Origin of the sequence: Roseibium salinum (assembly GCF_026240905.1) — a bacterium.
GTDB classification, from domain to species: domain Bacteria; phylum Pseudomonadota; class Alphaproteobacteria; order Rhizobiales; family Stappiaceae; genus Roseibium; species Roseibium salinum.
This window is the reverse complement of sequence record NZ_JAPEVI010000003.1, coordinates 4,320,630-4,377,600: the sequence shown is the minus strand read 5'-3', so window position 1 is coordinate 4,377,600 and position 56,971 is coordinate 4,320,630. Positions and strand designations below refer to the sequence as shown.

General features: G+C 62.8%; 52 protein-coding genes (1 of these 52 running past the window's edge). 20 read left to right on the top strand and 32 right to left on the bottom strand.

From position 1 onward, the window contains the following. Positions 1-31 precede the first annotated feature (31 nt). The 8 genes from ON753_RS24895 (at position 32) to ON753_RS24860 (ending at position 8,442) form a co-directional block, all read left to right on the top strand. Positions 32-499 (top strand): hypothetical protein, encoded by a 468-nt coding sequence (locus tag ON753_RS24895; RefSeq protein WP_265966587.1) that lies wholly within the window; start codon positions 32-34, stop codon positions 497-499. Positions 500-538: 39 nt separating this feature from the next. Continuing rightward, a complete protein-coding gene (gene hutU, locus ON753_RS24890) occupies positions 539-2,215 on the top strand; it encodes a urocanate hydratase (RefSeq protein WP_265966585.1) in 1,677 nt (558 codons plus the stop codon). Between the two features lie 46 nt (positions 2,216-2,261). Beyond that, positions 2,262-3,359, top strand: coding sequence for a TRAP transporter substrate-binding protein (locus ON753_RS24885; protein WP_265966583.1), 1,098 nt, complete (start codon positions 2,262-2,264; stop codon positions 3,357-3,359). A gap of 232 nt (positions 3,360-3,591) precedes the next feature. Then, positions 3,592-4,095, top strand: a complete 504-nt coding sequence (locus ON753_RS24880; protein ID WP_265966581.1) for a TRAP transporter small permease subunit — start codon at positions 3,592-3,594, stop codon at positions 4,093-4,095. Next, positions 4,092-5,642, top strand: a complete 1,551-nt coding sequence (locus ON753_RS24875; protein ID WP_265966579.1) for a TRAP transporter large permease — start codon at positions 4,092-4,094, stop codon at positions 5,640-5,642. Before ON753_RS24880 ends, ON753_RS24875 begins: the two co-directional genes overlap by 4 nt. A 446-nt stretch (positions 5,643-6,088) precedes the next feature. Further along, positions 6,089-6,796: an ABC transporter permease gene (locus tag ON753_RS24870; RefSeq protein WP_265966578.1), complete on the top strand. Its 708-nt coding sequence runs from the start codon at positions 6,089-6,091 to the stop codon at positions 6,794-6,796. Then, a complete protein-coding gene (locus ON753_RS24865) occupies positions 6,789-7,601 on the top strand; it encodes an ATP-binding cassette domain-containing protein (RefSeq protein ID WP_265966577.1) in 813 nt (270 codons plus the stop codon). The genes ON753_RS24870 and ON753_RS24865 overlap by 8 nt, the downstream gene beginning before the upstream one ends. 16 nt (positions 7,602-7,617) lie before the next feature. Next, a complete protein-coding gene (locus ON753_RS24860; RefSeq protein WP_265966575.1) occupies positions 7,618-8,442 on the top strand; it encodes an ABC transporter substrate-binding protein in 825 nt (274 codons plus the stop codon). A gap of 167 nt (positions 8,443-8,609) precedes the next feature. On the opposite strand, the gene ON753_RS24855 is transcribed toward ON753_RS24860, so the two are convergent. From ON753_RS24855 to ON753_RS24815, 9 genes are all read right to left on the bottom strand, one after another. Beyond that, positions 8,610-8,738: a hypothetical protein gene (locus ON753_RS24855; RefSeq protein WP_265966573.1), complete on the bottom strand. Its 129-nt coding sequence runs from the start codon at positions 8,736-8,738 to the stop codon at positions 8,610-8,612. After that, positions 8,735-10,138 carry a c-type cytochrome gene (locus ON753_RS24850; RefSeq protein WP_265966572.1) on the bottom strand — a complete coding sequence of 468 codons (1,404 nt, stop codon included), beginning with the start codon at positions 10,136-10,138 and terminating at the stop codon, positions 8,735-8,737. The genes ON753_RS24855 and ON753_RS24850 overlap by 4 nt, the downstream gene beginning before the upstream one ends. 12 nt (positions 10,139-10,150) lie before the next feature. Next, positions 10,151-11,350 (bottom strand): formate dehydrogenase subunit gamma, encoded by a 1,200-nt coding sequence (locus tag ON753_RS24845; protein ID WP_265966570.1) that lies wholly within the window; start codon positions 11,348-11,350, stop codon positions 10,151-10,153. Positions 11,351-11,481: 131 nt separating this feature from the next. Next, entirely contained in the window at positions 11,482-12,075 is a 594-nt protein-coding gene (gene fdh3B / locus ON753_RS24840) for a formate dehydrogenase FDH3 subunit beta (protein ID WP_265966568.1), read from the bottom strand. Between the two features lie 12 nt (positions 12,076-12,087). Then, on the bottom strand, positions 12,088-14,991 hold the full coding sequence (locus tag ON753_RS24835) for a formate dehydrogenase subunit alpha (RefSeq protein WP_265966566.1): 2,904 nt from the start codon (positions 14,989-14,991) through the stop codon (positions 12,088-12,090). A 102-nt stretch (positions 14,992-15,093) separates the two neighbouring features. Continuing rightward, positions 15,094-15,285, bottom strand: a complete 192-nt coding sequence (locus tag ON753_RS24830) for a twin-arginine translocation pathway signal protein (protein ID WP_265966564.1) — start codon at positions 15,283-15,285, stop codon at positions 15,094-15,096. A 154-nt stretch (positions 15,286-15,439) separates the two neighbouring features. After that, positions 15,440-16,048 carry a TorD/DmsD family molecular chaperone gene (locus tag ON753_RS24825; protein WP_265966562.1) on the bottom strand — a complete coding sequence of 203 codons (609 nt, stop codon included), beginning with the start codon at positions 16,046-16,048 and terminating at the stop codon, positions 15,440-15,442. 67 nt (positions 16,049-16,115) lie between these two features. Continuing rightward, positions 16,116-16,784: a DUF3306 domain-containing protein gene (locus ON753_RS24820; protein ID WP_265966560.1), complete on the bottom strand. Its 669-nt coding sequence runs from the start codon at positions 16,782-16,784 to the stop codon at positions 16,116-16,118. Next, a complete protein-coding gene (locus ON753_RS24815; protein ID WP_265966558.1) occupies positions 16,774-17,343 on the bottom strand; it encodes a DUF3305 domain-containing protein in 570 nt (189 codons plus the stop codon). The genes ON753_RS24820 and ON753_RS24815 overlap by 11 nt, the downstream gene beginning before the upstream one ends. Positions 17,344-17,555: 212 nt before the next feature. Here ON753_RS24815 and ON753_RS24810 point away from each other — a divergent pair, with 212 nt between their 5' ends. Beyond that, complete coding sequence (locus ON753_RS24810) at positions 17,556-19,520, top strand: 4Fe-4S binding protein (protein WP_265966556.1); 1,965 nt, start codon at positions 17,556-17,558, stop codon at positions 19,518-19,520. A gap of 221 nt (positions 19,521-19,741) precedes the next feature. Here ON753_RS24810 and ON753_RS24805 read toward each other — a convergent pair whose 3' ends face one another. Beyond that, positions 19,742-20,500 (bottom strand): hypothetical protein, encoded by a 759-nt coding sequence (locus ON753_RS24805; RefSeq protein ID WP_265966554.1) that lies wholly within the window; start codon positions 20,498-20,500, stop codon positions 19,742-19,744. A 110-nt stretch (positions 20,501-20,610) separates the two neighbouring features. Between ON753_RS24805 and ON753_RS24800 the strand changes: the two genes are divergently transcribed. Genes ON753_RS24800 through ON753_RS24780 form a run of 5 tightly spaced genes read left to right on the top strand, consistent with a single transcriptional unit; the run spans position 20,611 to position 24,698 of the window. Beyond that, positions 20,611-20,787, top strand: coding sequence for a DUF6494 family protein (locus ON753_RS24800; RefSeq protein ID WP_418068014.1), 177 nt, complete (start codon positions 20,611-20,613; stop codon positions 20,785-20,787). Position 20,788: 1 nt separating this feature from the next. Next, entirely contained in the window at positions 20,789-21,880 is a 1,092-nt protein-coding gene (locus ON753_RS24795; protein ID WP_265966549.1) for an Mrp/NBP35 family ATP-binding protein, read from the top strand. Then, positions 21,877-22,581: a biotin/lipoate--protein ligase family protein gene (locus ON753_RS24790; protein WP_265966547.1), complete on the top strand. Its 705-nt coding sequence runs from the start codon at positions 21,877-21,879 to the stop codon at positions 22,579-22,581. Before ON753_RS24795 ends, ON753_RS24790 begins: the two co-directional genes overlap by 4 nt. Before the next feature lie 4 nt (positions 22,582-22,585). Next, positions 22,586-23,062 (top strand): DUF6505 family protein, encoded by a 477-nt coding sequence (locus ON753_RS24785; RefSeq protein WP_265966545.1) that lies wholly within the window; start codon positions 22,586-22,588, stop codon positions 23,060-23,062. A 58-nt stretch (positions 23,063-23,120) separates the two neighbouring features. After that, positions 23,121-24,698, top strand: a complete 1,578-nt coding sequence (locus ON753_RS24780) for a serine hydrolase domain-containing protein (protein WP_265966543.1) — start codon at positions 23,121-23,123, stop codon at positions 24,696-24,698. An 11-nt stretch (positions 24,699-24,709) separates the two neighbouring features. On the opposite strand, the gene ON753_RS24775 is transcribed toward ON753_RS24780, so the two are convergent. The 8 genes from ON753_RS24775 to ON753_RS24740 form a co-directional block, all read right to left on the bottom strand. Continuing rightward, positions 24,710-25,873: an iron-containing alcohol dehydrogenase gene (locus ON753_RS24775; RefSeq protein WP_265966542.1), complete on the bottom strand. Its 1,164-nt coding sequence runs from the start codon at positions 25,871-25,873 to the stop codon at positions 24,710-24,712. 312 nt (positions 25,874-26,185) lie between these two features. After that, on the bottom strand, positions 26,186-27,574 hold the full coding sequence (locus tag ON753_RS24770; RefSeq protein WP_265966540.1) for an aldehyde dehydrogenase family protein: 1,389 nt from the start codon (positions 27,572-27,574) through the stop codon (positions 26,186-26,188). A gap of 159 nt (positions 27,575-27,733) precedes the next feature. Continuing rightward, entirely contained in the window at positions 27,734-29,101 is a 1,368-nt protein-coding gene (locus ON753_RS24765) for a glutamine synthetase family protein (RefSeq protein ID WP_265966537.1), read from the bottom strand. Positions 29,102-29,231: 130 nt separating this feature from the next. After that, a complete protein-coding gene (locus tag ON753_RS24760) occupies positions 29,232-30,281 on the bottom strand; it encodes a TRAP transporter substrate-binding protein (protein ID WP_265966535.1) in 1,050 nt (349 codons plus the stop codon). A 177-nt stretch (positions 30,282-30,458) separates the two neighbouring features. Next, positions 30,459-31,799 carry a TRAP transporter large permease gene (locus ON753_RS24755; RefSeq protein ID WP_265966533.1) on the bottom strand — a complete coding sequence of 447 codons (1,341 nt, stop codon included), beginning with the start codon at positions 31,797-31,799 and terminating at the stop codon, positions 30,459-30,461. Next, positions 31,799-32,395, bottom strand: coding sequence for a TRAP transporter small permease subunit (locus ON753_RS24750; protein ID WP_265966531.1), 597 nt, complete (start codon positions 32,393-32,395; stop codon positions 31,799-31,801). Before ON753_RS24750 ends, ON753_RS24755 begins: the two co-directional genes overlap by 1 nt. Beyond that, entirely contained in the window at positions 32,388-33,185 is a 798-nt protein-coding gene (locus ON753_RS24745; protein WP_265966528.1) for an N-formylglutamate amidohydrolase, read from the bottom strand. The genes ON753_RS24750 and ON753_RS24745 overlap by 8 nt, the downstream gene beginning before the upstream one ends. Continuing rightward, positions 33,175-33,402 (bottom strand): hypothetical protein, encoded by a 228-nt coding sequence (locus ON753_RS24740; protein WP_265966526.1) that lies wholly within the window; start codon positions 33,400-33,402, stop codon positions 33,175-33,177. Before ON753_RS24740 ends, ON753_RS24745 begins: the two co-directional genes overlap by 11 nt. On the opposite strand from ON753_RS24740, the gene ON753_RS24735 reads away from it, so the two are divergent. Then, positions 33,401-34,270, top strand: a complete 870-nt coding sequence (locus ON753_RS24735; RefSeq protein ID WP_265966524.1) for a MurR/RpiR family transcriptional regulator — start codon at positions 33,401-33,403, stop codon at positions 34,268-34,270. The genes ON753_RS24740 and ON753_RS24735 overlap by 2 nt on opposite strands. Before the next feature lie 51 nt (positions 34,271-34,321). Here the strand turns inward: ON753_RS24735 and ON753_RS24730 are convergent, their stop codons facing one another. From ON753_RS24730 to ON753_RS24675, 12 genes are all read right to left on the bottom strand, one after another. Continuing rightward, complete coding sequence (locus tag ON753_RS24730) at positions 34,322-35,374, bottom strand: endonuclease/exonuclease/phosphatase family protein (protein ID WP_265966522.1); 1,053 nt, start codon at positions 35,372-35,374, stop codon at positions 34,322-34,324. 145 nt (positions 35,375-35,519) lie between these two features. Further along, positions 35,520-36,674 carry a M56 family metallopeptidase gene (locus tag ON753_RS24725; RefSeq protein ID WP_265966520.1) on the bottom strand — a complete coding sequence of 385 codons (1,155 nt, stop codon included), beginning with the start codon at positions 36,672-36,674 and terminating at the stop codon, positions 35,520-35,522. Beyond that, positions 36,661-37,056 (bottom strand): BlaI/MecI/CopY family transcriptional regulator, encoded by a 396-nt coding sequence (locus tag ON753_RS24720; RefSeq protein WP_265966518.1) that lies wholly within the window; start codon positions 37,054-37,056, stop codon positions 36,661-36,663. The genes ON753_RS24725 and ON753_RS24720 overlap by 14 nt, the downstream gene beginning before the upstream one ends. A gap of 96 nt (positions 37,057-37,152) precedes the next feature. Further along, positions 37,153-37,431, bottom strand: a complete 279-nt coding sequence (locus tag ON753_RS24715) for a DUF2160 domain-containing protein (protein ID WP_265966516.1) — start codon at positions 37,429-37,431, stop codon at positions 37,153-37,155. Next, the gene (locus tag ON753_RS24710) at positions 37,431-38,228 is read right to left on the bottom strand and encodes a carbohydrate ABC transporter permease (RefSeq protein ID WP_265966514.1); all 798 of its coding nucleotides are present in this window, start codon (positions 38,226-38,228) and stop codon (positions 37,431-37,433) included. Before ON753_RS24710 ends, ON753_RS24715 begins: the two co-directional genes overlap by 1 nt. A 14-nt stretch (positions 38,229-38,242) precedes the next feature. Continuing rightward, a complete protein-coding gene (locus ON753_RS24705) occupies positions 38,243-39,109 on the bottom strand; it encodes a carbohydrate ABC transporter permease (protein ID WP_265966512.1) in 867 nt (288 codons plus the stop codon). Next, complete coding sequence (locus ON753_RS24700) at positions 39,106-40,197, bottom strand: ABC transporter ATP-binding protein (protein ID WP_265966510.1); 1,092 nt, start codon at positions 40,195-40,197, stop codon at positions 39,106-39,108. Before ON753_RS24700 ends, ON753_RS24705 begins: the two co-directional genes overlap by 4 nt. A gap of 12 nt (positions 40,198-40,209) precedes the next feature. Further along, positions 40,210-41,274 (bottom strand): ABC transporter ATP-binding protein, encoded by a 1,065-nt coding sequence (locus ON753_RS24695; RefSeq protein WP_265966508.1) that lies wholly within the window; start codon positions 41,272-41,274, stop codon positions 40,210-40,212. Positions 41,275-41,401: 127 nt separating this feature from the next. Continuing rightward, a complete protein-coding gene (locus ON753_RS24690; RefSeq protein ID WP_265966507.1) occupies positions 41,402-43,141 on the bottom strand; it encodes an ABC transporter substrate-binding protein in 1,740 nt (579 codons plus the stop codon). Positions 43,142-43,553: 412 nt separating this feature from the next. Continuing rightward, a complete protein-coding gene (locus ON753_RS24685; protein WP_265966505.1) occupies positions 43,554-44,690 on the bottom strand; it encodes an ABC transporter substrate-binding protein in 1,137 nt (378 codons plus the stop codon). 208 nt (positions 44,691-44,898) lie between these two features. Continuing rightward, a complete protein-coding gene (gene kynA / locus ON753_RS24680; protein WP_265966503.1) occupies positions 44,899-45,753 on the bottom strand; it encodes a tryptophan 2,3-dioxygenase in 855 nt (284 codons plus the stop codon). A gap of 116 nt (positions 45,754-45,869) precedes the next feature. Further along, positions 45,870-46,961 (bottom strand): ABC transporter substrate-binding protein, encoded by a 1,092-nt coding sequence (locus ON753_RS24675; RefSeq protein ID WP_265966501.1) that lies wholly within the window; start codon positions 46,959-46,961, stop codon positions 45,870-45,872. A gap of 342 nt (positions 46,962-47,303) precedes the next feature. On the opposite strand from ON753_RS24675, the gene ON753_RS24670 reads away from it, so the two are divergent. The 5 genes from ON753_RS24670 to ON753_RS24650 all read left to right on the top strand — a co-directional run bounded on the left by ON753_RS24670 (position 47,304) and on the right by ON753_RS24650 (position 55,090). Further along, a complete protein-coding gene (locus ON753_RS24670; protein ID WP_265966499.1) occupies positions 47,304-47,723 on the top strand; it encodes a hypothetical protein in 420 nt (139 codons plus the stop codon). 7 nt (positions 47,724-47,730) lie between these two features. Then, positions 47,731-48,228, top strand: a complete 498-nt coding sequence (locus tag ON753_RS24665; protein WP_265966496.1) for a type 2 periplasmic-binding domain-containing protein — start codon at positions 47,731-47,733, stop codon at positions 48,226-48,228. 115 nt (positions 48,229-48,343) lie between these two features. Beyond that, on the top strand, positions 48,344-51,676 hold the full coding sequence (locus tag ON753_RS24660) for a transglutaminase family protein (protein ID WP_265966494.1): 3,333 nt from the start codon (positions 48,344-48,346) through the stop codon (positions 51,674-51,676). A gap of 39 nt (positions 51,677-51,715) precedes the next feature. Further along, positions 51,716-54,121 carry a circularly permuted type 2 ATP-grasp protein gene (locus ON753_RS24655; RefSeq protein ID WP_265966492.1) on the top strand — a complete coding sequence of 802 codons (2,406 nt, stop codon included), beginning with the start codon at positions 51,716-51,718 and terminating at the stop codon, positions 54,119-54,121. A gap of 93 nt (positions 54,122-54,214) precedes the next feature. Next, positions 54,215-55,090, top strand: coding sequence for a transglutaminase family protein (locus ON753_RS24650; RefSeq protein ID WP_265967255.1), 876 nt, complete (start codon positions 54,215-54,217; stop codon positions 55,088-55,090). Between the two features lie 59 nt (positions 55,091-55,149). Here the strand turns inward: ON753_RS24650 and ON753_RS24645 are convergent, their stop codons facing one another. Both ON753_RS24645 and ON753_RS24640 read right to left on the bottom strand, forming a co-directional pair. Further along, positions 55,150-56,217, bottom strand: a complete 1,068-nt coding sequence (locus ON753_RS24645) for an ABC transporter ATP-binding protein (protein ID WP_265966490.1) — start codon at positions 56,215-56,217, stop codon at positions 55,150-55,152. A gap of 14 nt (positions 56,218-56,231) precedes the next feature. After that, on the bottom strand, positions 56,232-56,971 hold the 3' portion of the coding sequence (locus ON753_RS24640) for an MGH1-like glycoside hydrolase domain-containing protein (RefSeq protein ID WP_265966488.1). Its footprint extends 550 nt past the window's final position; only the last 740 of its 1,290 coding nucleotides appear in the window; its start codon lies beyond the right edge, outside the window — the gene reads right to left on this strand; its stop codon occupies positions 56,232-56,234.

Here is a 56,971-nt window from a genome sequence, read left to right as displayed (position 1 = left end):
TGGACTATTTCAGCGATTAAGGCATTACGTCATGTCTCTCCTGCGTCTTGCAGCGCGCGCACTCCCCTACTTCTTGCTTGTGCTGTTGAACCTCGTGGCTCTCTTAATCTCAGCCGTTGCACTCGATGGCTGCTCAAAGTGCCCCATAGACAGCAACCAAGAACGCTGGTCGTTCGGCTACAGTGCATTTTGGGTCTTGCTGGTTCCAGCCCTCTTTCTGCTCTTCTGGATAGGATTGAAAGCTTACTACTGCCGACGAGAGAGGAAGTTGCTTGCCACACTTCTGATATTGGCCGTCGCGGGAATTTTCTTCTATTTCGGGATATGGCTCGAATTGTTGGGCATCGCATTGAAATGCGGCGAAGACTGCTTGCCAGCAGATCCCCTGAGCAGCACGTTTCTCGCGATTTCGGACTACCTGACTATCCCGGGGCTACTAGGCCTGGGCAGCGGATTCATCTGGTTCAAATGGACTCAACGAACCTTGCGGGACCGCTGAAACACCAAACAAAACAACAACCCAACCTGGGAGCGAACGATGGTTGATCGCCGTCACAATGCCCGCGACGTCTTTCCGCCGACGGGTACGCAGCTCAATGCGAAATCCTGGCTGACCGAAGCCCCGTTGCGCATGCTGATGAACAACCTTCATCCGGATGTCGCCGAAAATCCGCATGAGCTGGTCGTCTATGGCGGCATCGGCCGCGCCGCCCGCACGTGGGAGGATTTCGACCGCATCGTTGCCAGCCTCAAGCAGCTGGAAGATGACGAGACCCTGCTGGTCCAGTCCGGCAAGCCGGTCGGCGTTTTCCGCACCCACAAGGACGCGCCGCGCGTGCTGATCGCCAATTCCAACCTGGTGCCGAACTGGGCGACCTGGGACCATTTCCACGAGCTCGACAAGAAGGGCCTGGCCATGTACGGCCAGATGACCGCCGGCTCGTGGATCTATATCGGCACGCAGGGCATCGTTCAGGGCACCTATGAAACCTTCATGGAAGCCGGCCGCCGCCATTATGACGGCAACCTCAACGGCCGCTGGATCCTGACCGGCGGTCTCGGCGGCATGGGCGGCGCCCAGCCGCTGGCGGCCGTCATGGCCGGTGCCTGCTGCCTGGCAGTCGAGTGCGACGAGAAGAGCGCCGACTTCCGCCTGCGCACCCGTTATGTCGACGAAAAGACCCACTCTCTCGACGAAGCGCTGGAGATGATCGGCCGCTGGACCAAGGCCGGCGAGGCGAAATCCGTTGCCCTGATCGGCAACGCGGCCGACGTCTTCCCGGAGCTGGTCAGGCGCGGCGTCAAGCCGGATATCGTCACCGACCAGACCTCCGCACACGACCCGGTCAACGGCTACCTGCCCCAGGGCTGGACCGTGGCCGAATGGCGCGCCAGGGCGGAAACCGACCCGAAGGCGGTGGAAAAAGCCGCCCGCGCCTCCATGAAAGTGCATGTCGCGGCGATGGTCGACTTCTGGAACCAGGGCGTTCCGACCCTCGACTACGGCAACAACATCCGCCAGGTGGCGCTGGAAGAGGGCCTCGAAAACGCCTTCGCCTTCCCGGGCTTCGTGCCGGCCTATATCCGCCCGCTGTTCTGCCGGGGCATCGGCCCGTTCCGCTGGTGCGCCCTTTCCGGCGACCCGGAGGATATCTACAGGACCGACGCCAAGGTGAAGGAACTGATCCCTGACGATCCGCACCTGCACAACTGGCTGGACATGGCCAGGGAACGCATATCCTTCCAGGGCCTGCCGGCGCGCATCTGCTGGGTCGGCCTCGGCCAGCGCCACCGCCTCGGCCTTGCCTTCAACGAGATGGTTCGGAGCGGTGAGCTGAAGGCACCGATCGTGATCGGCCGCGATCACCTCGACAGCGGCTCAGTCGCCTCGCCCAACCGCGAGACCGAGGCGATGCAGGACGGCTCGGATGCCGTCTCCGACTGGCCGCTGCTGAACGCTCTCCTGAACACCGCCTCCGGCGCGACCTGGGTGTCGCTGCACCATGGCGGCGGCGTCGGCATGGGCTTCTCCCAGCATTCGGGCATGGTCATCTGCTGCGACGGCACGGAAGACGCCGACCGCCGCATCGAACGCGTGCTTTGGAACGACCCGGCCACCGGCGTGATGCGTCACGCCGATGCCGGTTACGAGATCGCGCTGGAATGCGCGAAAGAACAGGGGCTGAACCTGCCGGCAATCCTGAAGAGCAACTAAAATGGCAGGACGCTCCGGACCGCAACCTGACAAGAGGGAACCAGTTATGAAAAGACGTGATTTTCTGAAAGCCGGTGCCACCGGCACCGTCGCCGCCGCGGCCTCCACTCTGGCGGCTCCCGCCATCGCGCAGGACGTGCGCCAGTGGCGCATGGTCACCGCTTGGCCGAAGAACCTGCCCGGCCCGGGCGTCGCCGCCCAGATGCTTGCGGACCGCATCACCGCGCTGTCCGGCGGCCGTATCGAGGTCAAGCTGTTCGCGGCCGGTGAAATCGTTCCCGGCAACGGCGTCTTCGACGCGGTCGGCGAGGGAACGGCCGAGCTCTATCACGCCGTTCCGGCCTATTGGGGCTCCAAGTCCAAGGGCATCCTGCTGTTCGGCTCCCAGCCCTTCGGCCTGACGGCGCCGGAACAGGCCGGCTGGATGATCCATGGCGGCGGCCAGGCGCTTTATGACGAGATCTACGCGCGCTTCAACCTGAAGCCGTTCCTGTGCGGCAATTCCGGTCCGCAATGGGCCGGCTGGTTCCGCAACGAGATCACCAGCGTGGACGACCTGAAGGGCCTGAAGTTCCGCTCCACCGGTCTGGCCTCCGAAATGTGCACCAAGCTGGGCATGGCGGTACAGGCCATGAGCGGCCCGGCCATGTTCCAGGCGCTGCAGTCCGGCGCACTGGATGCCGGCGAATTCATCGGCCCGTGGACGGACAGCGCACTCGGCTACTACCAGATCGCCAAGAACTACTACTGGCCCGGTGTCGGCGAGCCGTCTTCGGCGGAAGAATGCGCGGTCAACCTGAGCGCCTATGAGGACCTGCCGGACGACCTGAAGGAAGCCGTGCAGCGCGCCTGCGCCAGCCTCTACAACGACGTCCTCACCGAGTACAACACCAGGCACGCCCAGGCCCTGACCCAGCTGGTCAGCGAACACGACGTGAAGGTGCGCAAGCTGCCCGACGACGTCATGGTCGCCATGGGCAACGCGGCCGGCGAAGTGATCGAGGACCTGCGCGCCAGCGACGACGAGCTGGTCAAGCGCATCACCGAAAGCTTCCTCGCCTACCGGAAGCTGATGACGGACTACATGCCCTATGCGGACAACGGCCAGATGAACGCCCGGCAGCTTGATTATCAGTACGGCTGATCGAGCGACCAATATCGGGGAAGGGAGCGTCTCCCTTCCCTTTTCAGCGACAGAAATCCTATCCTCCCCTCAACCTCATCCTGAGGAAGCGCGATAGCGCTGTCTCGAAGGATGGGCCGCCTTCCGGGGAGCACGCTGACCATCCTTCGAGACGGGCCTTCGGCCCTCCTCAGGATGAGGCCGGTGAGTTCGGCATGTGGCGGAAGAGATAAACCAGGCAGGGAAAACCGCGATGGAAAGACTGGCAGGTGCGCTGGAGCGCGTCAATTCGGTAATCGGCAACACGCTCTGCTGGGCGGCGCTCGCCATGCTGTTGCTGCAGTTCGTGATCGTGCTGCTGCGCTACGTCTTCGGCTACAGCTTCATATTCCTCGATGAGGGCGTGCTCTATTTCCACGCGGCCATCTTCATGCTCGGAGCCGGCTACACTTTTCTGGTCAATGCCCATGTGAGAGTGGACATCTTCTATGCCAAGTGCAGCGAACGCGTCCAGGCCCGGATCGATCTCTTCGGGCACCTGTTCCTGCTCACGCCGGCGCTCGTCGTGCTGATCTGGTTTTCCTGGCCCTATGTGCGCGGCAGCTGGTCGATCCTGGAAGGGCCGATTTCCGTCGGCGGCATTCCCGCCTCCTTCCTGCTGAAGTCCCTTATTCCCGCCTATTGCGTGCTGCTGCTCGTCCAGGGCCTGGCGGCACTGATCCGCGACATCCAGCGCCTGAAAGGCACGCCGGCATGAGCCTGCCCCTCGATCTCATCATGTTCGGCGCGCTGATCGCCTTCATCCTGCTCGGCTATCCGGTTGCCTTCACGATCGCCGGGGTCGCCACGGGCTTTGCGCTTCTCGGCTGGATGCTGGGCGACTTCAACATCCAGCTGATGGGCGCCATGGGTCAGCGCTTCTTCGGCGTGCTCATCAACCCGGTGCTGACAGCCATTCCGCTCTTCGTGCTGATGGGCGTTGTCCTTGAAAAAAGCCGCATCGCCGAAGACCTCCTGGAAACCATGGGTCGCCTGTTCGGGCGCATGAACGGCGGTCTCGGCGTTTCGGTGATGCTGGTCGGCGCGCTGCTCGCCGCCTCCACCGGCATTGTCGGCGCGACGGTGGTTGCCATGGGCCTGATCGCCCTGCCCACCATGTTGCGCAACGGCTATGATCCGAAGCTCGCCTCCGGCATGGTCTGCACCGCGGGCACGCTCGGCCAGATCATTCCGCCCTCGACGCTGCTGATCATCCTGGCGGACGTCATGTCGAACGCCTTCCAGCAGGCGCAATACGCGCAGGGCAAGTTCACCATCGAAACCATCTCGGTCGGCCAGACCTTTGCCGCGGCGATGATCCCGGGCCTGCTGCTGGTCATCGTCTACTGCGCCTATATCGTCGGCCGGGCGTTCCTGTTTCCCGGCGACGCCCCGGCCATGAAGGAGCATGTCGACAAGCCCTCGGCCGGGGAGATCGCCGGAGCCATCGTCCCGCCGATCCTGCTGATCTTCGCCGTTCTCGGCTCGATCCTCGGCGGCATCGCCTCGCCGAACGAGGCCGCCTCGGTCGGCGCCGTCGGTGCCATCCTGCTCGCCGGACGCCGCCTGGGCGTCTCCACAAGGCTTGTTCTGCTTGCGACCATCGCGCTCCTCGGTCTGGCCGTCGCTGCAACGCTCCTGCCCGTGCGGCCGCAGCGCTCCGACATTTCATTGGCCGGTTACGTTCTCGCAGCAGTCTATGCCGGCCTTGCGGTCTTTGCACTCGGCGTGATCCTGCACATCCTCAAGGTCGCCTTCAGGGACGGCGTCCTGAAAGCCTCTCTCCTGTCGACGCTCACCGTCACCTCTATGATCTTCGCAACCATCCTGATGGCCAGCTTCTTCTCCCTGGTCTTTGTCGGCCTCGGCGGCGAGGAGCGGGTTCACGACATCCTGCAGGAAATGCCCGGCGGCCCGACCGGCGCGCTGATCTTCGCCATGCTGTTCGTCTTCGTGCTCGGCTTCTTTCTGGATTTCGTCGAGATATCGGTGATCCTGCTGCCCGTGCTGATCCCGCCGCTCATCCTGATGGGCATCGACCCGATCTGGCTGACGGTGCTGATCGCCATCAATCTGCAGACATCCTTCCTCACTCCGCCCTTTGGCTTCTCGCTGTTCTACCTGCGCGGCGCGGCGCCAAAGGAAATCACCACCGGGCAGATCTATCGCGGTGTCGCCCCCTTCATCCTTTTGCAGATCGTGGCCGTGGGCATCCTCTGGTTCTTCCCCTTCTTCGCCACATGGCTGCCGCGGACGCTCTACTAGAAATGAAACGTCGGGAGGTTGCTCATGTGAACTCCCGGCCAGAATCACACGCACACCCTCATCCTGACGAGCCGCGCCAGCGGCGTCTCGAAGGACAGGCGGCATACTCAAGAGCCAGCTGCCCATCCTTCGAGACAGCGCTCCGCGCTTCCTCAGGATGAGGTGTTTGCTGTAGCCAGGGCCGTTCATGCGCGTCCTGCGACCGGAGCTCTGACCTCGTCCTCCCGGACGCAGCGAAGCGGAGATCCGGGATCGGAGAGCCGTAAGCGTTACGGGCTCAGGCCGACAGGCTCCTGGCTCGCGCCTGGCCGGGAGGGCGACGGAAAGGAGCCGCCCGTTTCAGTGTCCTGCGTCCGTGCCGCTTTTTTGACGAATCTCGCCGTTCAGCGATTGGATTCTTGTGCGTTTTACGTTATTTTTTCCCGTAGCGGGGAGGAATGACAGGAATGAGCAGTTTCTGGGATGCGCTTGGCGGGGCTTTCGGGCTTGTCGTAGCGCTGGATCCGGACCTGATGGAAATCATCGGCCTGTCGATGCAGGTCACCTTGACCGCTGTGCTTTTCGCCTGCCTGATCGGCCTGCCGCTTGGTGCTGCCGTCGGCACCTTCCACTTTCCGGGCCGCAGCCTTGTGGCCGTCATCCTGAACGCGCTGATGGGCCTGCCGCCCGTCGTCGTCGGACTGCTCGTCTACCTGCTTCTGTCGGCCTCCGGCCCGCTTGCCCCGCTCCGCCTGCTCTATACGCCGGCGGCCATGGTCATCGCGCAGGTGATCCTGGTGACACCGATCGTGGCAGCGCTCACCCGGCAGGTCATCGAGGATCTCAACCGCGAATATTCCGAGCAGTTCGCCTCCATGGGTGTCGGACGGCTGGACCGCATGACCGCCATGCTCTGGGACGCGCGCTACAGCCTGCTGACGGTGGCGCTGGCCGGTTTCGGCCGGGCGGTGGCGGAAGTCGGCGCCGTGATCATCGTCGGCGGCAACATCAATCACGTCACACGGGTGATGACCACGACCATTGCCCTTGAAACCTCCAAGGGCAACCTGCAGCTCGCGCTGGCGCTCGGCGTCATCCTCCTCCTGATCGCCTTTGCCGTGAACTCCTGCGTCATGGCCCTGCGCGCCTCCGCCGTGAGGGCTGCCTATGCGTGACGCCGCGTTCGACATGACCGCCAGCCCCTCCACCTTGCCGCAGCCAAACGGCGGCGAGCCGCTTCTGGATGTGCGCGACCTTCGCTTCTCCGCCGGCGGCGAACAGCTGCTCAAGGGTGTCGACCTGACGATCAGGAAAGGCTCCCGGACGCTGATCATGGGGCCCAACGGCGCCGGCAAGAGCCTGCTGCTGCGCCTGATGCACGGCCTGCTGCAGCCCGAGCATGGGCGTATTTTCTGGCAGGGCGCGCCAATGGGCCGCCAGGCCAGGCTTGCCCAGGCCATGGTGTTCCAGCGCCCGGTTCTCCTGCGCCGCTCCGTTCTGGCAAACCTCAAGTTCGCGCTCTCCGTGCGCGGTCTCAGCGGCAAGGCCCGCGCCGGCAGGATCGAAACCGCCCTTGCCACGGCCGGGCTCAGCCATCTTGCGCGCCGGCCGGCCCGGGTTCTGTCCGGGGGCGAACAGCAGCGCCTTTCCCTCGTCCGGGCACTCGCCTGCGAACCGGAGCTTCTGTTCCTGGACGAGCCGACGGCAAATCTCGATCCCGCATCGACTGTGGCAATCGAAAATCTGGTGCTGGAGGCAAATGCCCGCGGCATCACCATCGTCCTGGTCACCCACGATGCCGGACAGGCCAAACGCCTTGGTGAAGAGGTCGTCTTCCTGCAGGACGGCCAGGTGGCCGAGAAGGGACCGGCCGGCGAGGTTCTGACCAATCCGCAAAGCGAGCCCGTGCGGGCCTGGCGGGACGGCCGCATTTATCTGGGTCCCAATACCCGAACGATACGGGACCATGCCTCATTGTAACTCGGGAGCAAAAACATTGATCAGAAGAACTTTCCTGGCACTCGCTGCCGCCCTGGCCATGACCGCCTTTGCCGGTCAGGTGACATTTGCCCAAGACAAATTCATTATTGTCCAGTCGACGACCTCAACGCAGAATTCCGGCCTGTTCGACTATCTGCTGCCGATCTTCACCGACAAGACCGGCATCGAGGTGCGGGTGGTGGCCGTCGGCACCGGCCAGGCCATCAAGAATGCCGCCAATGGCGACGGCGACGTCCTTTTCGTCCATTCCAAACCGTCGGAAGAAAAATTCGTCGCCGACGGTCTCGGCGTCTCGCGGGCGGACGTGATGTATAACGACTTCGTCATCGTCGGCCCTACTTCGGATCCCGCGGGCGTTGCCGGGTCGGAGGATGTGGTCGCCTCACTGAAGAAGATCGCCGAAGCCAAGGCTCCTTTCGCGTCCCGCGGCGACGACAGCGGAACCCACAAGGCGGAACTGCGCCTCTGGAAAGCCGCGGGTATCGATCCGAGCGAAGCCTCCGGCGACTGGTACAGCGAAACCGGCTCGGGCATGGGCGCAACGCTCAATGCCGGCACCGGCATGGGGGCCTATGTGCTGACCGACCGCGCAACCTGGATCTCCTTCGGCAACAAGGGCGATTTCGAGGTGCTCGTGGAAGGCGATCCGGTCCTGTTCAACCAGTATGGGGTCATCCTAGTGAACCCGCAGGTGCATGAGCACGTGAAGGCGGAGATGGGCCAGGAATTCATCGACTGGCTGCTGTCCGACGAAGGCCAGAGCGCCATTGCCGACTACAAGGTCGACGGCCAGCAGCTGTTTTTCCCGAATGCGGGGTGATGCAGTGCCTCTTCTACTGAGGTCATCCCCGATCGAGTCGGGGATGACCGCCCAGGGCGGTCTCCAGAGCGTCTGTATCAACGGCAGGCCGGTTCGCCGGCCGCAGCCGCGCCGGTTCACGCTTGGCCCTTTTGCCCCGTCGAGGAAGGTGCTTGCGTGAACTTCGGTCACTCGCCCAAGCGCACCGACGAACTGCTTGTCCGCTCGGCGCTGGAAAAGCCCAGATGGTCCAGAACCTGATTGGCCCCGACCGCAATCACGATGATTGCGGCAAAGGCAATGAGCATCGCTTTCATTGCACCCCTCCAGAGGTCGCGGATTTCAGATAGTCGATCAGGTCAGCCCGGTCGCCGTCGCGCACGATCCGCTGCATCGGCATTTTCGAGCCCGGGATGAAGTGATCCGGTCCGTCCAGAAAAAGCTGATCGATGGTTTCTTCCGACCAGATGATAGCAGATCCGGTCAGGGTCTCCGAATAGGGATAACCGGGCAGCGTTCCGGCCCGGCGCCCGAAGATGTTGTAAAGCGTCGGCCCGGCCTTGCGCCCGCCATCGGCCGACAGCGCATGGCAGATGGAGCATTTGCGCGCGAACTGGCGCTCGCCATTGGACATGTCTTCCGGCTTCCTGAGGAATTGCGGCGTTTCGGTCGCCATCGGCTCGAAATCGGCCAGATCCGCCAGCGGCCAGGAATAGACGATGTTTTCGATACCGCCGGCATGAAGCACGGTGCCGTCCCTCGAGAAGGCCAGCGCCCAGATCGGCCCCTTCAGGGCAGCACGAAAATCGGTTTCGATTTCCCAGGAGCCGGTTTTGACGACGGTGATGAAACCATGACCGTCACCGGTCGCCAGCCTGGAACCGTCCGGGCTGACGGCGAGGGCCAGGATCGGCCGCCGCTCGAAGGCAAAATCGTGCAGCCGGTCGCCGCTGCCGATATCGACAATACGGGTGACACCGTCCTGCGATCCGTAGGCAAGCCAGGTGTCCGTGTCGCCCTCACCGCCGATGGCCATCACGTTGATGCCGAAGCCGTTCCTGTCGATGACCCGTTGCTCGGATCGTTTGCTCAGGTCCCAGAGCTTGATGGAGCCATCCACGGATGCCGAAAAGAGCCGCCCGCCATCGCGGGAAAACGCCACCGCATTGACGCCTGCCGTGTGGCCGCCGAGGAAGACGGGATCGCCGCCGCCGGCGGGCCACAGGCCCACGCGCGCGTCCCAGCTTGCGCTGGCGATGACCGACCTGTCCGGTGAGACCGCCAGTCCCACGACCTTGGCGGTATGGCCTTCAAGGCGTTTGGAGGATCCGCTCTCAAGATCCCACAAAATGAGGGAATTGTCGTCTCCGGCGGAGACGGCTCGCCTTGCGTCGATGAACTTGACGACATTCACGGCCGCCGCATGCCCCTCCAGCCAGCGCGGCGTCCGCCCCTGCCAGAGACCGACCGAATTGTCGAAGCTTGCACTTGCCACGGCGCCGCTCTCAAGTGAAACGTCGATATCCATGATCGGGCCGCCATGGCCCTTGAGGGTCTGAAAGTCGCCGGCGACCGCAGGCAGCGCGCAGAGTGTGGAAATCGCAACAACGGCAACCCGGCCGAGGCGCCACGCGGACAGGTGCCGCCCTGCGAAAACCCGGGCCGGGCTCACGCAGAACGAAGAGATGATCCGAAACCGGAGGGGCTCCACAGGCATGTCCGGCCGGCCCTATTCGGCGGGAACCGCGTGTTTGCTATCCGCGTCCTTCCGGGCTTCCTCGATTTCCTCGACCCAAAGGCCGTGGTGCTCTTTTGCCCATTGCAGTTCCACTTCGCCGGAGCCCATGGCGTCATAGGCGCCTTCCATGCCGATCGTGCCGATATAGATATGGGCCAGGATCAGCGCCATCATCACGAAAGCGACGATCGCGTGCCAAAGCTGCGCATATTGCATTTCCTCGTGCGGCGCGAGCTGCTCAGGCAGGTAGCCCAGGCCGACCAGCTGCGGCAGGCCGGTGGCATTCAGCATCTCGAAGGTCCCGGCGAACATCGGGAACTCGAAGGGAAACAGCAGCGAAATGCCGGACGCGGAAATCGAGACGCCGAGCAGGATGACGCCCCAGAACACCAGCTTCTGGCCGAAATTGAATTTTTTCGCCGGCGGATGGACACCCTTCTTGAACAGGCCTCCGCCGACTGCGATCCATTTGAGGTCGGTCTTGTTGGGGATGTTGTGGATCACCCACATGACGAACACCATCACCAGTCCGATCATGAACGGCCAGGCGACGTTGTTGTGGATCCACTTGGATGCCAGCGCCGCCGGCGCAAAGGCTTCCCGGCCGATGAGCGGGATCAGCGCGATGCGGCCGAACAGGGTGAGAAGCCCCGTAAGCCCGAGCACGATGAAGGACCCGGCGAGCAGCCAGTGGCCGAACCGTTCGATGGCCTTGAAGCGGGTGATCGTCCGGCCGGTCTTGCGGCCGTCGATCCGGATGCGGCCGCGCAGCAGATAGAACAGCGCCAGAAGCACGATCGTCCCACCGAGCAGATAGGCGCCGTAGGTTGCCAGCGGCCCCTTGCGCCAGGCCAGCCAGCGCATGCCGCCGTCCTGGATGAGCACCGTTGCCGGCTCGCCGCCGGCGGACACCGTGATGTCGGCGGATCCGTAGCGCAGGGCCCGCCAGAGTTCGGGATCGGACACGCCGCCGAGGGTGCCAAGCTGCGATGAGATTGCCGCGGCCGAATCCGGATCGCCCGTATTTCCGCGGCGGAAATCGGAATCCACCTTCTCGCCGCGCTGGCGCTTCAGGATATCTTCCAATGTCTGCGCACCGCCGGTCGCGGCACGTTCACTGGTCTGGTCCTGCGCCAAAGCCGGGGCGAGGAAGGTGAAGAGAACGACAAGTGCCAATACCAGGCGCTTCATGACCGGATCCTCTTGTGTCACTGGAGACGAGCGGGGCGGCATACCGCCGCCCCGCTTGCGCGCTGTGTGATAACGAACGGCGGATGAGAGACGGCTACGGCCTGGCCGCGACCATCTCCCCGATCCCTCGATCAGCCGCCCTTCTGGCTGTAGGCGGTGCCCCAGCCCCAGGCGCCCGAGCCGAAGCCGCGGGCAACCACGCGCTCGCGGTAAATGGCCGACACGACGTCGCCATCCCCCGCCAGCAGGGCCTTGGTGGAACACATTTCCGCGCAGAGCGGCAGCTTGCCTTCCGCGATGCGGTTGCGTCCGTATTTGGAATACTCCGCATTGGAGTTGTTTTCTTCCGGACCACCTGCACAGAAGGTGCACTTGTCCATCTTGCCGCGCGATCCGAAATTGCCCGCCTGCGGGAATTGCGGTGCGCCGAACGGACAGGCGTAGAAGCAGTAGCCGCAGCCAATGCACAGGTCCTTGGAATGGAGGACCACGCCTTCTTCGGTCTGGTAGAAACAGTCGACCGGGCACACCGCCATGCAGGGCGCGTCCGAGCAGTGCATGCAGGCGACCGAGATCGACCGTTCGCCCGGCTTGCCATCGCTGATGGTCACCACCCGGCGGCGGTTGATGCCCCAGGGCACCTCATGCTCGTTCTTGCATGCCGTGACGCAGGCATTGCACTCAATGCAGCGTTCGGCGTCACAAAGGAACTTTGATCTTGCCATCGTCTATTCTCCTTACGCTGCCGAGATCCTGCAGAGAGTGGCTTTGGTCTCCTGCATCTGGGTCACCGAGTCATACCCGTAGGTCTGCGCGGTGTTGGAGCTTTCCCCGAGAACGATCGGGTCGGCGCCCTTGGGATATTTCGACCTCCGGTCCTCGCCCTGGAAATGACCGCCGAAGTGGAACGGCATGAAGGCAACGCCTTCGCCGACCCGTTCGGTCACCATCGCCATGACCTTGACCTTGCCGCCTTCCGGCCCTTCCAGCCAGACCTGCGCGCCGTCCCGCACCCCGAGATTGTTGGCATCCCGCGGATTGATTTCGACGAACATGTTCTGCTGGAGCTCGGCCAGCCAGGGGTTCGACCTGGTTTCGTCCCCGCCGCCCTCGTATTCGACCAGACGGCCGGACGTGAGGATGATTGGGAAGTCCTTGGAAAAGTCGTTCTTCTGGATCGACTCATAGAGCGTCGGAACACGCCAGAAGGTCTTGTCCGCATAGGTCGGATAATCGGCAACCAGGTCCCGCCGGTTGGTGTAGAGCGGTTCGCGGTGCAGCGGCACCGGATCCGGGAATGTCCACACCACGGCGCGGGCCTTGGCATTGCCGAACGGGGCGCAGCCATGCTTGATCGCCACCCGCTGGATACCGCCTGAAAGGTCGGTCTTCCAGTTGACGGTGCCGAGCTTGTCCGGCGCTCCGGCCACAGCCTCGACCGACTGCCGCTCTTCCGGCGTGAGATCGCCGTCCCATCCGAGATCCATCAGCATCTGCATGGTGAATTCCGGATAGCCGTCCTGGATTTCGGCGCCCGGGTTGGAAACGCCTTCGGCCAGCAGGTTGTCGCCGTCCCGTTCCACCCCGAAGCGGGCGCGGAAGCACAGGCCGCCCTCGGCAACCGGCATCGACATGTCGTAGAGATTTGCCGTGCCCGGATGGCCCATTTCCGCGGTTCCCCAGCAGGGCCACGGCATGCCGTAGAACTCGCCGTCATTCGGCCCGCCGACAGCCCTGAGGGTGGTGCGGTCGAACGTATGCTGGTTCGCCATGTGGGATTTCATCCGTTCCGGCGACTGCCCGGTATAGCCGATCGTCCACATGCCGCGGTTGAACTCGCGGGTGATGTCCTCGACATTCGGCTCCTCGCCGTCCATGGCGATGTTGCGGAACATCCGGTCGTCGAAACCGAACTTCTTGGCGAACATGGCCATGATGGTGTGGTCCGGCTTGGACTCGAACAAGGGTTCGATGACCTTCTCACGCCATTGCAGCGACCGGTTGGAAGCCGTGACCGACCCGCGGGTCTCGAACTGTGTCGTCGCCGGCAGCAGGTAGCAGCCGTCGGTGCGGTCATGCAGGATCGCCGAAACCGTCGGGAACGGATCCACCACGACCAGGAGGTCGAGCTTTTCCATCGCCTTCTTCATTTCCGGCAGGCGGGTCTGCGAGTTGGGCGCATGTCCCCACAGCACCATCGCCCTGGTATTGTCCGGCTGTTCAAGGTTTTCCTTGGCTTCCAGGACACCGTCGATCCAGCGGCTGACCGGAATGCCGGTCAGGTTCATCATGGCCTTGTCCTTGCCGTCCGCGCCTTTCATGGTCGCGAACTGCCCCTTCAGCCAATCCAGATCTTCTTCCCACACGCGCGCCCAGTGTGCCCAGGAACCCGCCGTCAGGCCGTAGTAGCCCGGCAGCGTGTCGGCCAGGACCCCAAGATCCGTCGCGCCCTGCACGTTGTCATGGCCGCGGAAGATGTTGGTGCCGCCGCCGGCAACGCCCATGTTGCCCAGGGCCAGCTGCAGGATGCAGTAGGCGCGGGTGTTGTTGTTGCCGTTGGTATGCTGGGTTCCGCCCATGCACCAGATCACGGTGCCCGGACGGTTGTTGGCAAGGGTCATCGCCACACGTTTCAGCTGGCTTCCCGGAGTGCCCGTCACCCGCTCGACTTCCTCCGGGTTCCACTTGGCGACCTCGGTGCGGATCTCGTCCATGCCCCATACACGGGTACGGATGAATTCCTTGTCCTCCCAGCCATTCTCGAAAATGTGCCAGAGGATGCCCCAGATCAGCGCAACGTCCGAGCCCGGACGCATGCGGACATATTCGTCCGCATGGGCCGCGGTGCGGGTGAAGCGCGGATCGCAGACGATCAGCGGCGCATTGTTCTGTTCCTTGGCACGCAGCACATGCAGCAGGGACACCGGATGCGCTTCGGCCGGATTGCCGCCGATGATGAAGATCGCCTGGGAATTATGGATGTCGTTGTAGCTGTTGGTCATGGCGCCGTAGCCCCATGTGTTCGCCACGCCGGCAACCGTCGTCGAATGGCAGATCCGGGCCTGGTGGTCGACGTTGTTCGTCCCCCAGTAGCCCGCGAACTTGCGGAAGAGATAGGCCTGTTCGTTGCTGAACTTGGCCGAACCGAGCCAGTAGACGCTGTCCGGTCCGCTTTCTTCGCGGATCTGCTGCATCTTGTCGCCGATCTCGTTGATGGCTTCGTCCCAGCTGATCCGTTTCCACTCGCCGCCTTCCATTTTCATCGGATATTTCAGGCGGCGTTCGCCGTGGGCGTGTTCGCGGACCGAGGCCCCCTTGGCGCAGTGAGCGCCGAGATTGAACGGGCTGTCCCAGCCCGGCTCCTGTCCGACCCACACCCCGTTGGCGACTTCCGCTATCACGGTGCAGCCTACCGAACAGTGCGTGCACACCGACTTGACGGTGTTCACCGCCTGGTCTGCCGATTGTGCCTGAGCCCGCGTGACCGATCCCCCGGTCGCGGTGATGGCGGCCAGTCCGCCTGCGGCCAGACCGGAGCCTTTCAGGAAGGTGCGGCGGTCGACCGATTTATATGCAGCGTCTTTCAGGATACTTGCACCCTGGGGGCGTCTCGCTACCCCATTGGTCTTTTTCCTAAGCATGTTGCCCTACCTCGCATGTATCAGTAGCTGATACGGCTGGGTTGTCAGTGAACCGGCGCTCGGGCGTCTCGCAACCATGGCCGGCGAATTCACAGGGTCCAGTCAGAACCGGGCGCTGTCGTAGTAGGCACGGGTATGCGCCGTGTCCTGCATCTTGTCGGAATTGAGATCCGGTTCAGCCGCCTCGGCAACTGTTCCGCTCGTGACCGCGGTCACGGCAACAGGCGCGGATATCGCAGCCAGTTTCAGGAAATCCCGGCGGTCATGTCCCTCCGCCGTTTCGCGTCGTTTCATCGTCGCAATCCTCCTCTCCAAACGGGCAGCGAGGCTGCCCAAATTGCAAACGTACCTTGCAAAATCTGCGATCACCGATCGGATCGCCCCAGGTTTCCTCCTCCCATCGCGCGGTTCTTAAACCGCGTATTCGGTCCCCGTCATGGGGACTGCATCAATTCCCCAGCATGTCGAAGCCCTCGGCCTCGATCTCCATGAACCGGCGACCCAGCGACCCGACGGCGCCGTAGAACACGGACGTGTTGCTCGCTTCCAGATCGGTGAAGAAATGAATGGCCCAGGGTTCGATATGGGTATTGAAAAAACTCTTCTGCCCGGCAACGGACGTCACCTTGCCGAAACGGCCGACGATCATGCCGCCCATCATTTCCATCAGCGAGGCGATGTTGTCCTCCGGTTCGTGCTTGCCCTCGGCACGCTCGATCCTGCGCTCCGCCATGTCCTGCCGGAGTCTCGCCAATGGTTTTTCGTTCAGGAAACCGGTGAGGTAATAGCTGGCATAGGGAAGCAATTCACCCCGCCCCAGGCCGATGAACAGGGCATTGAATTCGCGCTCGGCAGTTTCTGCTCTCGTCACCGCGGCAATCTTCGCCAGCAGGTCAAGGGCGTTGCCAAGGGGCGTGTCATCGCCGCGCAAGCCGGCGATCTGGCCGAGCAGCGCGGCATCGGCCGGCCTGGCCAGAACAAGCCCGAGAAAATCATAAAGCTCAGAACGGGCCTGATCTTCCGGATTGATTATGAATTCCCTCGCAACTGCGGGCATCCACAGTCTCTCCCCCTAGAAACCTGCACCGGACCGACGACCAAACCGTTATTCGACTTCAGTATTATCAATAGTCGAACCGCATTCGGCGCCTCGTTGAACGACGCTCTTTTTCTGTTTCAACGAAGGCAGGTTCATCAGAGTCAACAATGTCAGCAGTATTAGTTTGCACCCACTTATCATCCGGCGTCAAATGAATAGATGTTTTTCCATTTTCGTCATAAGTGTTTTGCAATGCAGCAGAATCTTCTTGCTGCGATGCATCAGACGCCCGCTCGCTCACGTCGTGCTGATCTTCGGCCGCTGTGCCGGATCCTTCCGGTTCGGCCGCGTCCTCGCCGATCTTGTCCAGGAAACCCCGCCCGACCTGATACACGGTTTTCACGACCTTGCTGATCGTCGCCGCATCGGTGAAATCGTCGTCATAGTCGTTGAGGCCGTCGACATTGGCCAGAACCGGATTTGAGCGCCAGAGCGTTCGCAGGGCGCGGCGGCGCAGACGTTCCGGGACAGCCTCTGAAAGAAACCGGGAAAAATCGTCCCCCTTCACCAGTGTGTCGGGGTCGGGCAGGTCGAGCTCTTCCAGGATTTCGGCGTCGGATTTCTGCTCCAGCTCCGCGCGCCTTTCCGCGGTCTGCGCCTCTTGCTTCAGTTCCCGTTCCGCCTCTTCCGCCTTGCGGACCGCCGCTTTGCGCCGGGACCAGAAATCCGTATGTTTTTCGTCGTCAGTGCTCACTGGCATCCGCCCTTTTCCGCTGCCCCGGCGCCCGGTAGACGTCGCTCATCTGGCGGACGCGCGGGTCGCCGATGCCCTCCTCCACAAGGTCCACGCGCTTCTCGTCGCGCTTGCGCTTGAGGAAAATCTCTTCCTCATGATGGAGATCGATGAATTCCTGCACCCAGGCGATCAGGCCCGGCGGCATCGGCACCTTTTCGACGATAACCTCGCTGGAATCGGTGTAATTCAAGCCTTCATGCGCCGAGGCCGTCACGAGCTGCAGTTCCAGCGGAATGCCGGGCTCGAGTTCCGGCGCCGGCCGCATCACCACGTAGACCGACGGGATCTTGTCGGCGAGCGCGATCAGGTAGGCTTCGGTCTCCGTGCGATGAAGTTCGAGTACCAGGGTGGCCGCGTGGTATTCCACCGCATCGCCTTCCTCCCGCAGCACCGTCCAATGCGCCGGTGCCGCCCCCGGCAGCAGCGAAACCGCACGCCAGGCCCATTTTTGCCAGCGCGTCACACCGGGCAGCCTGCGGACGACGACGCCAACCGGCATTGCGCGTGTTCTTTGCATGTTCACAGGTGTCAATCCTCCCCCGGCACCGGTTCCCGATCCGGAGTGTGATAGTTTCGCAATGCCGAAGCAAGCCTCGTAAAAAGATCAGGTCCCGCAGAAGTCGGCCTTGACGAACACCGGACTTGGCCCTTGTTATGGCTATCGGACAGTTGCCGAACCGCGCCGAGAATCAGGTGGCAGGCAGTCCACGGGGAGAGGACGCGCAAGCGATGACGGAAACAAGGCTGCTGCTTTGTGATTGCCGCAAGAGCCAGGCAATCGACGCGGAGCAGATCGAACGGGCAACCGGAATTCCGTGTTCCAGGGTGCATACGGAGCTGTGCCGGTCGGAAGTGGAAGTCGCGGGCGAAGCGATCCGCTCCGGCAACGTGATCATCGCCTGCCAGCAGGAGCGGCAGACCTTCGAAGACCTCGCCGCCGAGCTCGAGGCCGAAGAACCGGGGTTTGCCGACATCCGCGACCGGGCCGGCTGGAGTGACGACACCCGGCCTGCGGCCGCAAAAATGGCCGCCCTGATTGCCGACGCGGTCCTGCCCCGGCCGGGCCCCAGGGTCATGGATGTGACCTCCGGCGGCGGCTGTCTCATTCTGGGCGAGGCCGAGGCCGCCCTGTCCGCCGCCGAACATCTCTGCGACGCGCTGAGCGTCACCGTGCTGTTGGACCCGCAGGCGGACGTGCCGCTTTCGCACGACGGGCGGTTCGACATCGTTCGCGGGCGGGTCAAGTCCGCGACCGGGGCCCTCGGGCAGTTCAAACTTTCCTTTGCCGCCCTGCAGGAGCGCATTCCCGGCGGGCGCGGTGCGTTCAACTGGACCGACCCGCGCGACGATGGCCGGACCGAATGCGACCTCATCCTCGATCTCAGCCGCGAGGCTCCGCTGTTTCCCGCGCACGGCAAGCGCGAAGGCTATCTGCGCGCCGATCCCGGCAACGCGGAAGCCCGCACGAAGGCCCTGCTGGAAGCTTCCCAGTTGATCGGCACATTCGAAAAGCCGATCTATGTCAAGCTGGATCAGCAGCTTTGCGCCCATTCCCGGGCCCAAAAGACCGGGTGCCGGCGCTGCCTCGACCTGTGCCCGACCGGGGCGATTTCGCCCGACGGCGACCATGTTTCGGTGGACACGATGGTCTGCGCCGGCTGCGGAACCTGTTCGGCGGTCTGTCCCTCCGGCGCGATCTCCTACGATGCGCCGTCGGTCGCGACCCTGTTCAAACGCATCCAGACACTGGGCTCCACCTGGCGAAAGCTGAGCGCGGACACGCCGCGTCTGCTGGTGCACGACAGCAAGCACGGCGCTGAAATCATCCGCCTCAGTGCGCGCTATGGCAAAGGCCTGCCGGCCGACGTCATCCCCCTGGAAACGAGCGCGATTGCCAGCTTCGGTCACGCCGAGGCCCTCGGCGCGCTTGCCTGCGGTTTCGGTTCGGTGACGCTGCTGCTGTCGCCGGAAACGGAAAAGGACGGCATTCCCTTCCAGACCGAGCTGGCGAACGCAATTGCCGGCGACGCGCGGGTGATCCTGCTCGAGCCTGTCGATCCGGATCAGCTGGAGGAAGCCCTCTACCACGCTGCGCCTGCGCCGCTTGTCGACCATCCCATTCTGCCCCTCGGCTCGCGCCGGCAGATCACCCGGCTGGCCGCAAAGGCGATGAACACGGAAGAAACCGCCATTGCGCTTGGCGCCGGATCCCCCTATGGCGCGGTGGTGCTGGATCAGGACGCGTGTACGCTTTGCCTGTCCTGCGTCTCCCTGTGCCCCTCCGGCGCGCTAAAGGAAAATCCGGACCAGCCGCAGCTCCGCTTCCAGGAAGACGCGTGCCTGCAATGCGGCATCTGCACGACCATCTGCCCGGAAAACGCGCTGACGCTTGATCCGCGGCTGAACCTTGGCGACGACGCGCTTGCCCCGATCGTCCTGAAGGAAGAAGAACCGTTCTCCTGCATCGAGTGCGGCAAGCCCTTCGGGGTACGCTCGACCGTGGAGCGGCTGACCGGAAAGCTTGCCGGCAAGCACTCCATGTTCCAGAATGAGAAGGCCGTGCGGCTGATCCAGATGTGCGACGACTGCCGCGTGAACGCGGTCTACCACTCCGAGAACAACCCCTTCGCCATGGGCGAGCGGCCGCGGGTGCGCACGAGCGACGACTATATCAGCAAGCGGCGGGACCATTGACGGCCATAGAGCATTTCTCGAGAACATTTCCTCATCCTGGCAAGGCTGGAAACATTGGAAAACAAAGTGAATGGGCCGGGCGATTTTGCCCTCTGGCGTCGTTGGTTCGCCCTTGCGGTGGGTCACACCACGGCGGGCAAATCGCCTGGCCAGAGGGCAAGATCGCCGCGGTCAAATGAGCCAATATTCTCGAAAAATGCTCTAGCCCGCATGAACAGGAACTACTCGTATTGGATCGGCGGGCCGAGATCGGCCGGTGGAATCCGTGAAACGAAGGCGAGGATCGCGTCCAGATCCGCAAGCGACATTTTCACCGGCACGATCGGCGGCGGCCGCGTGATGTCGAACGGCTCGGTGACCCCTTCGATCACGGTGAAGGCGGGATGGGGATTGAGCGCGAAGAACGCCTCGAACCGCGCCTGCCAGTCGGCAAAGCTGCGCATGACGGCGAAGGACGGGGTTGAGCCGATGGTGGTGAACCGGGTCTGCTCATTGACCATGTGGCAGCGGCCGCAATGGATAACGGAGAGCCGTTCGCCTTCGCTCACATCCCCGGAAATGACGACGGGTCCGGTCTCCTCCGCCTCTTCGAGCGCCGCCGTGAAAAGCGCCTTGCCGTCAGGCTGGAAGGCGTCGATGGTGTTCCGGCCGATGTCGCCGGTCAGCCAGTCCTTGAAGCGTGCGACATGCTCGTTGCCGGTATCGGCAACGTCCATGAACCAGGTCTTTCCGAGGCCCGAAAAGACCGGCGTTCCCTCTTCGGCCGCCGAGAAACGCACATCCGCTACCTCGTCAGCGGCAACGATTTCGATCCGGATGGATGTCTTGAGCGAAAAGCGCGGCAGCAGATACTTGAGGAAGCCGGTTGCCTCAAGGTCTTCCGGCGCACTCAAGCGGAACGACCGGGTTTCGGCCTTGCCGGGCACCATTGCAGCGCCAAGCATGAAGCCCATGACACACAGTAAGGCAAAGCAGCGCACGTGCTCCTCCCCCACGTTGCTGACCGACAGGGTAGGGTACGGATCAAAACACCGGAACGTCAACGTATTTTGACATTGAAGAGGAGATGAAGGTGCACGACGAATTCAATATGTCCATGCGCAAATTCCTGAAACAGGTCGGCGTCACGTCCCAGCAGGCGATCGAAAAGGCTGTCCGGGAGGGCGGTCCCTCCGCCGGAAAAACGTTCAAGGTCAAGGCTGTGATCACGATCGAAGAGCTTGGCCTGGACCACGTCGTGACCGGCGAAATCCAGGGACACGACTGAAGTGCCGCTGACGCGCGAGACCGTTCTGAACACGTTGAAGACGATTGCCGATCCGCTGACCGGTGAAGACATCGTGGCCACCGGCATGATCCGGGGGCTGCGGGTCGCGGGTGGCGACGTCCGCTTCGTCATGGAAATCGACTCCCGCCGCTTTGCCGACATGGAGGCGCTGAAGGAGGAGGCGGAAGCGAAACTGGCGTCGCTGGAAGACTGTGACGACGTCCAGATCGTCCTCACCTCCCATTCGGACCAGGCAACGCCGCCCGAGCGGCCGAAAGAGCCCCAGCCGATCAGACCGGAGCCGGCCCCGCCTGGAACCTCCGGTCCGCAGAAGGTCGCGGGGATCGGACGGGTGATCGCCATTGCCTCCGGCAAGGGCGGTGTCGGCAAGTCGACCGTAGCGGCCAATCTCGCCTGTGCGCTGGCAGCCCAGGGCCGCAGGGTCGGTCTCCTGGATGCGGATGTCTACGGTCCGTCCCAGCCGAAAATGCTGGGCATCACCGGACGGCCGACATCCCCGGACGGCCGGATGATCCTGCCCCTGCGCAATCACGGCGTCACAATGATGTCCATTGGCCTGATGACCTCCGGCGACGAGGCGGTCGCCTGGCGCGGACCGATGCTGATGGGGGCCCTTCAGCAGATGATGTCCCAGGTACAGTGGGGCGCGCTGGACGTGCTGATCGTCGACCTGCCGCCCGGCACCGGCGATGTGCAGATGACGCTCAGCCAGAAGTTCGTGGTCGACGGGGCAATCATCGTTTCGACCCCGCAGGACGTCGCCTTGCTCGATGCCCGCAAAGGCATCGACATGTTCCGGCAGATGAACGTGCCCATCCTCGGGATGATCGAGAACATGTCGACCCATATCTGCTCCAATTGCGGTCATGAGGAACATGTCTTCGGCCATGGCGGCGTTGCCGCGGAGGCGGAAAAGATCGGCGTGCCGCTGCTCGCCGAAATTCCGCTTCACCTCAACATCCGCCTTGCCGCCGACAGCGGCACGCCGCTCGCGATCAAGTCCCCCGATGCGCCGGAGGCCGGGGTTTTCCGGCAACTGGCCGCGGCCCTGATCGACGGAGGCAAGGCATGAGCGAGATCCAGTTCCCGCCGCTTTTCAAGGGAGAGCCGCTGACCGGCCAGGCCGACCCGTTCGAACGGGCAGTCGCCATGGCCATCGCCGGGAGCGACCCGGGCATGGTGGTTTACAATCTCGGCGGCGAAAAGCTGCGGGCGAGCCTCATCTTCGCCCCGGAGGTGCCGCTCGAAGAAGCCATGACCACGCTTCCCGTCTGCGGCCTGGGCTTCCAGGCCGCCCTCGGCGCCCTTGCGCCGCCGGAAGTCGCGGTTCATCTGGCATGGGACGGGACGATCCGCGTCAACGGTGCCATCTGCGGCAGGATGCGGATCAAGGCCTCGACCGGTGATCCGGACAAGATACCGGACTGGCTGGTCCTGGGACTGGAACTCAACATGGCCAGCCCGGAGCGGAACCCCGGCAATTCCCCTGACACGACCTATCTCTCCGAGGAAGGCTGCGCGGAGGTGTCCGCCGGGCAGCTTGTGGAAAGCTGGGTGCGCCACAGCCTTTACTGGATCAACCGCTGGCTGGACGAGGGCCCGCGCCGGATCCATTCAGACTGGCGCGCCCTGGTGCCGGATCTCGGCGAACCGCTGGAGATCGGCGGCCGCGCGGGCACCTTTGTCGGCGTCGACGAACGTTTCGGCATGCTGCTCAGGACCACCGAAGGCAACACGCTGCTGATCCCCCTCTCAACCCGTCTGGAAAGCTGACCCCATGAAACTCGCCCGTGCCGTGCACCTGGATGACAGCGACCTCAATGTCTATTTTTCCCCCGCCCGGACCGGCGAATGGTGTCTTTCGGGCGGCTTCGAATTCTCCGACTGGACCGAGGCCGACCTCACCGGCAAGGCCCGACAGGCCTTTGCCAACGGCTGGCTGGGCCTGGAAACCTTCGGCCGGGTGACCTTCGTTGCCGTCACGCCGATCGAAGAGGCCGAACTCAAGGTTCTGACCGACCGGCTCGCCCGGCACTTCGTCGACCTCTACGGCGCTCCCTCCCTGGAAGCGGCCCGCAGCGTCGCCGCCGAGGAACTCGCCTACATGGCCGACCTGTGCGCCGAACACGATGAGAACACGCTGATCGCGGTGCAAAGGGACCTGACGGAAGGCGGCGTAAGGGAAAGCTTCCGCACCATCGCGGCACCCGCGGCCGAACTGGACCTGGTCGCGATGCATGGGGACATGGAGTAGGATGACCCTACGCCCCGGTTCCTGCTACGGTTGAAGAACCTGGAACAGGATTCGCGACATGCCACCGATGGACCTCTCCCGCCGCTTTTTTCTGAGCTCCGCGACGGCGGCGCTTGCCGGTCTCCCGTTCGGGGCGTTCGCGCAGCAGCTTTCGCCGGCTCAACTGCCCGGCGTCGACGTGCCGCCCGGGCAGGTCGATAGGGCTGTCGCCGAGCTTGACCGGATCGTTGCCGATATCATGCGGCGCAGCGCGGTGCCCGGCGTTGCCGTTGCCGTGGTGCATGAAGGCAAAACGCTTTTCGCAAAGGGATTTGGCGTGCGCCGCCTGGGGGCGGATGGCAGCGTCACGCCGGATACGGTCTTTCAGCTCGCCTCCCTGTCGAAATCGATCGGTGCGACGGTGGTGGCGCGTCAGGTCAGCCGGGGTGTCGTTTCCTGGGACAGCCGCATGCGCGATCTGCTGCCGGGGTTCTCCCTGTCCGACCCGGACCGCAGCGAGAAGCTGACCATCGGCGATCTCTACAGCCACCGCTCCGGCCTTCCCGATCACGCGGGCGACGATCTGGAGGATCTCGGCTTCGGCCGAGAGGTTATCCTTGAACGGCTTCGCCTGTTGCCGCTCGCGCCTTTCCGCACGTCCTACGCCTATACCAATTTCGGCCTGACCGCCGCGGCGGAAGCTGTAGCCCAAGCCTCGGGCACCGACTGGAGCAGCCTTTCGCAGGAAGCGCTTTACCAGCCGCTCGGCATGACCGGCACCAGCTCGCGGTTCCAAGACATCATGGCAGCCAAGAACCGCGCCGTGCCACATGCCCGCGGCAGCGACGGCTTTGCGCCGCTGTTTCAGCGCAATCCGGATGCGCAATCTCCGGCAGGCGGTGTCAGCTCGACCGTCAATGACATGGCGATCTGGCTGAAGATGCTGCTGGCCGACGGCAGCCACGACGGCCGGCAGGTCCTGGCACCGGAAGCACTGCTGGCCGCGGTCAGCCCGCAGAGTTTTTCCAGCCCGCCGCACAGCCCGGACGCCCGGGCGGGCTTTTATGGCTTCGGCTTCAATGTCGGCGTCGAACCGTCGGGACGGGTCAAGATCAGCCATTCCGGCGCCTTTCTCATGGGCGCCGGCACCTGCTTTTCCATGATCCCATCCCTCGATCTCGGCATCGTGGTCCTGACCAATGCCGCACCGGTCGGAGCTGCGGAATCCATCGCGGCATCGTTCACCGACCTGGCGCAGTTTGGGCGCGAAACCCGCGACTGGTATGCGGGATACTCGAGACTGTTCGAAGGTTTTTACACCGTGCGCGGCCGAGCGGCGGGCGCAACGCCGCCGGCCGCGGCCGCAGCTCCGCCGCCGGCCGAAGACTGCGCCGGCGTCTATTCCCATCCCTATTTCGGGACGATCGAGGTGATCGCAAAGAGCAACGGCCTCGTGCTGGCCGCAGGACCCGAGCCGATGCTGTTTCCGCTCCATCCCTGGGATGGAGCGGTCATGGTCTTCGACTTCGTCACCGAAAACGCCCCGATCGGCTCCCGTTCGGCGCTGACCTTTGCAGACCTGGCCGACGGCCCTGCGCAGAGCGTGGAGATCGAACTCTTCGGCGACGACCCACCCGCCCGGTTTACCCGGGTTTAGGGCACCGATCCTTAAACCGTTCCGGCCTGCGCCTTGTCGAAGATCTCCAGGGCACCGTCCTTGGTGAGCGGCACCGGGTTGCCGCCGGCGGTCGGGTCGACGATCGCCATTTCGGCGATGAGGTCGCGTTTGCTGTCGTCCACCTTGAGACCCCCGAGGGTGTGCGGCACTTCGAGATCCGCGCGCAGCTTCAGGATCGTGTCCAGCACGCCCTGGTAGCCGCCGGAAATGCCGAGGAAACCGGCGAGACGCTCGAATTTCTGTTCGATGGCGGGCCGGTTGAACTGCAGCACATAGGGCATGAAGACGGCATTGGTCATGCCGTGGTGCGTGTCGTAAAGCGCGCCAACCGGATGGGACAGAGAGTGGATCGCCCCGAGCCCCTTCTGGAAGGCGACGGCGCCCATGGCGGCGGCGCTCATCAGGTGGCCGCGGGCGGCGAGGTCCGAGCCGTCGGCGGCGACCCTGGGCAGGTTTTCCAGGACGAGGCGGATGCCTTCCAGCGCGATGCCTTCGGACATCGGGTGATACATCGGCGCCGAATAGGCTTCGAGGCAATGCGCCAGCGCGTCCATGCCGGTGCCGACCGTAATGAAGCGCGGCATGCCGACGGTGAGTTCCGGGTCGCAGATCACGATGGCCGGCAGCATCTTCGGATGGAAGATCACCTTCTTGGTGTGGGTCGCCTCATTGGTGACGACGCCCGCGCGGCCGACTTCCGAACCGGTCCCGGCGGTGGTCGGAACGGCCACGATAGGCGCGATGCCGGCCGGATCGGCCCGGGTCCACCAGTCGCCGATGTCCTCGAAGTCCCAGATCGGGCGGGTCTGCCCGGACATGAAGGCAATCAGCTTGCCCGCGTCCAGCCCGGAACCGCCGCCGAAGGCGATAACGCCGTCATGGCCGCCGGCCTTGTAGGCCGCGACGCCGGCGGTGATGTTGCTGTCGACCGGGTTCGGCTTGACGTCGGAAAAGACGGCGGCGGCAAGGCCCTCGGCCTTGAGGCTTTCAATGGCGGCGGCGACCATCGGCAGGCCGGCCAGGCCCGGGTCGGTGACCAGCAGCGGGTTGGACATGCCGGCGGCCGTGACCGCCTTCGGCAATTCCTTGATACGCCCGGCACCAAAGCGGACGGAAGTCGGATAGGACCAGTTGACAGAAGGAAGTGAGCTCATGGGTGTCTCGTCAGTTGAATGTTTGCATAACGGGCTGGGCCTCTCCCAACCACATTCTGTTGTTCTCTGCCGGGCGCTTCAGCGAACTCCCCTCTCCCCCCTTGCGGGGGAGATGTCCGCACAGCGGACAGAGGGGGTGACCGGGCGCTGCGTCATATTCCTGGTCTGCGCGCTTGCCGAGAGGCTGACACCACCCTCTGTCTCCTGGCGGAGACATCTCCCCCGCAAGGGGGAGAGGTGAGCAAGCCCAAAAGCTCTGACCCAATCGGGCAAAGGAATGCTGGGCGCGCTCGGTCATTTGGCAGTCCGGCCTCAGTGCTCGACGCGGAAGTGGAAGGATTTCGGCCGGGTCAGGTTATGGAAGCCGATTTCCGACAGGGCGGCGCCCTTGCCGGTGTCCTTGACACCGGTCCACACCAGAGCCGGATCGAGATAGTCGCAGCGGTTCATGAACACTGTGCCCGTCTCCACCTTGTCGCCGATTTCGGCGGCGGCCTCGACATCTTCCGTCCAGATCGAGGCGGTGAGGCCGTAGGGACTGTCATTCATGAACTGCAGGGCTTCCTCGTCGTCCTTCACCTTCATGATGCCGACCACCGGGCCGAAGCTTTCCTCGCGCATGACGGACATCTGGTGGTTCACGTCCGTCAGCACCTGCGGTGCCAGGTAGGGCGAGCCCTCCTTGTCTTGCGGGAATTTGGCCATGTCGACATGGGCCTTCGCCCCCTTGCGCAGGGCCTCCTGGGTCTGCTCGCGCACCCAGGCGGCAAAGCGCGCCTGCGCCATCGGGCCGAGGGTGGACGCCTCGTCCAGCGGATTGCCGAGCTTGTACTGGCTGGTCAGGTCGACGAAGCCGTCGACGAAACGGTCATAGAGGCTTTCGTGGACATAGACGCGCTCGATGCCGCAGCAGCACTGGCCGGAATTGTAGAACGCCCCGTCGACCAGATTGCCGACCGCATAGTCGAGATCGGCATCCGCGCGCACATAGGCCGGGTCCTTGCCGCCGAGTTCCAGACCAAGCGTTGCGAAGGTGCCGGCCAGGGCTTTTTCGATGGCGCGGCCCCCGGCCACGGAACCGGTGAAGTTGACATGGTCGATCACGCCCGAGCCGAGCAGTTTTTCCGTGCCCTGGTGCGTCAGGACGACGTTCTGGAAGACGCCCTTCGGCAGGCCGGCAATCTCGAAGGCCTTGGCCAGGCGCTCGCCGACCAGGAGGGTTTGCGCGGCATGTTTCAGGATGACCACGTTGCCGGACATCAGCGCCGGCATGATGGTGTTGATCGCCGTCATGAACGGGTAGTTCCACGGCGCGATCACCATGACGATGCCGAGCGGCACCCGGCGCAGATAGCGCTTGAAGCCCGGCTTGTCGGTGCGCTCGATATCGGCCAGCGCCTCCTCGGCGGTCCTGGCGCAATATTCCGTGCGCTCGATCGTGCCGCCCAGTTCGCCGCCATAGCGGATCGGCCGGCCCATCTGCCAGGCCAGCTCCGGAACGACTTCGTCATTCATCGCCTTCAGCGCCTCGAGCGCCTTCAGGCAATAGGCGACCCTTTCCTTGATCGGAACGGCCGCCCAGCCGATCTGGGCCGTTCTGGCCGCCGAAACGGTCCTGGCGACGGCCGCTTCATCGAGAGCCGGACGTTCGGCATAGACCGACCCGTCTATGGGGGAGATCAGTTTGATCACATCTGACATTTTGGAACCTCTCCTGCCGCGTCTGCCCGCGCGGTTTTTCGAAAGTGGTTGGCTCTTATGTGTTCCGGTACGTGCCTTCGGCCCGTTTCCTTCGGGAGGGAGCTGACGGTCCTCCTCAAGGCGAGGTCGGGGCAAGAGCCCCGCCTTCAGTTCAGTCCATCAGGCCCGTTCGAACCCGCGGGCGATTTCGTAGTCCGTCACGACCCTGTCGAACTCTTCCAGCTCCCATTCGGCCGCCCGGGCGTAATGATCGATCACCGCATCGGAAAAGGCCTCCCGCAGGAACTCCGACTTGCGCATGCTCTCGCGCGCGTCGCGCAGGGTTTGCGGGATTTCCCGTGCCTTTGCCGCGTCGTAAGCATCGCCGGATGTCGGCGGATCGAGCGGCAGTTTCTCTTCAAGTCCCTTGAGACCCGCGGCGATCAGAACCGCGAGGGCCAGGTAGGGATTGAGATCGGAACCGCCGATCCGGCATTCGATCCGCAGCGCCTTGGTGCCCTCCCCGCACAGCCGGAAGCCGGCCGTCCGGTTGTCGACGGACCACACGGTCTTGGTCGGCGCGAAGGTGCCCTTCTGGAATCGCTTGTAGCTGTTGATGTAGGGCGCCAGGAAATAGGTGTAGTCGGGCGCGTATTTGATCAGGCCGGCAACGTAGTGGCGCATCGTTTCCGACATGCCGTATTCGCCTTTCTCGTCGCAGAAGACGTTGTTGCCGTCCTTGTCGAAGATCGACAGGTGCACATGGGAGGACGAGCCGACCCTGTCCCGGCGCCACTTGGCCAGGAAGGAAGCGGACCGTCCCTTGGCCCAGGCAATCTCCTTCACCGCATTTTTTGCGATGGTGTGATACTCGGCCGTATCGAGCGCCGGAGCATATTTGATGTTCAGTTCTTCCTGGCCGGCTTCGGCTTCGCCCTTGGTGTTCTCGACCGGAATTCCCGCGGCAAAGAGGTAATTGCGCACCGGGCGCATGACATCCTCTTCCTTGGTGGTCTGCAGGATGTGGTAATCCTCGTTGTAGCCGGAAATCGGATCCATGTGCCGGTAGCCGGTCTTGCGCATCTCGTCATAGCTTCGCTCGAACAGGAAGAATTCCAGTTCGGTCGCCATGATCGGCGTCAGGCCGAGTTCGGCCAGGCGGGCGACCTGGGCCTTCAGCATGGCGCGCGGGGAATGCGGCACGTCCGCGTGCGTGTGATGGTCCTGTACGTCGCACATGACCATTGCCGTGCCTTCCAGCCATGGCACCAGGCGCAGGCTCGACAGGTCCGGCTTCATCACGTAGTCGCCGTAGCCGCCCGACCAGCTCGTCGCCCGATAGCCCTCGACGGTGTACATCTCCAGGTCGGTCGCCAGCAGGTAGTTGCAGCAATGGGTCTCGGTATGGGCGCTGTCGATGAAATGCTGGGCGTGAAAACGCTTGCCCATCAGCCGCCCCTGCATGTCGACAATGCAAGTAAGCACCGTATCGATATCGCCGGAAGAGACGAGAGACTTCAGCGCATCGAAAGTCAGATTGCCTGGCATATTTGTCAGTCCGTATTGGGCGGGTCGCGTCATGTTCCATTGAAGGACCGGCCCGGAGAAGTCTGGCTCCGGACCGGTGAATTCAGGCCGCGCCGCCACCCGGAGGAGAGGCGGCGCGGCCGGGCACGTATCAGGTGTACCGGTAAGGACGGCCTGCCTTCTGCATGTCCTTGTTGTACTTCTTGAAGATCTCCACGACCTTCGCCTTGATCGGCGATTCAGCGGCTATCTCGTCCCAGAAGACCGTTGCCGCTTCTTCCACGGTTGCCCATTCGGCATCCGGAATGGTGGTCAGTTCCATCTTGGTGCCGTTGACGCGCAGCGCCGCTTCACCGCCCCAGTACCACCACTGGCGATAGTAATGCGAGGCGTCCATGGCGAGCTGCAGCATGGTCTTCAGGTGATCCGGCAGCTCGTTCCAGCGTTCCATGTTGGCAAAGAAGGATCCTGCCCAGGCACCGGAGATGTTGTTGGTCAGGAAGTAGTTGGTCACGTCGGCCCAGCCGACCGTGTAGTCTTCGGTGATGCCTGACCAGGCAATGCCGTCGAGTTCGCCCGTCTGAACGGCGACTTCGATGTCTTCCCACGGCAGGGTGACCGGCACGACGCCGAACTGGGCCATGAAACGACCGGCCGTCGGGAAGGTGAAGACGCGCTTGCCTTCCAGGTCCTTCAGCGAGCGGATCGGATCCTTGGTGGCAAAGTGGCACGGATCCCAGGCACCGGCGGAAATGTGCTTCACGCCGACCTTGGCATATTCCTCTTCCCAGATTTCCTTCAGTCCGTACTGGTTGAACAGCACCGGCACGTCGAGGGAATAGCGGGACGCAAACGGGAAGTAGCCGCCGAACACGGTGACTTCGGTCGGCGAGGCCATGGAGTCGTCGTCGGACTGCACGGCATCGATGGTGCCCTGCTGCATGGCGCGGAACAGCTCGCCGGTCGGGACCAGCTGGTCCGCGGTGTAGAGCTCGATTTCCATCTCGCCGTTGGCCGCCTTGTTGAAGGCATCGATATGCGGCTTGATCACGTGCTCGGCCAGGGCCGGGCCCGCATAGGTCTGCAGGCGCCACTTGATCGGCGACTGGCCGTGAACGGCGGGAGCCGCAAGCGAAGTGGCTCCGGCGGCGGCAACTGTGCCGATACCGGCTTTTTTCAGAAAGTCACGTCTGTTTGTCATCTTCAGTTCCCCTAGTTTCGATCCAATTCATGGCAGTCCGTCCGTTTTCCGGATCTTGTCCAACCAACTCCGCTTCCTCCGGATGTTGTTCGGAGCAGGAGGCAAGTGCTGCTGCTTCCAGCCATTACACCATTCAAATAGCGCGCCTCCCACTCATTTTTGCCCTGCATGCCGCACCTACTTGCCGTAAATCATATCCGGCAGCCACAGCGCGATTTGCGGGAAAGCCATCACGAGCACCAGCGCCAGGATCATCACCAGGACGAACGGCGTGATCGAGCCGTATATGTCGCGCATGGAGATTTCCGGCGGCGCCATGGCCCGCATCAGAAAGAGATTGTAGCCGAAGGGCGGCGTCATGTAGGCGATCTGTGTGGTGATCGTATAAAGAACGCCGTACCAGATCAGCACGTCGCCGGCGGGCATGCCGAGATCAAGCGTTGCCACCAGCGGCACGTAGAGCGGTGCGACGATCACCAGCATGGCCGTGTCGTCGAGAAAGGTTCCCATCACCAGGAAGGACAGCTGCATCAGGATCAGGATCAGCCACGGCGACAGTCCGAGCTGTTCGGTGAAAAGGCTCTCGATCGCCTTGACCGCGCCCAGCCCGTCGAACACGGCCCCGAAGCCGAGCGCCGCCAGAATGATCCACATGAACATGCACGAGATGCCGAGCGTGTTCTTCATGCACAGAATGAGGATGTGCCAGGACATGCGGCGGCGGACGAAGGCCGCAAGCAGGGCTGTCATCGCCCCGATGGCCGAGCTTTCCACCAGGCTTGTCCAGCCGTTGACGAACGGCACCATCATGGTCGCGAAGATCACCAGCGGCAGGAGGCCGGCAAGCAGCAGCCGGTACTTTTCGCCTTGCGATGCGTCCCTTTCCTCCTGCGTCAGCGCAGGACCGAGATGCGGCTGAAACTTGCAGCGCGTCGCGATGTAGACGATGAACATGGCCGCCATCATCAGGCCGGGGACAACGCCCGCGAGCCACAGCTGGCCGACCGGCGCCCGTGCGATCATGGCGTAGAGCACCAGCACCACGGAGGGTGGCACGAGAATTCCAAGCGACGACCCGGCCTGGATGACCCCCGTCACCATGCGCTTGTCGTATTTGCGTTTCAAAAGCTCCGGCAGCGCAATGGTCGCGCCGATGGCCATGCCGGCCACCGACAGGCCGTTCATGGCCGAGATCAGCACCATCAGCAGGATCGTGCCGATGGCAAGTCCGCCGTTCAACGGCCCCATCCAGACGTGGAACATCTTGTAGAGGTCGTCGGCGATCTTGGTTTCCGACAGGATGTAGCCCATGAAGATGAACATCGGCAGCGTCAGCAGCGGATACCATTTCATCAGTTTCATGGCAGCCGAGAACGGAATGTCGCCACCGCCGGTGCCCCAGAGCGCGAGCGCCGCAATGGCCGCGATGCCGCCGATGGCGCCGAAGACGCGCTGCCCCGTGAGGAGCATCAGCATCATCGACGAGAACATGAGAAGAGCGATCATCTCATACGACATCAGATCGTCTCTCCCTTGATCCGGGCAATATCCTTCAGGAATTCGGAGAACACCTGCAACAGCATCAGGAAGAAGCCGAGAATCATGACCATCTTGACCGGCCAGAGATAGGGCCGCCAGGCCGTCGGGCTGCGCTCGATATAGCCGAGCTTCTCACTGGCGGCCTGCGGCCCCCTTGTCACGAAAGTGGTGATCAGGTCCCACCAGAAACTCAGGGAATCCTTGCCGAAATAGCCGAGGGAATAGGCGGTGGAATTCAGCGCCCCGTAAAGCAGCACGCCGAGATAGAACATCAGCAGCAGCACCGTGAAGGCATCGAACCAGGCCTTCTTCTTCAAGCTCCAGTCCGCATAGAAAAGATCCATGCGCACGTTGGAGCCGAGCTGGATCGAGTAAGGCCCGCCGAGGATGTAATAGGCCACCATGGCGAACTGGGCGACTTCCAGGGTCCACAGCGAGGGATTGAAGAAGGTCTTGGAAATCGACGACCAGAGCAGGATGCCGGCCATCACGAAGACACCCCACATCATGATCCTGCCGATGCCCCGGTTGAAACCGTCGACGACCCGGATATAGACGCGCGCAGCCTTAAGCATCGGCCTCTCCTTGCACGTCACGCATCACAACTTGCGCCGCCTTCTCCAGCATGGGGCCGAGCATCCCGGACCAGCGCTCTTCCTCGGCAGCGCTCTTCAACTCGTCATTGCGGATCTCGATCATCAGACACGGCAGTCCGCGGTCCTCGCCATGACGGCGGATGGTGTAGTACACGCCGTCGGACGGCGCGTAGGGTTCGTTGTCACCGACGCTCAGGTCGCCCCGGCTGATGAGTGCCGCCAGCACAGGATCCGCGAGGCGGCGGTCGGTGTCGGAGATCAGGCCGATTTCCCAGGGCCTGGACCTGCCCTTGTAGACAGGCGTGAAGGAATGGATGGACACGACAGCCGTCGGCAGCCCTTCTTCCTTGCGCTGGTTGAGCAGCTTGTCGATCGCTTCGTGGAACGGCCTGTGCACCAGGTCCACCCGGAACGCTTTTTCGGAGGCCGGAAGGTCGCGATTGCCCGCGATCTCCGTCGTCTCGCTGAGACAGGGGATCAGGTCCTCGCGGCTTTCTTCCCGGTTGCAATCGATGATCAGGCGGGAAACGGTGGTGTAGACGAGCGGCGCATCGAGGCTTTGGGACAGGCCCTTGGCAACGCCAAGCGCGCCCGGGTCCCAGGCGATGTGAGCCGATTTGTCGGCTTCCGTGATGGCGAGCGACTGGTCGTAAGGCGGCGGGAAGAAGTTGGAGGCGTGATCGCAGACGAAGACGAACGGGCTCCTGCCCTCCGCATTTTCCACCGCGACGGCCCGGGACATTCCACCTGACTGTGGATCAGCTCCCATTCCCAACTCCCATGCGCGTCTCCCCCAGGAAATCACCGCCAAAATCAACGACAACCTTTGTAATGTTTATTACAGGATTGCCGAGTTGGCTAACTTCTGTAATATTTGATACGCAGAATACGGCTGCTGTCAATTCAATTCGGCAGTAAAATTTACACGTGCCGGACAAATCGAAACCGCGATCAGACCGGTCACGCACCAAAATGGTACCCGCCATGGAACGCCCTCTTCTGGATGACATCCGCGAGCGTCTGGACGAATTCACCGCGACGGAGAAAAAGGCGGCGCATGCCCTCATGGCCAATTATCCGATGCAGGGCCTTGGCACCGTCGCCCAGTTTGCCGATGCAGCCGGGGTCAGCTCGCCGACCATCCTGCGCTTCGTCGCCAGACTGGGATTTCCGGGCTTTGCGGAGTTTCAGAAAAAGCTGCGCAGCGAGTTGGAAAGCCAGTTGAATTCACCGCTGGCGCGCACCGCGAACCTGTCGGAAGACCCGGTCGGCGACCCGCATGTCAATCAGCTTCTGGAGAATGTGCGCGAGACCTTCGCCCACCTGCCGAAGGCGGAACTGACCGGTCTCATCAGGCTGCTCGCGGACGAGCGCAAGACCGTCCACCTGATCGGCGGGCGCTTCACCGACGGCCTTGCCCGCTACATGGCAGCCCATCTCAGGATCGTCCGCTCCAATGTCACCCATGTCGCCGGTCAGCAGGGCAACTGGCTGGATCAGCTTCTCGGGATCGGCTCGAAGGATGTCGTCCTGGTGTTCGATATCCGGCGCTACCAGACCGAGATCATCCAGTTCGCCGAGGCGGCCGCCAAACAGGGCGCCACGGTGGCGCTCATCACCGACAGCTGGATGTCGCCGATCGGCCGCTTCGCAAGCTACGTCCTGCCGGCGCGCGTGGCGGTGCCCTCCCCCTGGGATTCCTCCCTGGCGCTGATGGCGATCGCCGAGGTGCTGATCGCCGGGGTTACGCGAGAGAACCAGCAGCGGGCCCAGGAACGCATGCGCGCCCTGGAAGCCTTGCGCAACAAAGTGGACCCCTCGACCGAGGACCGCCCGGCGGGACCGGACATCTGAGCGGAGAAGCGCCAGCGAAGGCGGATGAATTTGCGATCCTGGCGGCCGCTTTCACGTGGCGGGCAGCGCGAGTGTTACCGCGATCGCCTCGTGATCGGAAATGTTCCGGCCCTTCGCGTCGACCGCCGGAATGACAGCCGGCGCCCGGCACTCAACGCCGCGCGCGAAGAACCAGTCGATCTTCTTGAACGCCCTGTACTCTTCGATCGTCCAGGCGTGATTGCGGGTGGTGAGATTGCTGGTATTGCACGTGCGCCAGTCGAAACCGGCTTCGCGGAGCCTGGCGAACATGGGCTCCACCGTTTCCGGCCTGGTGAGAAGCGCCTCCCCTTCGACACCTTCCTCCTGCAGCCCCTTGCAATTGAAGTCGCCGCCGATCAGGACCGGCTCGCTGCCGGTGAGCCTGTCCAGATGGGCCAGTAGAACCTTCGTTTCCTCGCTGCGCTCGGGCGGGCCCAGACGGCTTTCGTAGTGGACCGATACGACCCAGACCGGCTGCGGCAGAAGAAGCCGGACCGCGATCGCGATCCGTCCGCCGATGCGCCGCTGGTCGCCCGCATCCTTGTTCCAGAACCAGAAGCCGTCATTGTCGAGAGGCAAGACCAGCGCCCTGTCGATCGGAAATCGGGCGAGCACCGCGTTTCCGTGAAGGCCGTCCCTGTTCGGCGTCCCGCCGTGCAGTGCCTGCTCCCGGAAATCGCCGTGGCCGAGTTCGATGAACTCCGTGCCGTAGACGTGCCCCATGCCGAGAAGACGGGCAAGGTCGCCGGTGGTGTCCCGGTTGCCGGAGCGGGCCATGCCGAGATCCATTTCCGTCAGGAGGCAGATATCCGCCTGCTCGCGACGCAATACGGCGGCCGTTTCCTCCACGTGCTTGCAGCGTTCCAGGTTCCAGGCAACCACGCGCGGCCTCTCCGCCCGGAGCGCGGGCGCGTCCGCCGGTACCAGCCGAACCGTGTTGAGACAGGCCGCCTGCTGTCGCAAGGCCGCGTGACGTTCCGGTGTCGGCTCGCCCTGCAAGGCAGCCTTCCGCCACGCCTCGCTCGGGGTCTCCATCTCCCGGACCGTTTGGTCGACGGGCGGCAGGGGCGGAATTTCAGACATGGACGATCACACTCCGGACGGCCGTTTTCACGCAACGCCGTACAGCACAGCATGCCCGGCCGACAAGCGGGCGTCGGGCCCGTCCCGGACATGCGTGTCCTGCATGCGCAATGTCAAGCGGACACAAGCCAGCCCGCCCAAGCCGCTATTGCGGACGCTGACTGAAGGTGTTGATGACCTGCAGCCGTTCCAGATTGACGATCGCCGAAAGCATCAGCCGGTCCTGGCTCCAGTCCGCCGGTTTCTGGATCGACAGGGCCGTCAGGAAGATGACCGCCACCATGGGCAGGACGGCAAGAGCCGTGAGCCCCCAATGCGGGCGGACCCGGCCAGGCTCCATCAGCGCTTCCACCCTGCGGCGGAGCTTCTGGGCCGGCGAGCGGCGCAGCAGCCTCTCGTGAACCTCAAGCAGGGCCACCGCGGCAACACTGCCGGTGCTGTCCCGTGCGATCAGTTCCTGCCGTTTGCGAAGGCCTGCCTGCGCGGCGCGCAAGAGGCACAGGCAATAGGATCTCAGATCGACATGAGCGTCCTCGGCCACCTTCTGGTCGCAGGCGAGTTCGCGCAGCCGTTCGACTTCCGATTTCCAGTAGTAGAAGAACGGATTCCAGAAGAAGAAGGGGCGCAGAAGCTCAAGCCCGACTTCCCAGGCAACATCGCCCTGGCGCAGATGCTGGAACTCGTGTTTCAGAACGAGCCTCAGATCGTCCGGCTCCGCCAGCAGATCGGACGGAATCACCACGTAGTGATGGATCAGCCCGCGGGCGGAAAACGGCACCAGCGCATGGTCCGACAGCAGCAACCGGACACGCCCGTTGCGCCGCCACAGGTGGCAGGCGGAGAGCATCCGGTCGAGCCGCACCAGGCTGACGATCAGCTTGACGGCGAAATAAGAGAACCCGGCGGCCAGAAACAGAACGACACCGGCACCGAAACCCGGCGCCATTGTCAGAATGCTCTCGGTCATGCGGCTGCGCAGCCCGAGCAGCGCCTGAAAATCCTGCGCCGGAAGCGCAATGCCGCCCCGCAGGTATTGCGAGACCGCGTAATCGGCAAGGTTCACGGACAGCGTGGCCGGAACCACCTGCGCCGCGAGCATATGCTGATACGCGGCCACGATGGCCGGGGACACGATGATGATGGCGAAGAGACCGTTCAGGAGCCCGAGTTGGAGCGTGAACGCAAGTCTGTTCGCAAATCGTCCCATCAAAAGCTTGGCCGTCAGCCAAACCAGAGCCGTAATGGCCAATGTGACATTCAGATCGACATAGATATCGAACAACAGGCTAAGTAGCGTCATCTGTCCTCCTCCCGTCCAGCAACGCTCTAATCTCCTCCAGATCGTTCTTCGAGAGTTCGTATTCGTCGACGAGCCGGGCCACCAAAGAGGCCGGCGTGCCGTCGAACAGTTTCTCCGACAGGTTTCGAAGCGAACGGGACTGGTAGGTATCCTTGGTCAGCCGGGGGGAATAGATGAATGTCTTGCCTTCTTTTCGGCTGTCCACGAAGCCCTTGTCATCCAGGATCCGCATGATGGTGGCGCCGGACGTATAAGCGAGTTTTCTTTCCGGCGGCAGGCATGCCAGGATGTCCCGCACGCTGCCTTCGCCGATCTTCCAGAGTTCGGTCATGAACTCCAGTTCGACTTCGGTCAGAAACTCATTGCTTTTACGCTTTCTCATTATTTTCCTGCGCCAGTTGCGGAATGGATGTGGCTTACAGCTCCCATTCTTGCACGAATATCCCGGAAAATACTATTCCTTTAGTCGGTTCGGCCGTCACACTTTCCAGAAGCAGAAACTCCCCCATGCGATGCTGAACGCCAGCGGCCACCAGAGCGGATGCCCCATCAGCCCGAGCCAGGCCAGAAAGATATAGGCCGACCCAAGAAGCGTGATGAACAGACGGTCCCCGCGCGTCGTCTCCAGTCCCAGCACGCCCCGGCGGGCGTTGCCGCCAGGATAGCGGACTTCCAGAATGACCAGGAATCCGATTGCTGCGAAGATACCGGCGAACAGCAATGCCGTCGGCCAGGTCCAGGCCATCCAACCCAGCATCACACCCTCCCCAGGGCGAAGCCCTTGGCAATATAGTTACGGACAAAATAGATGACGATGGCGCCGGGAATGATGGTCAGGGTCCCGGCTGCCGCCAGCAGCCCGAGTTCATATCCCGCGGAGGAGGCGGTCCGGGTCATCACGGCGGCAATTGGTTTGGCGGCGACGGCCGTCAGGGTCTTGGCAAGCAGCAGTTCCACCCATGAGAACATGAAGCAGAAGAACGCGGCCACACCGACGCCCGACTTGATCGCAGGCAGGAAGATCGTCACGAAGAACCGCGGGAAGGAATAACCGTCCACATAGGCGGTTTCGTCCAGTTCCTTCGGCACACCGGACATGAAGCCTTCCAGGATCCAGACCGCCAGCGGCACATTGAACAGGCAGTGCGCCAGCGCCACCGCGATATGCGTGTCGAACAGGCCGACGGCGGAATAGAGCTGGAAGAAGGGCAGCGCGAACACCGCCGCCGGCGCCATACGGTTGGTGAGCAGCCAGAAGAACAGATGCTTGTCTCCCACGAACGAGTAGCGGGAAAACGCATAGGCCGCGGGCAGCGCTACCAGCACCGAGATCACCGTGTTCATGGTGACGTAGATGATGGAGTTGATATACCCCCAGTACCAGGTCGGATCGGTGAAGATGGTGGCATAGTTCGCCAGCGTCCAGGTCTGCGGAAACAGGGTGAACCCGGCAAGGATTTCGTTCGTGGTCTTGAAACTCATCGCGACGAGCCAGTAGATCGGCAGCATCAGGAAGAGAATGTACAGCATGGGAACCAGGCTTTTCAGGCGCATGACGGTTCTCCTCCTCAGGTTTTCTTGTCGTTCATCGTCATCAGCGTGTAGAACAGCCAGGAGGCCAGCAGCGTGATGGCGAAGTAGACGAGGGACATGGCAGCTGCCGGGCCGAGGTCGAACTGACCGAGAGCAATCTTCACCAGGTCGATGGACAGGAGCGTGGTGGAGTTGCCCGGTCCGCCACCGGTCAGAACGAACGGCTCGGTATAGATGTTGAAGCTGTCCATGAAGCGCAGAAGGATCGCGATGGTCAGCACCGTTTTCATCTTCGGCAGCTGAATGTAGCGGAAGATCGCCCAGTTGGACGCCCCGTCGATTTCCGCGGCCTGGTAATAGGCGTTCGGGATCGACACGAGACCCGCATAGGCAAGCAGCACCACCAGCGACGTCCAGTGCCAGACATCCATGACGATGATCGTCACCCAGGCGGCAACCGGGTCCTGGGTCATGTCGTAGGAAATGCCCAGGGTGTGGTTCATGAAATAGCCGAGCAGCCCGATATCCGGCAGGGTGAAGATGTTCCACATGGCGCCGACCACGTTCCACGGGATCAGCATCGGCAGGGCCATGGTCACCAGGCAGACAGGCACCCAGAAGCCCTTCCTCGGCATGGCGAGCGCAATCGCGACGCCGAGAGGCACTTCGATGGCAAGGATCGTGAGCGTGAAGAACAACTGCCGCCCGAGTGCGGCGTGGAAGCGGCTTGAGCGCAGGATCTGCTCGAACCAACCCAGTCCTTCCCAGAAGAACAGGTTGTCGCCGAAGGTTTCCTGGACCGAATAGTTCACCACGGTCATCATGGGGATGAGTGCGTTGAACGCCACCAGGAGCAGCACCGGCAGGACGAACAGCCAGGCGCGTTGGTTTACCGTTTTCATCGGGCTCCTCCCTCGGGCGAGCTTGCCAGCCATCCGTCCTTGTAGAGCCGGGTCTGGGATCGGTTGAATTCAAGCGTCACGGCATCGCCGGCGTCGGGCGCCTCCCCGTCCATGATCGCGTGGATGCGGCTGTCATGGGCGATGGCCTCGACCACCTTGTGACGGCCGATATCCGCCACCTTGCGGATATGGGCGGCAATGCCCTCGCCGGTTTTGGAAACGGAGACGAATTCCGGCCGGATGCCGATTTCGGCCATGCCGTCGCCGGCGCCGCTCACCGGTCCTTCCAGGGCGATCCGTTCGCCGCCGAAGAAGGCGGCCCCGCCCCTGACCTCGCAAGGCAGCACGTTCATGCCCGGCGAGCCGATGAAATGGCCGACGAATGTGTGCGCGGGCCGCTCGAACAGGTCCACCGGCGTGCCGATCTGAACGACCTCGCCATCCTGCATCACCACCACCTGATCGGCGAAGGTGAGCGCTTCGGTCTGGTCATGGGTCACGTAGATCATGGTCGCCTTGACCCGCTGGTGCAGTTCCTTCAGCTTCGAGCGCAGCTTCCATTTGAGGTGCGGGTCGATCACGGTCAGCGGTTCGTCGAACATGACGACGTTCACGTCCTCGCGCACCAGCCCGCGGCCCATGGAAATCTTCTGCTTGTTGTCCGGAGACAGGTTCGCCGCTCGCGTCGTGAGCATGGTGGTGACTTCCAGCATCTCGGCGATTGCGGTGACGCGGCGTTTGACGGTCTCCTCGTCCCGGCCGCGGTTGCGCAGCGGGAAGGCCAGATTGTCGTAGACCGTCATCGTGTCGTAGATGACCGGAAACTGGAACACCTGCGCGATGTTGCGCCTTGCCGGCGGCAGCGCGGTCACGTCCTGGTCGTCGAAGAGCACCTTGCCTTCGGACGGAATGAGCAGGCCCGAGATGATGTTGAGCAGCGTGGACTTGCCGCAACCGGAAGGCCCGAGAAGCGCATAGGCGCCGCCGTCTTCCCAGGTCAGGTCGATTTTCTTCAGCGCATAGTCAGCGTCGCCCGCAGGGCTGGAGCTGTAGCTGTGACGCAGATTGGAGAGTTTGATTTGAGCCATGAAGTCCTCTCCCTAAGCCACAAGCTGGCCGTCGGGCGCAAAGAAGAAGCAATGGCGCGGGTCCAGGTAGAACGAGTGGACTTCGCCGACAAGATAGGGATGCACGCCGGGTGCCAGGGACACCCAGGCCTGGCCGTCCATATCGAAATGGGCGCTGCTTTCCGAGCCGCTGAGTTCCGTCACCAGGACACGGCCTGAAAGCCTGACCGGATGCTCCGGCGTCTCAATCGGCATCACATGGTGCGGCCGGATCGCCAGCGTGTAGGTACCGTCGGACAGGCTTGCCGCGGCCCCCGAGACGGTCCAGCGCGTGGTCTCGCTCAGGATGACCGTATCGCCCTTTTTCGTGACCGGCGCGACATTGATCGGCGGATTGGAAAAGACCTTGGCCGCCTCCAGATCCTTCGGCTTGCGGAAGATCTCGGCCGTCGGACCGAACTGGACGACATTGCCGTCGCTCATCAGGGCCGTCTGGCCGCCGAGCAGAAGCGCTTCTTCCGGCTCCGAGGTCGCATAGACGACGACCGCGCCGCGGCCGGCGAAGAGCTCCGGAAGCTGGTCGCGCATTTCCTCGCGCAGCTTGTAGTCCAGGTTCGCCAGCGGCTCGTCCAGGAAGACGGCATCGCTTTCCTTCACGATGGCGCGCGCCAGAGCGGTGCGCTGCTGCTGTCCGCCGGAAAGCTCGTGCGGCTTGCGGTAAAGATAGGGGTTCAGCCTGAGGAGGCGGGCCGCCTCTTCCACCCGTCCTTCGATCTCCGACTTTGCAACGCCCGCCACTTTCAGCGGCGAGGCGATATTGTCGAACACCGACATATGCGGATAGTTGACGAAAAACTGGTGCACCAGGCTGATGTTGCGCTTTTGCGCCGACAGGCCGGAAACGTCCTTGCCGTTGAGGATGACCTGCCCGGACGCCAGACTGTCCAGTCCGGCCATCAGCTTGATCAGCGAGGTCTTGCCCGAGCCCGTCTCCCCGAGGAGAACGTTAAAGTGGCCGGTATGCAGGGTCAGGCTCGTGTTCTTGATGTGGGTGACACCCCGCACACGCTTGCTGACATTCTTGAGTTCTAGAGACATGTATGCTCGCCCGCGTCCGGACTGGGCCTGGAGGCGAAACCTCGGTTTCGCGGCCTGTCACATTCGGATCGGTGATGGACCGGGGACAAGCCCCGGTCCGGATGTTGGGTTAAAGCGACGTTCCGGCTTATTTTTCCGCCCAGCGGGCAACCAGTTCGTCGTAGTTCACGGTCTGGCCCTGAGGCTTCTCGTTTTCGAGCTTGGCCTTGGGAGCACCCGGCTGGGACAGCCAGTATTCCGGATCCTTCGGCTCGTTGAGCCTCGGACCGCAACCGCCGTAAACGTTGGCACGCTCGTCAGCCTGCTGCATGCGGGCCATGACGATGTCCATTTCTTCCGCCAGACGGTCCATGGCTTCCTGCGGCGTGAACGCACCGGAGTTGACGTCACCGATCTGCTGCCACCAGATCTGGGCCAGCTTCGGATAGTCCGGAACGTTGATGCCGGTCGGGGACCAGGCCACACGGTCAGGAGACCGGTAGAACTCGACCAGACCGCCGAGACGCGGAGCGCGTTCGGAGAAGGATTCGTGGCGAACGGTGCTGTCGCGAATGAAGGTGAGACCGACATGGCTCTTCTTCACGTCAACAGTCTTGGAAACCACGAACTGGGCATAGAGCCAGGCCGCTTTCGCGCGGTCTTCCGGGGTGGACTTCAGGATGGTCCAGGATCCCACATCCTGGTAACCGACCTTCTGGCCTTCTTCCCAGTAAGGGCCGTGCGGACTCGGCGCCATGCGCCACAGCGGCGTGCCTTCCTCGTCCACCGTGTTGTTGCCTTCCGAACGCGGCTTCACCATGTCCGCGGTGAAGGCGGTGTACCAGAAGATCTGCTGGGCAACGTTACCCTGGCTGAGCGCCGGCAGGGACTGATAGAAGTCGAAGCTCGCAGCACCCGGAGGGGCATAGTTGCGCAGCCACTCGTCCCATTTGCGGATGGCGTAAACCGCTGCCGGGCCATTGGCGGCACCACCACGGGAGACGGATGCACCCACCGGGTTACAGGTCCCCTCCTCCATGCGGATGCCCCACTCGTCGACCGGGATGCCGTTCGGCTCGCCCTTGTCACCGGCACCGGCCATGGAAAGCCAGGCGTCGGTCATGCGCCAGCCGAGATCCGGTGCGCGCTTGCCGTAGTCCATGTGGCCAAAGATCTGGACGCCATCGACTTCCTTGACGTCGTTGGTGAAGAATTCGGCGATGTCTTCATAAGCGGACCAGTTGACCGGTACGCCGAGTTCATAGCCGTATTTCTCCTTGAAGGCCGTCTTCAGGTCTTCCCGGTCGAACCAGTCCTTGCGGAACCAGTAGAGGTTCGCGAACTGCTGGTCGGGAAGCTGATAGAGATCCCCGTCCGGACCGGTGGTGAACTGGGTGCCCATGAAGTCTTCGAGGTCCAGATCCGGATTGGTCACATCCTTGCCCGGGCCGGCCATCCAATCGGTCAGATTGTAGGCGAGCTGAAGGCGGGAATGGGTGCCGATCAGGTCGGAGTCGTTGACATAGGCGTCATAGAGGTTCCGGCCGGTCTGCATCTGGGTCTGGACGGCCTGGACGACTTCGCCCTCGCCGAGGATCTGGTGATTGACCTTGATCCCTGTGATTTCCTCGAACGCCTTGGTCAGCACTTCCGACTCATACGAGTGCGTCGGAATGCCTTCGGACAGGACGTTGATTTCCAGGCCCTGGAACGGTTCGGCCGCCTCGATGAACCACTTCATCTCGGCAAGCTGGCCGTCTTTCGACAGAACGGATGGCTGGAATTCTTGGTCGATCCACTTCTGTGCCGCTGCTTCGTCGGCAAAAGCGGACCCTGCTCCCGCAAGTACAGCACCAGCTGCAACTGCGGAGAGTAGATACTTACGCATCTGCATCTCCTCCCGTGAGATAGTATGAGCCGTGTTTATCCGGCTACACATACTTGGACACAGCGTTGCCACGTTGTCAAACTAAATTTTTAGTAGGTTTTCCTGCCAACTCAAAATCAGATTAAACTATTGATTTAAAAAACATTATCGCGGCAATCATTCAACCGGACGGTGGACCGCCCTCCCGATTTGATCGCGTCAGCGCTGCTGACTGTGGCAGAAATTAGACCATGAATGTATCAGAAAAGGAGTTTCGAGTCTTTCATTTTTTATCGGCCGGGCCTTCCACCAAGGTTCGTTTGCAGCGCAAAACGAAAGTGATGAGCAGACTTGGGGTGGCGCCGGAGCGGTTTGGAGGGCCATGTGCCCTGCAGGCCGGGTGCGGCGATGAGGCCGCACCCGGCAGAGCCAACTACATCTCGCACTCGGCTGCATAGGCATCTGCATGATCGGTGAGTGCGGTGCCGATGATCTTGTTGGTGTAGACGTCACCCTCCTTGATCACTTCGCGGACATAGATGTCCTGGATCGGATGGTGGTTCGGACCGAACCTGAAATTGCCGCGGGTCGACTTGAAGTCGGCCTCTTCCAGCGCCGCCCGGAAGGCGTCCGCGTCGTTCACGTCCGCCTTCGCCATGGCGGAGAGCAGCAGGTTGGCGGTGTCGAAGCCCTGCGACGCATAGAGCGACGGCAGGCGGCCGTATTCGGCCTGGAAGCTTTCGACAAAGGCCTTGTTGGTTTCGTTGTCGATGTCCTTGCTCCACTGGCTGGTGTTCTTCACCCCGAGCGCCGCATCGCCGACCGCCTGCAGGATGCCCTGGTCGAAGGAGAAGGCCGGGCCGACCACCGGAAGGTCGATGCCGCTGTCGGCATATTGCTTCAGGAAGGAAATCCCCATGCCGCCGGGCAGGAAGAAGAACACGCTGTCGGCGCCAGAGGCCCGGATCTGGGCAAGTTCGGCGGCATAGTCGGTCTGGCCGAGCTTGGTGTAGATCTCGCCGGCAAGTTCGCCGTCGTAGAAGCGCTTGTAACCGGTCAGGGCGTCCTGGCCCGCCGGGTAGTTCGGCGCCAGGATGAAGCTCTTCTCGAAGCCCGCCTCCTTGGCATAGGCGCCGGCCGCCTCATGCAGGTTGTCATTCTGCCAGGCGACGTTGAAATAGTCGGGATGGCAGCCCTTGCCGGCAAGCTGGGACGGACCGGCATTCGGCGACAGGTAGAACTTGCCCTGCGCGGTGACCGAAGGAATGACGGCCATGGCCAGGTTCGACCAGATGATGCCGGTCAGCACGTCGACCTTCTCCGCCTGCACCATCTTGTCGGCAAGCTGGACGGCGACATCGGGCTTGCGCTGATCGTCCTCGATGATCACCTCGATCTCTTTAATGCCCGATTGCTTCACCGCCAGCATGAAGCCGTCGCGCACGTCGATGCCGAGACCGGCGCCGCCGCCCGACAACGTCGTGATCATGCCGACCTTCACCGGCTCGGCGACCGCATTTGCGGACAGGATCGCCACCAGGCTTGCTGCTGCAGCAAGACTTTTCAACATTGGATTCTCCCCTCTTTTCAATCTCCCGGAGCATCCCCGCATTCAGGTGAATCCGGACAGGATGTTCCAAGTTTTCAGAACCGATCAGCCTGTCTGCCTGCACCTGCCGGCGCAGAAGCAAGGCCGATCCGCCAAGGCTTTCTGTTGAAGCCTTCAGGACACTCTATCGGCACATTCGCGGATGTGGAACCTGCATCTGGCCCGTACCCTAAAGCGCCGTTCTGACGTGCCACAGTTCGGGAAACAATTCGACCTCCAGCATGCGCTTCAGATAGGAGACGCCGCCGGTGCCGCCGGTGCCCCGCTTGAAACCGATCACGCGCTCGACCGTGGTCACGTGGTTGAAGCGCCAGCGGCGGAAATAGTCTTCCAGGTCCACCAGCTTCTCGCCGACTTCGTAAAGCGCCCAATGCGCGGCCGGATCGTGGTAGACCGTCTGCCACATTGCCATGATCTCGGGAATTTCCTGATGCGGCTCCGATGACGGCGAGGCCGTGACGGCGTCAGGCACGTCAAGGCCGCGCCGGCGGGCAAGGGACAGCACCGCCTGATAGAGACTTGGCCGGTCAAGCTCTTCGCGAAGGCGCCGAACGCTCTCCGGATCGTGTTCGTGCGGTTTGACCATCGCCAGGTTCCGATTGCCGAGCGCAAATTCGATCAGGCGGTATTGCAGGGACTGAAAGCCCGACGACATGCCGAGATCATCCCGGAACTGGGTATAGTCGCTGGGGGTCATCGTGCGCAGCACGTCCCAGGCGGAATTGAGCTGCTCCATGATCCGGCTCACCCGGGCAAGCAGCTTCATTGCCTGAGGCAGGTGATCGTCCGCGATTGCCTGCCGCGCCGCGTTCAATTCGTGCAGCATGAGTTTCATCCAGAGCTCGGAGGTCTGGTGCTGGATGATGAATAGCAGTTCGTCGGGAGCACTGGACAAGGGGTTCTGTGCCGACAGGATCTGCGGCAGCCCCAGGTAATCGCCGTAGGACATCTTGTCCGAAAACGCTATTTCCGCGCCTTCCGTTTCCGGATCATAGGCGCCGTCAGGCTTGTTCTTGTCCGTCATAAGTCTCTCCCAACCGGCATTCAATGGCTCCGCCAGCCATCTATAACGCTGTGGAGACCGGGTTGGGTAGGAGAGATTTCAGCATGTTAGGGTGGAGTCAATCCTGGCCGGGGGCTTCAGCTCGCCGCCGCGGCAAGAATCGCTTCCGAGGAGAAGTCGTAGTGGCTGCGCCCGGAGACGCTCTTGCAGAACCGGCTGAAATCGATCCTGTCCCAGTCCCCGTCTCCCAGACGCCCGATATAGAGGTCGACGTTTTCGCCGGTGATCGGAGACATCTTAAAGAGCACGTTGACGAAGAACTCGCCCTCGATTTCCCGGAAGAAGTGGTCGCGCAGCATGACGATGGACCAGGCCCCGGCAAAGAAGTGCCCGCCATGGGTCATGGTCATCTCGCCGTTCCGCACGGCCTCCATGCCGCGCGACGACCAGTTGAGCCCGGCGAACAGGATATCCTGCCCCGGGGTCAGGCCGGCCTCCCTGGCAGCTTTCAGCGCACCCAGGGCGATGTCGTCATTGGCACCCCAGACGACGTCCACTTCGGTCCGTTTGAACACGCTCGCCGCGCGCTGGTAGCCGATCTCTTCGTTCCACTCCGCAGGGATCGCGTGGAGCAGCTTCACGTCGTAATTGTCGGCAACTGCCCGCTGCATCCCCAGTTCCCTTTGAAGACCGGCGGGCGTGGTCGTGTCGCCCGTCAGCGCAAGCAATCGTATCTCCTCGTCGTCCGGATTGAGCTGCCGTGCACGGTCAAAAAGAGACTGGGCCATGTCGTAGCCGGCGATCTCATTGTCCGGAATGATCGACGCAACGATGTTGTCCATCGTGATATTCCGACGCTCGAGCATCATCATCTGCTTCGCGGTGAGCTTGTTCAACAAAAAGAAGATCTTGCTGGGCTTGCCGTCGAGCAGTTGAAGCAGCCGCGCGGCCGCCTGATTTTCGTTCACGAGAATGAAGTAGTCCGGAAGATCGCCCTGATCCAGGCGCTGCTGGAGCAGAGCCTCCATACGGTAGAGCTGCCGGTCCGCGTAGAGGATCTCCAGTTCCACGTCAAGATCGGCGGCGGCGGCGGCCATGGTTTTGGAGACCTCGCCCCAGAACCCGCTTTCGCCGCCCGGATTGATAAAGGTCACGCGGAAATCGGCGGCGTGGACGGCGCCTGCAAACATCCAGAAACACCAGACCAAAAGCAATCGTAAGACCATCATCTTCCTGTTCCACGGCTTCCAGGTCGCCGTGCATTCGACCGGGAACACGAGTTGGCCCGGGAGTGCGGCGCGCCGACCGCCGAGTTGTATGCACGAAGCGGTCCAGTATAGCCGCACCTTTTTCCTGCCCCATCGGCGGAAAGCAGTTGTGCACCATAAATCTCTTATACCTGCCCCAGCGCGGCATGAACAGCATTCAAAGCCAGACCAAAGAAGTAAATACAACCGCTACGTGCGCTGAGGTTTTAGTAAATATCTAAATACTACAACAAAAAAGATTGACTAAATACGCGAAAGAAGAACAATTCAACTCCATCAGACGTCTCACTACTCGTATTATTTGTGCCGGACACCGAAATGCATACGTTAAGTCGAAACGCAATATTGGCACTTTCCTTAATACTTGCGTTTGTCGGCCCGTCGCAAGCCGCTCCGGAGAATGCACCGGTCATCACGCTCAAGCCTTACGGCAATGGGGACGACCGCTATCGTTATGTTGAAATCCTGCTGGCAAAATCGCTGGAAAAGGCCGGCGTTCCGGCCAAGGTCGTGCACGCACAAGCGGAGTATTCGCGGGACCGCGTGCTGCAGGAGCTGATCACGGGCCGGAACATTCATGTCGTCGCCGAAGCTCCGAAACCGGGCTGGGAAGAGAAGCTGATCCCGATCCGCATCCCCATCCGAAAGGGCATTCAGGGCTACAGGTTGTTCCTGATCAATCAGCAGGATCAGGCCGCCCTCGCAAAAGTCGATCTCGCTTGAGGACCTCATGGCTTTTCCAACCGGATCGGGAGCCCAGTGGTCGACACGGCGTGTAATGGAGGACGCTGGTTTCAATGTTGTCGTCAGCCATGACTACGACATGCTCTTCCGGATGCTCAAGCTGCGGCGCTTCATCACATTCGGGAGGGGCATAAACGAGGCTTTCAATGAGCAGGCCAGCTTCTCAAGCCAGAACGAGAACCTCGTTGTCGAACAATCCATATGCCTGTTCATTCCGCTTCCGACGTACTTCTTTGTCAGTCCGGCGCATCCCGAGCTCGCACGGCAGATCGAAACCGGACTGAAACGGATGATAGCGGACGGCTCGTTCGACGAGCACTTTCTTGCCTATCACCGCACCGACATTGCGCGCGCCCGTCTGGCCGACCGGAAGATCTTCACGCTGGTCAACACCAACCTGGGGCGGGAGACGCCACTTCAGGAGCGCTCTTACTGGTTCGACCCGGCCACATTTTCCGACCCCGACGGTGACGACGGCAGATGACGCGGAACGGGCGGCCGGCGGTTTTCGCGTGTCGGGAGAAAGACGTGGTACGGGCTGCCGTTTTGTGAAAGCCTAGGGGCCGCAATTCCGTGCCGTCGCAGATCAGGGTCTCTTGATGTCCATTCGTGCCAGCATTTATCACCTGACCCACTACAAATACGACCGACCGGTCACGTTGAGCCCTCAGATTATCCGGCTCCGCCCGGCGCCGCACAGCCGCACCCGCGTTCTGTCCCACTCGCTGAAGGTTTCCCCCAAAGGGCATTTCGTCAATCACCAGCAGGACCCTTACGGCAACTGGCTGGCCCGGTTCGTCTTTCCCGAGCCGGTTCGCGAATTCAAGATCGAAGTGGACATTGTCGCCGACATGTCCGTCTACAATCCCTTCGACTTCTTCGTGGAGGAAAGCGCCGAGGACTGGCCGTTCGACTATCCGGAGGAGCTGCGGGAGGACTTGCAGATCTACCGGCGCACGGACCCTGCCGGTCCCCGCCTGAAGGCATTTCTCGACAGGGTGCCGCGGGAGAAACAGCGGACGATCGATTTCATCGTCGGGCTCAACGCCAGTGTTGCGCGCGAAGTCGGCTACGTCATCCGGCTGGAACCGGGTGTGCAGACACCTGAGGAGACCTTCGAAAAGGGAACCGGCTCCTGTCGCGATTCCAGCTGGCTGCTTGTCCAGGCCCTGCGCCACCTCGGCTTCGCCGCCCGTTTCGTCTCCGGATATCTCATCCAGCTGAAACCGGACGTGGAGGCCCTGGACGGCCCTTCGGGAACCGACCATGACTTCACCGACCTGCACGCCTGGGCGGAGGTCTACCTGCCCGGAGCCGGCTGGATCGGCCTTGATCCGACCTCCGGCCTGTTGACCGGGGAAAGCCACATTCCCCTCGCCGCGACACCCCACTATTCGAACGCGGCTCCGATCGTCGGCATGGCGAGCGACGCGAATGTCGACTTTTCGTTCGACATGAAAGTCAGCCGGGTGGCCGAGCATCCGCGCATCACCAAGCCTTTTTCCGAGGAAGCCTGGACGGCGCTCAACACGCTGGGGGACGAGGTCGACCGGATCCTGGTTCAGGAGGATGTCCGCCTGACCATGGGCGGCGAGCCAACCTTCGTCTCGATCGACGATTTCGAATCCGACGAGTGGAACACAGAGGCGGTCGGCCCGACAAAGCGCGAGAAGGCGGATATCCTGATCCGCCGCCTGCGCAAACGTTTCGCTCCCGGCGGGTTCCTCCACTACGGTCAGGGCAAGTGGTATCCGGGCGAAACCCTGCCCCGCTGGACGTTTTCGCTCTACTGGCGCCGCGACGAGAAACCGATCTGGCACGAACCGGACCTGATCGCCGAAGAAGGCCGGGAAACCGGGGCCGACGCGGAGAAGTCGGCCACCCTGCTGCAGAAGATTGCCGATCGGCTGGACATCGATCCGGACTATGTGGTTCCCGCCTATGAGGATCCGGCCGTCTGGCTGGTCAAGGAAGCCAATCTGCCCGAGAACGTCACGCCCGAGAATTCCAGGCTCGAGGATGCGGAGGCGCGCCATCGCATCGCCCGTGTCTTCGACCGCGGCCTCACGACCCCCTCGGGCCATATCCTTCCCATCCAGCGGTGGCAATCGAAGGCCACCGGCCCGCGCTGGCGCTCCGAACGATGGGAACTGCGCCGCAATGCGCTGTTCCTGGTTCCCGGCGACAGTCCGGTGGGATACCGCCTCCCCCTTGAGTCGCTCCCCTACGTGCCTCCGGCGCAATATCCCTTTGTCAACATTGCCGATCCGACAGTGCCTCGCGGCCCCTTGCCGGAGTTCCCCGTCGGACCGGTCCCGGAACGCCCACAGGACGTTGCCCGCTTCACTGCCAGCGGCGATCAGCAGGACAGACGCGAGCAGACGTTGCCGGAAGGAGAAATCGGCGACACCACCGTCAGAACCGCCTTGTCCGTAGAGCCCCGCGACGGACGCCTGTGCGTGTTCATGCCGCCGGTGGAAGCCCTCGAGGACTATCTGGAACTGATCGCCGCGGCGGAAACCGCTGCAGCGGATCTCGGCCTGCCCGTCCATATCGAAGGCTATCCGCCGCCGCCCGACCCGCGCATGAACGTCATCCGCGTCGCCCCGGATCCGGGTGTGATCGAGGTCAACGTGCATCCGGCCGAAAGCTGGAAGGACTGTGTCGCGATCACCGAAGGCGTTTATGAGGAGGCCCGCCAGACCAGGCTCGGCGCCGACAAGTTCATGATCGACGGCAAACACACCGGCACCGGCGGCGGCAATCACGTGGTTGTCGGCGGAGCCACGCCGCTCGACAGCCCGTTCCTGCGCCGGCCCGACCTTCTGCGCAGCCTCATCCTCCACTGGCAGCGGCATCCGAGCCTCTCGTATCTTTTCTCCGGCCTGTTCATCGGCCCCACATCCCAGGCGCCGCGCGTCGACGAGGCACGGCATGACGGCCTCTACGAACTGGAAGTCGCCCTTTCGCAGATCCATCGGCCCAACGAGGGGCCCGCGCCCTTCCCCTGGCTGCTCGACCGGCTGCTGCGCAACCTCCTGGTGGATGTGACGGGCAATACGCACCGCGCCGAGATCTGTGTCGACAAGCTCTATTCCCCTGACGGCCCGACCGGTCGTCTCGGTCTTGTCGAGTTCCGCGGCTTTGAAATGCCGCCCGACCCGCGCATGAGCCTTTCGCAGCAACTTCTCCTGAGGGCCCTGATTGCCCGGCTCTGGCAGCATCCCCTTTCCGGCAACCTCACGCGCTGGGGCACGGCGCTTCACGATCGTTTCATGCTGCCGCACTACGTGTGGACCGATTTCCTCGACGTGCTGCGGGATCTGGAGCACCATGGCTTTGCCATGCGCCCGGAATGGTTCGAGGCCCAGGCCGAGTTCCGCTTCCCGTTCTGCGGCGAGGTCGAGGTGGAGGGCGTGCACCTGGAACTGCGGCAGGCACTTGAACCCTGGCACGTGCTGGGCGAAACCGGCGCCATCGGCGGCACGGTCCGCTACACGGACAGTTCCACCGAACGGCTGCAGGTCAAGCTCTCCACCAGCGATCCGGAACGCTACATCGTCACCTGCAACCGCCGCATGATGCCGCTGCGGAAAACCGAAGCCAACGGCGTTTCCGTTGCCGGCGTCCGCTACAAGGCCTGGCAGCCCGCCATGGCGCTCCATCCGGTCCATCCGGTTGACGCGCCGCTGACCTTCGATATCTTCGACCGTTGGAGCGGACGGGCGCTCGGCGGCTGCGTCTATCACGTGGCCCATCCCGGCGGCCGCAGCTACGAAACATTTCCGGTCAACGGCAACGAGGCGGAGGCGCGCAGGCTTGCCCGGTTCGAACCGCACGGACACACCCCGGGCCTCTATGTCCCGGACGTGGAACTCCCGCATCCGGAATTCCCATTGACCCTGGACCTCAGGCGCCCGAAAAACATCTGAGGACCTTCGGCGCGAAGGTGTCCGGGGAGGAAGTAATGGATGAATCGGAACGAAACCGCAGAAACTGGTGACCTGGGGCCCGGATTGCTGAAATCCTATCGCCCGTATCCCGGCGTTTCGGACGAACTCCTGAATCCGGACGGCCAGGTGCGGCCGGTCTGGCGTTCTTTCGTGGACTACCTGTCATCCCTGACGCCGGAACAGATCAGCGACCGCTTTGCCCGGGGCAACCAGTATCTCAATGATGCCGGGGTCTATTTCCGCCATTACGGCCAGGACGGCGCCAACGAGCGGGAATGGCCGCTCAGCCATATTCCGCTCATCATCGGCGAAGACGAGTGGGAGGAGATCTCCGCCGGGCTCATCCAGCGCGCCGAGCTTCTGGAGCAGGTGGTCGGCGACCTCTATGGTGAGAACCGGCTGGTGGCGGACGGGTATCTTCCTGCAAGCCTCATCGCCAAGAGCCCGGAATGGCAACGGCCCCTGGTCGGCATCACTCCCAAATCCGGCCATTTCCTCCACTTCCTGGCCTTCGAAATCGGCCGCGGTCCGGACGGCACCTGGTGGGTGCTCAGCGACCGGGCGCAGGCGCCCTCCGGTGCGGGCTTTGCCCTTGAAAACCGGGTCGCCACCGGGCGTGTCTTCAATGAGTTCTTTGCGAAGGCGCACGTTCACCGCCTCGCGGGGTTCTTCCGCCGCTTCCGCGACCATTTCGTCGAATTGCGCGGAGAATCGGACAGCCGTGTGTCGATCCTGACCCCCGGCCCCATGAACGATACTTATTTCGAGCACGCCTATATCGCCCGCTATCTGGGCTTCATGCTGCTGGAGGGCGAGGATCTGACCGTGCGGGACGGCCGGCTGATGGTACGCACGGTCTCCGGCCTCAAGCCGGTCAGCGTCCTCTGGCGGCGTCTCGATGCCGCCTGGACCGACCCGCTGGAGATGAACGAGACCTCGCGACTTGGCACGCCCGGCCTGGTTCAGGCGGTGCGGCACGGCTCGGTGACAATGGTCAATGCCCTGGGCACCGGCATCCTGGAAACCCGCGCCCTGCTCGCCTTCCTGCCGCGCATCAGCAAACACCTGCTCGGCGAAAAGCTGAAACTGCCGAATGTCGCCACCTGGTGGTGCGGCGAAGCGGCAACCCGGCAATATGTGAAAGAGCACGCCGAGACCATGATGTTCAGCCCCGCGCTCTCGACGGCCTTGCCGTTTGCCTCCGCGCAGACCGATTTTCTCGGCAAGGATTTCGAAAAGTTCCACAAGGGGATTCTGGAAAGCTGGATCGACAACAAGGCCGACGCTCTCGTCGGCCAGGAAGCCGTCACCCTTTCGACCACACCGTCCTATCAGGACGGACAGCTCGTTCCGCGCCCGATGAGCCTGCGCGTTTTCCTGGCGCGCACGGCAAACGGCTGGGAAGTGATGTCGGGGGGCTTTGCCCGCATCGGCCGGACGGAGGATGCCAGCGCCATCGCGATGCAGGCGGGAGGATCGGCGGCCGATGTCTGGATCGTCGGCGACCAGAGGCCGGTCAAGGAAACGCTCCTGCACCAGACCGAGTCGCCGTTCTTCAAATCCCAGACGGGCACCCTGCCCTCCCGCGCCGCCGACAATCTCTTCTGGCTTGGCCGGTATATTGAACGGGCCGAGGGGTCTGTCCGCCTTCTGCGGGCCTATCATGCCCGCCTCATGGAAACCGCGGACCCGGATGCGCCGCTGGTCGCGATGACCTCGGCCTATCTGGAAGGGACCGGCGTCTCCCCCGATACGCCGGTCCCCGAGAGCCTTTGCGACATGCTGCACTCGGCGGTCGCCGCCGCCGGCAAGGTCCGCGACCGCTTCTCCGTCGACGGCTGGCTGGCTCTCAACGATCTCGCCCAGACCGCCAACGGCGCCCGGCACGCCATGCACGAAAACGCGGATGTGCCGCGGGCCATGGGGTTGCTGCTCAGGAAGATCACCGGCTTTTCCGGACTGGTTCACGAAAACATGTACCGCTTCACCGGCTGGCGCTTCCTGAGCATCGGACGGGCCCTTGAACGGGCGTACCGGATGGCAGATCTCCTGTCGGTCTTCACGGCGCCGGATGCCCCGGAAGGATCCCTGGAACTGCTGCTGGAGGTGGGCGACAGCGCCATGTCCATGAGCCGGCGCTATGCCGTTTCGCTCAGCCATGCGACGGTGCTGGACCTTCTTGCCATGGACTCGAAGAATCCGAGGGCCATTCTCTATCAGCTGAGCGATATGAAGGAGCATATCGGCGTGCTTCCGGGGGCGACCGAAAACGGCTATCTTTCGGTTCCCGCCCGATCCGTGCTGCAGGTTCACACCAGCCTTGCGATTTCCACGCCGAAGACCCTGACCACCGATGCTTTGGCCGACCTGCGCGACCGGATCGCCCATCTCTCCGTCGAGTTGTCCGATGCCTATATCCGCTAGGCTACGAGCCCGTAAGCTTGAATGCACTGTCGCCGCCCTGTCGACGAGCCGGCCGGCGATCGTCACTCTCCCTACGCCCTGTGCGAGGCGCCCGTGCTGTACGATGTAACGCTTGAAATCACGTATGATTATGCCAGCCCGGCGAACCACGGCCGCCATGCCTTGCGCCTGATGCCCGCGACGTGTCCGGGCGAGCAAACGCTGCTTTCCGGGCGGATCAGCCTCCAGCCCGAACCCTGGGAACGGGAGGACAGGGTCGATTTCTTCGGCAATGCGGTGACCGATGTCGCCTACCGAAAGCCCCACAGAGAGCTGCTCTTCAAACTGCAGGCGCGCATCGACCGGACCGCGACCCCGGAACAATTCGACATTTCCCCGTCACTGAAATCCCTGGCGCGGGAACTCGCCACCATCCAGTCGCTGAAGGCTGACGAGCCGGTGCATTTCCTGTCCCCTTCCCCGCGCCTGGCGCTCGATCCCGCCTTCGCGGTCTATGCCGAGGAACACGTCTCTCCCGGCATGAGTGCCATTTCAGCCGTTGAGACCATCGGCAAGGCACTCCACGACGACATGCATTTCGACGCGAGGGCCACGACGGTGGACACACCGGCCCTCGAGGCATTCGAAAGCCGTCACGGCGTCTGCCAGGACTTCACCCACATCATGATCGCCTGTCTCAGGAGCATCGGCATTCCGGCAGGCTATGTGAGCGGTTTCCTGAGGACGACCCCGCCGCCGGGCCGGCCCCGTCTGGAAGGCGCCGACGCCATGCATGCGTGGGTGCGCGCCTGGTGCGGAATCGAGGTCGGCTGGATCGAATATGACCCGACCAACGCGGTTCGTGTCGGCCAGGATCACATCGTCGTGGCCCGAGGCCGTGACTATGGCGACGTCTCTCCGGTCAAGGGCGTATCACGCACCGCCGGCGGCCAGACGACCGACCACCGTGTCGACGTCATCCCGCTCTGAAGTGCCGCAGGACCCGGATCACTCGCGGGCAGCTGCAGGAAAGGCCGGCAGATGCCGCCTCAAACCGGGTACCTGATCGCCCGGTCCTGCACATCGAAGAAGTGCATGCGCGCTTCGTCGAACCTGAGGCCGATATGGGCGCCTTCTTCGATTTTCTCGCTGCCGCTGATGCGAACGAGAACCGAATCGAGCCCGTCCAGCGCCACATAGAGGAAAGTGTCTGCGCCGAGATATTCGGCGACCTCCACCGTGCCCGTGCAGTGCCCCTCTTCCGCGCCGACGACGGCGATATGCTCCGGGCGGATACCGAGCCTGACGGGTTGTTGCGTTGCGCCCGCATGCGGATAGCGGCCGCCGCCGTGGCCCCGGAGCGAAAACCGGTCGCCGTCCACCGAACACGGCAGCACGTTCATCTTGGGCGAGCCGATGAACTGGGCGACGAACAGGTTGTCCGGGTTCTCGTAGAGCTGACGCGGCGTGCCCACCTGCTCGATCTGCCCCGCCTGCAGCACGACGATCTTGTCGGCAAGCGTCATCGCCTCCACCTGGTCGTGGGTCACGTAGATCATGGTGGTGCCGAGGCTCTTGTGCAGGCGGGCGATCTCGAACCGCATTTCGACGCGCAAGGCCGCATCGAGGTTGGACAGCGGTTCGTCGAACAGGAAGGCGCCCGGCTCCCGCACGATGGCTCGGCCGATGGCGACACGCTGGCGCTGGCCGCCGGAAAGGGCCTTGGGCCGTCGGTCGAGATAGTCGTCGAGCTTCAGGACCTCGGCGGCTGCCTTGACCTTCCGCTCGATCTCGTCCTTCGGCACGCCGGCCGTTTTCAGCCCGAAGCCGACATTCTCGCGCACGGACATGTGGGGATAGAGCGCATAGGACTGGAACACCATGGACAGCCCCCGGCCCGACGGCGGCAGGGCGGTCACGTCCTTGCCGTCGATCCCGATCGTGCCGCGGCTGGTCTCCTCAAGGCCGGCGATCAGACGCAGCAACGTCGATTTCCCGCAGCCGGAGGGCCCAACGAAGATCACGAATTCGCCGTCCTCGATTTCCAGATCGATTCCCTTGATGACCTGCAGGTTGCCGAACCACTTCTCGACCGCCTTGAGCTGGATCGCACCCATTGCCTGGCTCCCCTTCAAGCTGGTTCTTGCGCATGTGAGGGCGATGCCCAGGCGAGCCAGATCGCCGAGGTCCACGAAAAGCTGCCGCCGCCGGCGCCCGCGCCGGTCTCCGGGCTGAAATATTCGGCAAATCCGCTGGTTTCAATCAGGTCGGCCGTGTCGGCCCTCAGCCGTTCGGCCCGCGCTTCATCGCCCGCTTCCGCAAACCCCTTCGCGATCATGTAGTTGATCATCGCCCAGACCGGCCCGCGCCAGTAGCGCAGTGGCTCATAGCTGCGGTGATCGGGATCGTAGGACGGCATCATGTAACGGACGCGTGCGGCGATCCGGTCGAAATGCGCCTGCAGGGCGGAAAGGATGTCAGCGTCGCGCAGGCCCGCATAAAGCGCCAGGAAGGACGCGCTCGAAACGCCGTCCGTCTGCCTGCCGGTGCGCTCGTCCAGAGCGACATGGGCCTTCACCGTGCTGTTCCACAGTACCCGGGTGCCTTTTTCCATCCGCGCGATCCATGTCCTGATTTCCCTGGCTTCGTCCTGCGCCTCAAGGCGTTCGGCAAGGGCCAGAAGATCCCGGCAGGCACGCAGGAAAATGAAAGTCACTCCCGGATCGGCCACAAAGAACGGACAGGTTTGCGCGACCTTCGCCGGGTCCCAGCCGACCTTCCGGCAGGCGGCCACAATGCTCAGATAGCGGTCGTAATCCTCCTTGTGCGGACGCATGGCCGGGTCGACATGAGACGTATCCTTGCGCTCAT

What these genes read in the sequence shown, in the direction of transcription:
- ON753_RS24895 (WP_265966587.1), top strand. Translation starts at nt 32, where the DNA reads ATGTCTCTCCTGCGTCTTGCAGCGCGCGCACTCCCCTACTTCTTGCTT.
- hutU (WP_265966585.1), top strand. Translation starts at nt 539, where the DNA reads ATGGTTGATCGCCGTCACAATGCCCGCGACGTCTTTCCGCCGACGGGT.
- ON753_RS24885 (WP_265966583.1), top strand. Translation starts at nt 2,262, where the DNA reads ATGAAAAGACGTGATTTTCTGAAAGCCGGTGCCACCGGCACCGTCGCC.
- ON753_RS24880 (WP_265966581.1), top strand. Translation starts at nt 3,592, where the DNA reads ATGGAAAGACTGGCAGGTGCGCTGGAGCGCGTCAATTCGGTAATCGGC.
- ON753_RS24875 (WP_265966579.1), top strand. Translation starts at nt 4,092, where the DNA reads ATGAGCCTGCCCCTCGATCTCATCATGTTCGGCGCGCTGATCGCCTTC.
- ON753_RS24870 (WP_265966578.1), top strand. Translation starts at nt 6,089, where the DNA reads ATGAGCAGTTTCTGGGATGCGCTTGGCGGGGCTTTCGGGCTTGTCGTA.
- ON753_RS24865 (WP_265966577.1), top strand. Translation starts at nt 6,789, where the DNA reads ATGCGTGACGCCGCGTTCGACATGACCGCCAGCCCCTCCACCTTGCCG.
- ON753_RS24855 (WP_265966573.1), bottom strand. Translation starts at nt 8,738, where the DNA reads ATGAAAGCGATGCTCATTGCCTTTGCCGCAATCATCGTGATTGCGGTC.
- ON753_RS24850 (WP_265966572.1), bottom strand. Translation starts at nt 10,138, where the DNA reads ATGCCTGTGGAGCCCCTCCGGTTTCGGATCATCTCTTCGTTCTGCGTG.
- ON753_RS24845 (WP_265966570.1), bottom strand. Translation starts at nt 11,350, where the DNA reads ATGAAGCGCCTGGTATTGGCACTTGTCGTTCTCTTCACCTTCCTCGCC.
- fdh3B (WP_265966568.1), bottom strand. Translation starts at nt 12,075, where the DNA reads ATGGCAAGATCAAAGTTCCTTTGTGACGCCGAACGCTGCATTGAGTGC.
- ON753_RS24835 (WP_265966566.1), bottom strand. Translation starts at nt 14,991, where the DNA reads ATGCTTAGGAAAAAGACCAATGGGGTAGCGAGACGCCCCCAGGGTGCA.
- ON753_RS24830 (WP_265966564.1), bottom strand. Translation starts at nt 15,285, where the DNA reads ATGAAACGACGCGAAACGGCGGAGGGACATGACCGCCGGGATTTCCTG.
- ON753_RS24825 (WP_265966562.1), bottom strand. Translation starts at nt 16,048, where the DNA reads ATGCCCGCAGTTGCGAGGGAATTCATAATCAATCCGGAAGATCAGGCC.
- ON753_RS24815 (WP_265966558.1), bottom strand. Translation starts at nt 17,343, where the DNA reads ATGCAAAGAACACGCGCAATGCCGGTTGGCGTCGTCGTCCGCAGGCTG.
- ON753_RS24810 (WP_265966556.1), top strand. Translation starts at nt 17,556, where the DNA reads ATGACGGAAACAAGGCTGCTGCTTTGTGATTGCCGCAAGAGCCAGGCA.
- ON753_RS24800 (WP_418068014.1), top strand. Translation starts at nt 20,611, where the DNA reads ATGTCCATGCGCAAATTCCTGAAACAGGTCGGCGTCACGTCCCAGCAG.
- ON753_RS24790 (WP_265966547.1), top strand. Translation starts at nt 21,877, where the DNA reads ATGAGCGAGATCCAGTTCCCGCCGCTTTTCAAGGGAGAGCCGCTGACC.
- ON753_RS24785 (WP_265966545.1), top strand. Translation starts at nt 22,586, where the DNA reads ATGAAACTCGCCCGTGCCGTGCACCTGGATGACAGCGACCTCAATGTC.
- ON753_RS24780 (WP_265966543.1), top strand. Translation starts at nt 23,121, where the DNA reads ATGCCACCGATGGACCTCTCCCGCCGCTTTTTTCTGAGCTCCGCGACG.
- ON753_RS24775 (WP_265966542.1), bottom strand. Translation starts at nt 25,873, where the DNA reads ATGAGCTCACTTCCTTCTGTCAACTGGTCCTATCCGACTTCCGTCCGC.
- ON753_RS24770 (WP_265966540.1), bottom strand. Translation starts at nt 27,574, where the DNA reads ATGTCAGATGTGATCAAACTGATCTCCCCCATAGACGGGTCGGTCTAT.
- ON753_RS24765 (WP_265966537.1), bottom strand. Translation starts at nt 29,101, where the DNA reads ATGCCAGGCAATCTGACTTTCGATGCGCTGAAGTCTCTCGTCTCTTCC.
- ON753_RS24760 (WP_265966535.1), bottom strand. Translation starts at nt 30,281, where the DNA reads ATGACAAACAGACGTGACTTTCTGAAAAAAGCCGGTATCGGCACAGTT.
- ON753_RS24755 (WP_265966533.1), bottom strand. Translation starts at nt 31,799, where the DNA reads ATGTCGTATGAGATGATCGCTCTTCTCATGTTCTCGTCGATGATGCTG.
- ON753_RS24750 (WP_265966531.1), bottom strand. Translation starts at nt 32,395, where the DNA reads ATGCTTAAGGCTGCGCGCGTCTATATCCGGGTCGTCGACGGTTTCAAC.
- ON753_RS24745 (WP_265966528.1), bottom strand. Translation starts at nt 33,185, where the DNA reads ATGGGAGCTGATCCACAGTCAGGTGGAATGTCCCGGGCCGTCGCGGTG.
- ON753_RS24735 (WP_265966524.1), top strand. Translation starts at nt 33,401, where the DNA reads ATGGAACGCCCTCTTCTGGATGACATCCGCGAGCGTCTGGACGAATTC.
- ON753_RS24740 (WP_265966526.1), bottom strand. Translation starts at nt 33,402, where the DNA reads ATGGCGGGTACCATTTTGGTGCGTGACCGGTCTGATCGCGGTTTCGAT.
- ON753_RS24730 (WP_265966522.1), bottom strand. Translation starts at nt 35,374, where the DNA reads ATGTCTGAAATTCCGCCCCTGCCGCCCGTCGACCAAACGGTCCGGGAG.
- ON753_RS24725 (WP_265966520.1), bottom strand. Translation starts at nt 36,674, where the DNA reads ATGACGCTACTTAGCCTGTTGTTCGATATCTATGTCGATCTGAATGTC.
- ON753_RS24720 (WP_265966518.1), bottom strand. Translation starts at nt 37,056, where the DNA reads ATGAGAAAGCGTAAAAGCAATGAGTTTCTGACCGAAGTCGAACTGGAG.
- ON753_RS24715 (WP_265966516.1), bottom strand. Translation starts at nt 37,431, where the DNA reads ATGCTGGGTTGGATGGCCTGGACCTGGCCGACGGCATTGCTGTTCGCC.
- ON753_RS24710 (WP_265966514.1), bottom strand. Translation starts at nt 38,228, where the DNA reads ATGCGCCTGAAAAGCCTGGTTCCCATGCTGTACATTCTCTTCCTGATG.
- ON753_RS24705 (WP_265966512.1), bottom strand. Translation starts at nt 39,109, where the DNA reads ATGAAAACGGTAAACCAACGCGCCTGGCTGTTCGTCCTGCCGGTGCTG.
- ON753_RS24700 (WP_265966510.1), bottom strand. Translation starts at nt 40,197, where the DNA reads ATGGCTCAAATCAAACTCTCCAATCTGCGTCACAGCTACAGCTCCAGC.
- ON753_RS24695 (WP_265966508.1), bottom strand. Translation starts at nt 41,274, where the DNA reads ATGTCTCTAGAACTCAAGAATGTCAGCAAGCGTGTGCGGGGTGTCACC.
- ON753_RS24690 (WP_265966507.1), bottom strand. Translation starts at nt 43,141, where the DNA reads ATGCGTAAGTATCTACTCTCCGCAGTTGCAGCTGGTGCTGTACTTGCG.
- ON753_RS24685 (WP_265966505.1), bottom strand. Translation starts at nt 44,690, where the DNA reads ATGTTGAAAAGTCTTGCTGCAGCAGCAAGCCTGGTGGCGATCCTGTCC.
- kynA (WP_265966503.1), bottom strand. Translation starts at nt 45,753, where the DNA reads ATGACGGACAAGAACAAGCCTGACGGCGCCTATGATCCGGAAACGGAA.
- ON753_RS24675 (WP_265966501.1), bottom strand. Translation starts at nt 46,961, where the DNA reads ATGATGGTCTTACGATTGCTTTTGGTCTGGTGTTTCTGGATGTTTGCA.
- ON753_RS24665 (WP_265966496.1), top strand. Translation starts at nt 47,731, where the DNA reads ATGGCTTTTCCAACCGGATCGGGAGCCCAGTGGTCGACACGGCGTGTA.
- ON753_RS24660 (WP_265966494.1), top strand. Translation starts at nt 48,344, where the DNA reads ATGTCCATTCGTGCCAGCATTTATCACCTGACCCACTACAAATACGAC.
- ON753_RS24655 (WP_265966492.1), top strand. Translation starts at nt 51,716, where the DNA reads ATGAATCGGAACGAAACCGCAGAAACTGGTGACCTGGGGCCCGGATTG.
- ON753_RS24645 (WP_265966490.1), bottom strand. Translation starts at nt 56,217, where the DNA reads ATGGGTGCGATCCAGCTCAAGGCGGTCGAGAAGTGGTTCGGCAACCTG.